The following is a 56,188-nucleotide window of genomic DNA, read 5'->3' as shown; positions in this document are numbered from 1 at the left end:
AGCTGTGCAATGCCCATGGTCTGGGTCGACACCGCGCGGCAACGAGCGCGAGCGCGGCTGGCCGCCGCCCGCCAGGATCGAGCAGTTCCGCCGTTCACCGCCGCCCCGGAGCTAGATGAGCCGGTCGCGGCGGTGACGCTCGTCGAGCGCGCACCGTCCGTCGACGACGGACTTCCCCGCGGTGTCCGCACCGCGGGCGCCTGGGCCTGGCGGATCATCCTGTTCATCGCAGCCGCCTATCTGCTGATCCGGGTGGTCAGCGCGCTGCGGGTGGTGGTCATCCCGGTCGTGGTCGCGTTGCTGCTGGCCGCGATGTTCGAACCGGTCGCCGCCGCGCTGCGTCGGCGCGGCATGAACCGCTCATTGGCGGCGGGGCTGGTGCTGGTCACCGCGTTGATCGTGGTGTTCGGCGGTCTGGCCCTGATCGTGCAGACGTTCATCGCGCAGCTCGACGATCTGAGCGCGCAGGTCTCGGACGGGCTCGACGAGGTGCAGAGCTGGCTCGCGCGGGGCCCGCTGCATCTGACGCAGACCCAGCTCAGCGACGGCCTCGAGCGCCTGCGAGCATCGATCACCGACAATCAGGGCGCGCTGACCTCGGGGGCGCTGAGCACCGCCACCACGCTCGGCGAGGTGCTGGCCGGGTTCTTCCTGGTGCTGTTCACGCTGTTCTTCTATCTGCGCGACGGCGCGCAGATCTGGACCTTCATCTGCCGGCTGCTGCCGCGCGGCGCGCGTATTCCGGCCGCCCGGGCCGGGCACTACTCCTGGCACACCCTGGTCTCATACGTCCGCGCCACGGTCCTGGTGGCGTTCGTCGATGCCGCCGGCATCGGCATCGGGCTCGCGGTCCTCGGTGTCCCGCTCGCCCTGCCGCTGGCGGCGCTGGTCTTCCTCGGCGCCTTCATCCCGGTCGTCGGCGCCACCCTCACCGGCGCGGTCGCCGTGCTCGTCGCGCTGGTCACGGTCGGCCCGGTGAAGGCCCTGATCGTGCTGGGCGTGGTGATCGCCGTTCAGCAGCTGGAAGGTCACGTCCTCCAGCCTTTGATCATGGGCCGCGCCGTGGCGCTGCACCCGCTGGCGGTGATCCTGTCCATCGCCACCGGCGTGCTGGTCGCGGGCATCATCGGTGGCCTGGTCGCGGTTCCGCTGCTGGCGGTGCTCAACACCGCCATCCGCTATCTCTTCAGCCATCCGGCCGGGGAACCCACCCCGGACCGGGAACCGCCGGGCACCGAGCGCCTCGAAGCGCCGATGGCCGACGACGACGCGCCCCCGGCCGACGACGACGCGCCCCCGGCCGACGGCCCGGAACCGGCCGGCACGCGGGACATCGGGCAGCGGTCAGCGCTCCGGTGATGACGGCTGCCCGCCGGGGCGTGGTCATATTTCGGCGGGGTTTCGCGCGCATTGATTAAGGTCGCGGCCGACTCCGCGCGGCTCTGTAACGTCGCTCACTGATCGACTTGGTCATTCGGCAAAGGCGATTCACCGCGTTGTTCGAAAATTAACCTGAGAAGGGTTTAACCCAAGGTCAGCGTGTTTTCGGGCGGTGTGCCGGAAATCTCGTCGCAGCAAATTGGACACTCAATTTGTACGCCGAATCCGTGACCGGAAAGAAATGTACTGCAGAAGCTCGCGCATCCCCGGGTGTTCCTGTTCTCTTGGGACGACACCGAATTCACGGTGTTGAATATCAACAATCCCGGGAGCATTCATGACGGCATCGCCCGCACCACCGGTCCGGGCCGCGGCCCGCCTGGCATGGCGGCCGCTGCAGCGCTCGACCCGGGTCGCGATCAGTGCTGCGCTCGTGGCCACCGTGTTCTATCAGCTGTTCCTGCTCAACCCCGCCTACCGCGGACCGGGCTGGCTCTGGGTCACCATGCTGGCCGCCGAAGGCCTGACCGCCCTGCACCTGATCGGCACGTGGTGGACGATCCTGGCGCACGACGACCGGCCGGAACCGGTGGACGTCACCGTCTGGCGCAACCGGCTGCGGGCCGGCGCTGGTCGGGCGGACCGTGCTGGCCGCCCGCGACATGGAGTTGGCGCACCGCACGTTCCTGCTCGACGACGGGGACAGCGACGAACTGCGCCGGATCGCGGACGAAGCCGGCGTCGGTTACCTGCGGCGGCCGGGCGGTGCGCACGCCAAGGCCGGCAACGTCAATGCCGGGCTGGCCCGCACCGACGGCGAGTTCGTGGTGATCTTCGATGCCGACCACGTGCCCGAACCGGGTTTCCTGCTCAGCATCCTGCCGCACTTCCAGGACCCGGACGTGGCGTTCGTGCAGTCCCCGCAGTCGTACACGAACAACGTCAACCTGGTCGCCACCGGCTCCGGCGAAGCGCAGCGGATCTTCTACGAGCTCGTCTGCCCGGGCAAGAACCACTTCAACGCCGCCTTCTGCGTCGGCACGAACGTGATGTTCCGGCGGACCGCCTTGGACAGCACCGGCGGCATCTGGACCGGCAGCAACTCCGAGGACATCTGGACGTCGATCGAGTTGCACAAGCGCGGCTGGAAGTCGATCTACGTGCCGCAGGTGCTGGCCCGCGGGCTGGCGCCGGAGGACGTCTCGTCGTACCTGAAACAGCAGCTGCGCTGGGCGGGCGGCGGGTTCGAGGTGCTGCTGCGCGGCCGGCTGTTCAAGCGCGGCACCGGGCTGACCATCGACCAGCGCCTGCAGTACCTGTTCTGCGGCACGCACTACCTGCTGTCGCTGGCGATGCTGACCTTCATGCTGTTCCCGGCGCTCTACCTGCTGTTCGCGCTGAGCCCGATCCGGGCCGACGGCGTCGCCTGGGCCACCCACTACCTGCCGTTCCAGGCGGCCGTTCTGCTGGTCACCTGGCTGCAGTCGGGCGGCTTCAAACTCTCCGCGATCGTGGCCAGCATCGGCGCCGTGCCGGTGCACCTGCGGGCGCTCGGCGGCGTGCTGATCGGCCGGCCGGCGAAGTGGAAGGTCACCAACGCCGGTGGCCAGAACGCGCGGTCGCTGTGGGTGGTCATGCCGCTGTTCGCCCTGCTCGTCCTCAACGTCACCGGCATCGTCGTCGGTGTGCTGGTGATGGCCGACCCGGCGCCGACCTGGCTGTCCGTCGGCTGGGCCAGCATGATCGTGCTGATTCTCGGCCGGATGATCGCCGAATCGGTCACCGGTGGCCGGATCCGGCGCCGCCCGGCGTCCCCGGCGTCCCCGCAGCAGCCCACCGGCGGGCAGCTCGACACCCAGCCGCAGTCCGCCGTGGCCGCGGCCTGATCCACGTCATCCTGCCGAGAGAGGCGCGACCATGACCACCACGATCGAGACTGCCCCCATCGAGCAAGCCCCCGTCACCGCCACCCCACCGCGGCATCGGCTGCGCCGGGCCCTGCGCGTACTCCGTACCCTCGTAGTTGTCCTGATCCTGCTGGCCGTGGCCGGCGCCGGCGGCACCTACGTCGTGCGGCAGCGCCTCGCCGACCGCACCATGGTGGACACCGGCGCGGCCGTGCTGACCGCCCAGCCGATCACCGTGGGCTCGGCCGACGCCGCCGTCGTCACCCGGGTGCTGACCACCGAGCGGACCAGCGTTACCGCCGGCACGGTTCTGGCCACCATCACCGCGACCACCGATGGACGTGGGCCGCACGTGCAGGAGCTGCGCGCGCCGGCCGCCGGCATCGTCACCGAGATCAATGTCGCGCCCGGCCAGATCGCCCGGGCCGGCGAACCCGTCGTGACCCTCTACGACCCGGCCAAACTCACCTTCCAGGTCGACGTGCCCCTCGAAACGCTGCGCCTGCTGCGGCTCGGCATGACCGCCCGGGTGACCGGGCCCGGCCTGCCCGGCGAGATCGCCGCGAAGCTGGAGAAGGTCGAGCCGAAGGTCGACACCCCGGCCGCGGGCGCGACCGACCTGCTCACCGTCGTGCTGCGACCCGACCCGGCCGCCCTCGCGACCGTGCGGACGCTGGTGCCGGGTCTGCGGTTCGGCGTGGTCGTCGACACCAACACGGCCGTCGGCGGCACCCCGGCGGTGAACAGCGCGTGAACCGCAGCTTCGCCGTCGTGACCGCGTTCGCGGCACTGACCCTCCTGGCCGCATGCACAGCCGGGCCGCCGGAGCCGGGCACCGGGCCGGTCAGCTCCGGCCCGATCACTGAGGACGTCGCAGCGACGCGGATCGCCGTGCCTGCCGTTACCGGCCGCGGGAGCATCGCCGATGCGCTTCCGGTCGGCTCCACCCCCACCAAGACCCCGGCCCAGGCCGGTGACCTGGCCGGTCAGGCGCTGCCGACCAACCAGTGGTGGAGCTCGGCACTCACCGGGCCGCGCACCCAGCCGATCTGGGCGCATCCGCTGGCGGTCCAGGCCGCCGCGGACGGCCTGCAGATCAGCGGCGCGCCCGTCACCGCGTCGGCGAACGCCATCATCACCCCCTTCCTGCCGGCCTTGACCGTCGGCGCCGCCACCGGTGCCGTCACGGTCGCCGGTTACGGCGCCTTCCACGTCGTCCTGCGGGTCGCACTCGCCGGCGGCGGCCACGTCGACGTCACCGTCGTGCAGGGAAGCCCGGTGCTGTGGCTGCGCTTCCAGGCCGCGGCACCCACCCTGACCGGCGCGTTCACCGACGCCGGCAGCTCGGCCACCCGGGCCCGGCTGGACATCGCGGGCGGCCGCTGGGACGTCCTCGGCCGCAACCTGACCCTCGACGGATCCACCCTGACCGGCGAGGGCGAGCAACTGGCCGTCGCCCGGGTGCCGGCCGGCGCCGACCGGGCGAGCTGGGAGGCGGCGAGCACCACCGACCCGGTCGTCCGGACAACGGCCGCGATGGCGTACGACGCCACGGCCGGCACCGTCACCCAGACCCTCACCGCGCAGCGGGCCGGCGGCGGCACCGGAGCGTGGGCGCTGCTGCCGCACCAAACGGCCGGGCCGACCGCGCTGCCCGGCTCCTACCCGGACGCCCGCGGAACGATGTCCCTGGTCACCGCGGGTGCGGTGCAGGTCCGGGTGCCGATGCCGGGGCTGCTCACCGCCGTACCGCGGGTGCCGCTGACCGCGGCGGCGAAAAAGGCCGTGCTGGCCGACCTGGATCGGGACCTCGCCGACCCGCCCGGGGCGGGCGGCAGCTATTTCGGGCTCAAGGAGCTCGGCCGGCTGGCCACCATCGCCGAGGTGGCGGCCGCATCGGGCGCGGAGCCCCAGCGCACGACCGCGCTCGCCCGGCTGAAGCCGCAGCTGATCGACTGGCTGACCTACGGCGGACCGGCCGACGCGCGCTACTTCGGCTACGACAAGGTCTGGGGCGGGCTGATCGCGGTGCCGGCCGAATTCGGCGCCAACGATTACAACGACCATCATTTCCAGTACGGCTACCTGGTGCGCGCCGCCGCGGTCCTGGCGGCGGCCGACCCCGGTTTCGCCCGCGACTACGGCGACGTCGTCGACCTGATCGTCGCCGACTACGCCGGGTCGAAAGCCGGCTTCGCCGGGTCGAAAAAGGACGGCTTCCCGCCGTTCCGCGCCTTCAACGCCTACCTCGGCAGCTCGGCCGCGTCCGGGTTCGCGCCGTTCGCGGACGGCAACAACCAGGAGTCGTCCAGCGAGGCGGTGGCGGCCTGGGAGGCGGTGGTCCGCTGGGGCCTGGTCCGGGACAACACCGAGATGACCGGGTACGGCGTCGCCCACTACGCCCTGGAAGCAGCGACCGCCCGGATGTACTGGCTCGGCGCCGGGCTGACCCGCCCGGCCGGGTACGCGCACACCACCGCTGGCATCGTGTGGGACGCCAAGATCGACTATGCGACGTGGTTCGACCCGAAGCCCGAGTCGGTGCTCGGCATCCAGCTGCTGCCGCTGACCGCCGGATCGTTCTACCGCGGCCCGTCGGCCACCCGCGAGCGCGAGTTGGGCGACCACCCCCGGGTGTGGGCCGACCTGTTCGCCGCCGACCTCGCCCTGTCCGACCCGGCCGCCGCCCGCGGCCGGCTCGACGCGGGCGTCACCCGGGAGGAGAGCACCAGCCGGGCGATGGTCCGCTACTGGGTGGAGGCACTCGCGGTCCTGGGGCCGCCGCAGCCGGGCGCGCCGCAGCCGGTGGGCGCCCTCGCGTTCGGGCCGGTGAACGCTCCGCGGGTGGTTCGGGCGCCCGGCGGGTAGTCTCGACGTATCGGCCGTCCAGACTCCGCGGCCACCCTCGTCGGGCATTCCTTAGGAGTCGCGCCATGAGCGCATCTGTGACGCAGCGGCCGAAGGCGGCCGGCAGCGATTTCGCCGCCCTGAACCGTCAGATCGTCGACGCCGGCCTGCTCGAACGGCGACCCGCCTACTACGCCGTGCGGGCCGCCGTGGTGGCCGGCCTGCTCGCCGGCGGGTGGGCGGCGTTCGTCCTGATCGGCTCGTCCTGGTGGACCCTCGCGGTGGCCGGGCTGCTGGGGCTGGTGTTCGCGCAGACCGGCCTGCTGGCGCACGACGTGGCGCACCGGCAGGTGTTCCGCACCCGGAAGCCCAGCGCGGTGGCCGGCCGGATCGCGGCGAACCTCGGGGTCGGGATGAGTTACGGGTGGTGGATGGACAAGCACACCCGCCACCACAACAACCCCAACCATGACGAGCTCGACCCGGACGTACAACCGGAGCTGTTGATCTGGGCTTCCGAATCGGCCTGGGGCCGGCGCGGGGTGAAGGGTTTCGTCAGCCGGCACCAGGCCGGGTTGTTCTTCCCGCTGCTGACGCTGCTCAGCATCGACCTGCGCATCGCCAGCATCAAGGCGCTGCGGCATCCGGGGATGAAGCGCCGCGGTCTGGAAGCGGGCCTGATGGCCCTGCATCTGCTCGCCTACCCGGTCGTCCTGCTGGTGGTGCTGTCGCCGCTGCAGGCTCTCGCGTTCTTCGTGGTGCACCACGCGGTGTTCGGGGTGTACCTGGGCATGACGTTCGCGCCGAACCACAAGGGCATGCCGCATCCGGCCGGCGACGAGGACTACCTGCGCAAGCAGGTGCTGACCAGCCGCAACGTCACCGGGGGCCGGCTGATCGACGTGGCCCTGGGCGGATTGAACTACCAGATCGAGCACCACCTGTTCCCGGCGATGCCCACCCCCAATCTACGCCGGGCGCAACCCATCGTGCAGGCGTACTGCGCGCAGGCCGGTGTCTCCTACGAGCAGACGAGCCTGCTCAGGTCCTATCGGCAGGCGCTGCGCCACCTGCACGACGTCGGCGCGCCGCTGCGCGCGGCCCGGAACTTTCCTCGGTAGAAGGGTTGTCCTGTGGGCCGCCGGCAAGGGGATCCGGACGGCCCGCAGGACGGCCCCGAGCGAGGGAAACGGTAGCCTCGGTGGCCGCGACACCGTAGCGTTGTGGCATCGCTCAATCACATTGAGCAGCGTGTCGCTCCAGACCCCGGCGGCAGTCGATGCCGACTCTCTGGAGCTTCCGTGCAGAAGTTTTCCCGCCTGTCCGCCGAATTCCCGGCCATCGATTTCCAGCAGCTCAGCGATTCCGCGCTGGTCGAGCTGATCTCCCGGGGAAATACCCGCGCCTTCGCCGCGCTGGTCGACCGGACCGTGGCGGCCGTTCGCGCCGCGTTGCCGGTCGAGACCCGGATCAACGAGATACTCGCGTCCAGTTACGTCGAGGTGTGGTGGCTGGCTGGTTGCCGACCGGCGCCGGAGTCCGACGTCACGAGCTGGATCACCGGCATCGTGCGACGGCGGGCCGCGGACGCCTCCCGGGGGCGGCCACCGGACGGTGCGGATGATGCTCTGCGGCCCAGCACCGCCGAACTGGAGCTGGCGACCATTCTCGGGCGGCCGGTCGGTGCGATCGGCGTGGACGTCACGGAATAGTCAGGACGGGCAGAGCCGGGAGCCCGTTGACGATGGAGCCGGCTACCTCGCTGAGGCGCCGGTTGGTGTTCCGGGCGAAGGTGCGGATCAGGGCGTACGCCTCGTCGGGCGTCACGCCGTACGCCTGGGCCACCACGCCTTTCGCCTGCTCGATGATAACGCGGCTGTTCAGGGCGCCCTGTAGTTGTTCGGTGAGGGCCTCGCCCCGGCGGATGGAGCGTTCCTGCAGGAGGCCGATCACCGCGACGTCGGCCAGGGACTGCACGATCAGGGTGTCCGCGTCGTCCAACTCGGTGGCGCTGCCGAACACGCCCATCGCGCCGATCACCTCCCGGCGCAGCCGCAGCGGGAATGCGTGCACCGACTGGAATCCGGCCTGGGTGGCGCGCGGCGCGAACTCGGGCCATTTGCCGGTCGCCGCGGCCAGGTCGACATTGGTGACCGGCCGGGCCGTGCGGAACGCGTCCAGGCACGGGCCGTCACCGTACTGAAGCTGGAACAACTCCATCAGCCGGGCGCTCTCGTCGGAGGCGGCCATGAAGGTCAGCCGGTCGCGATGGTCGGCGAGCATCAGCCCGGCCTCGCCGGTGTCGAACAGATCGGCGACGCGCTTGGTCAGCATCTGCAGGAACTCGACCACGTCGAAGTCGTCGACCAGCGTGTCGGCCACCTCGACGAACAATGTTGCGAGCCGTTCGGCGGAAACGGTGGTCATTCTGGCCTACCAACCTTCTCCGGAAGCGTTGCCGAACCAGAGCCTACGCGCCACCACCTCCCGCGCTACCTTTCGCGACGCCAGGCCGTGGCGCGAGCTCTCAGTCGGTGATCGCCCGGGCCCAGGGAAGCAGCAGGCGTTCGGCCAGGACCAGCAAATAGAAGAGGCCGACGCTGATCACCGCCAGCAGGGTGATCGCGGCGAACGCGGTCGCGGTGTCGGCGCCGGCGTTCGCGATGACGAAACCCAGGCCCGCGGTGGCGCCGGAGAGCTCGCCGACCAGGGCGCCGATGACGGCCAGCGGCATCGCGGTCTTGAGGCCCACGAAGATCTGCGGCAGCGCGGACGGCAGCCGGAACCGGGTGATGATCTGCCAGCGGCTGGCCGACAGCGACCGGGCGAACTCGATCATCTCGGCCGGGGTGCGGGTCAGGCCGGCGACGCTGGCCAGCAGGATCGGGAAGGTGCAGAGCAGCACCACCATGACGATCTTGGGCCCCTGGCCAAAGCCCATCCACACCAACAGAAGAGGAGCAAAAGCCAGCTTGGGTACGGCGTTGACGGCGACGATGCTCGGCATGAACGCCCGCTCCAGGGTGCCGGAGGTGGCCAGCAGGGCGCCGACGGCCAGGCCCAGACCGACCGCGAGCAGGTAGCCCTGCACCACCTCCAGCAGGGTGGTGGTGGCGTTGCTCGCCAGATAGCCGGTCATGTTGCCGAGCGCGGCGAGCACCTGCGGCGGGGTCGGCGCCAGGTAGGACTCGATGTCCAGCACGACGACGGCCGCCCACCACGCCGCGACCAGCGCGATCGCGCCGAGGGCCGGCAGCACTACGTGGACGAGGGCCTGGCGGCTTCTGGAGATGGTGCTGCCTCTCGACGAGATTCCGGCCGGGGGCTCTCGTTCGCATCGGACGCGAAGAGAGCCCCCGGCAACTCAGGAAGGAATCTGATAGGTGATGGCGTCCTCGGGGGACAGCCCGGCCGGGATCAGGCCGGCGCTCTGGATGATGGCGATGTTGCGGGCCACCCGGTCCCGGTCGAGGCTGCCGACCGCCGCGCCGTTGGCGCCACCCTCGACGTACGGCTTCATCAGCTTGTTCTCCGCCGCCGCGACCTTGGCCGGCTGCAGCTTCTGGTACTTGGCGTAGATGTCGCCGGCCTCGTCCGGGTTGGCCATCGCGTATTCCAGGCCGCGCAGCATGGCCTTGTTGAACGCCGTCACCTGCTTCGGGTTCTCGGCCATCCGCTTCTTGGTGACGCCCAGGCCGTTGCCGTACAGGTCGGTCAGGTAGGTGCTGAACGGCAGCACCACGGCCGCCTTGCCCTTGGCCGCGGCCTCGACCGCCGGCTTGCCCACCGCGAACTGGGTGGCCGCGTCGATGCTGCCGGCCGCGAGGTTCTGCGGCATCTGCTGGGCGTTCATCACCACCCACTTGATCTTGCTGCCGTCCACCCCGGCGAGCCGGCCGTACGCCTTGAACAGGCTGAAGACCACGCCGCCGGGAATGTAGGCGATGGTCTTGCCGGCCAGGTCCTTCGGGCTGGAGATGCCGCTGCCGTCGAGCGCCATGATGCACGACAGGTTCAGCTGCTGGACGGCGTTGACGATGGTGAAGTCGACGAACTTCTTCTCGCCGTACGCGATGAGCGCGGCCGTGATGTCCACGCTCGCGTAGTCGGCCTGGCCGGCCTGCAGCAGCTTGAGGTTCGCCTCGGTGCCGTTGCCCGGCTGCACCTTCACGTCGAGGCCCTCCTCGCGGAAGTACCCCTTCTCGATGGCGACGTAGATGAACGCCTCGCGGCCCTGGACACCGGCGCCGGTCAGATAGGTGACCGGGGTCAGCGTGCCGCCGGCCTCCTCGGGTGCGGCCGCCTTGCTGTCGGCGTCACACGCCGCGGTCAGCAGCAGCGCCGAGGTGAAGGCCACGGCGGCGAATTTCCGGAGGATGCTCATGCGGCCCGCCGCCCCACGGTCGAGAGCAGCAGGATGCCGCGCAGAACCACACGCGGGTCCAGGCCCAGCGTCGCCAGCAGGTCGAGCTCCTCGCCGGTCATCCCGGCCGCGATCAGGCGCTCGCGCTGCTCGGTCGAGCCGACCGAGGCGAGCAGTGCCGCCCCGGTGCCGCCGCGCCACGATCCCTGCCAGCTCTGCGTGTCGACCTGCTCGAGGCCGACCGTCTCCATCGCGGCGAAGAGGCTGCGGCACCAGGTCGGGTCGTTGCCGGCGGTGCGCAGCACCTGGGACAGGGCGGCCTCGTAGTGGGCGGTGATCTCGTGGAGCCGGTCGTCCGGGGTGGACAGAACCGACTTCGACCAGCCGGCCTCCATCTCCTCCACGATCACCACGCCGCCCGGCTTGAGGGCACCGGCCAGCCGGGCCAGCACCTCGCGCCGCTCGGGCAGGTGCTGCAGGACCGCGCGGGCGTGGATGCCGTCGAACTGACCGGCCGGCAGCGGGTCGGTGACGATGTTGTGCGCCAGGACGGTCACGCCGGGGTGTTCCCGGATGTGCTGGGGGCGGACGTCGGTGGCGATCACCTCGCCGTCCGGGCCGACCTGGTCGGCGAGCCAGCCCGCGATCGTGCCGGCCCCCGCGCCGATCTCCAGCCAGCGCGAGCCTTTCGCGACGCCGGCTTCGGTCAGCCGGCGGATCGTGAACGGGTCGTGCATCTGACCGAGCGCATCGAGCAGTTGCCGGGCCGTCGGCCGGTCGTTGCTGAACACGTACGGCGTTCCGGGCTCCCGGACGACGGTAGACATGGTCCATTCCCCTTATGCATCAAATTATTGACAATCGCATTGACCGCAAGATCGATATTGGCCGCAGAGATCCATTACTGAAATCGTCCGCAAGTCAACCCGCACCGCGGGGACGTTTCACCCGCCCCGGAAGGACCTTTTGAAGACGTATTGAGCCTCGAAAATGTCCTCGGAAAATACTTGAAAAGTACCCATAGGTACCGGCACCGTTATCGACGTGACCAAACCCCTGCCGAACGAACAACTGCGGACGCTCATGCTCCAACGCGGCATCAGTGCCGAGGAGCTGGCCGCGAAATGCGGCATCGACACCAAGAGCGTCGAGCGCTGGCTGTCACATGGCCGCGTGCCGCATCGGCAGAACAGGTGGACCGCCGCCAAGCTGCTCGACGCCGACGAGACGTACCTGTGGCCGAGCATCCTGGCCCGCGGGGTCCGCGGCCGGGCCGGCGGCCGGGCCGAGCTGATCGAGCTCTACCCGGACCGGGCGAGCGTGCCGCGCGAGACCTGGCTGCGACTTCTCGGCGAGGCACAGACCAATGTGGACGTTCTGGTCAACGCCGGCAGCTTCTTCACCCAGGTGCAGCCGCGCATCGTCGAGGACCTCGCCGAACGGGCCCGCGAGGGCGTCCGGGCGCGCTTGTGCTTCGGCGACCCGGCGAGCACGGCGGTTGCGGTGCGTGACGCCGAGGAGGGCCTGGCCGGCACCCTCGCGGCGCAGATTCAGGCCAGCCTCATTCAGTACCGCGGCCTGCTGGAGGTCGACGGAGTCGAAATTCGACTGCACGGCACCACCCTTTACCACAGCATTTTCCGGTACGACGACCAGCTCGTCGTCAATCCGCACGTCTACGGGAGTCCGTCCAGTCTGAACCCGGCATTACGCCTACAGAAGATCGACGGCGGTCTACTCTTCGACCTTTACTGCTCGGCTTTCGAACGAATCTGGGACGTCTCCGTTCCCTGGCTCGGAGTGGCCCCACCAAAGGATCAATGACCATTTCCGGCCACCACCGACCACCCTGGGTTGATCGCCCGTTCGGGGGTGGTCGTTCGCATGTGGGGCCGTGCAGGGTGTACCAGTGACCGACACGCCCCGAATCCTGATCTCATACGCCGGCCCGGACCGGCCGTGGGCGGAGTGGGCCCGTTGGCACCTGGAACACGCGGGCTACGGCACCGAGCTGGACTGCGCCGATTGGAAGGCCGGCGACAACTTCGTCGAGCGAATGCACCAGGCCCTGGACCGCGCAAACCCGATGCTGTTACTGCTGTCGACGGCCTATCTCACCCAAGATCGCTTCACGACGGACGAGTGGACAGCACGCTTCGCGCAACGACGAAAAGATCCAGAAGCAAAGCTGATTCCGGTACGGATCGGAAGCGTCGATCTTGGAAAAGGGATCTGGGCCCCGATCGTCGTGCCGGACCTGTTCGAGTTGGCCCCGGCCGAGGCGGTTCGTCTGCTGCTGGAAGCCGTCGGAGGGGTGCTCGGGCCGGCCGCGTCGTCGTCGGCGCCGGAGCCGATGTATCCCGGTGGTCCGGAGCCGGTGGCGTCCGCCGACTCCGGACCACGCCCGCCGGGTTCGCTGCCGCCGGTGTGGAATGTGGATCACCGAAATCCGGCCTTCACCGGCCGCGACGGCGTGCTCAACCAGGTGCATGACGGGCTGTCCGGCGGAGGCCGGGTCGCGGTCCAGGCGTTGCACGGTATGGGTGGGGTCGGGAAGACCCAGTTGGCGCTGGAGTATTCGTATCGCTTTGCCGGCGAGTACGACCTGGTGTGGTGGGTGTTCGCCGAACAGGCCGGCTTGATCGGTGAGCAGTTCGCCGCCCTCGGTGTGGAACTGGGGATCGTCGACGCGGGGGCCGACTCGGCGGTCGCCAAGAGCAAGGTCCTGGGATATCTGGCCGAGCAGCGCCGCGCGTTGCTGGTCTTCGACAACGTGGTGAACAGCGAGGACGTCCTGCCGTGGCTGCCGCGTGGGAGCGGCCATGTGCTTATCACGTCGCGGCGCGGGAACTGGCAGCGGATCGCCCACGCGGTGGAACTGGACGTGCTGTCCCGGGAGGAGGCGGTTCGGTTCCTGGTCGAGCAGCGGCCGGGCTTGGACGCCGGCGAGGCGGGCAGTCTGGCGGAGGCGCTGGGTGATCTGCCGCTGGCGTTGGCGCAGGCGGCCGGCTATCTGACCGAGACCGGCATGGCGGTTGCCGAGTACCGGCAGTCGTTGGTCGAGGAGACCCAGGCCGTGCTGGCGCTGGGGCGCCCGGTCGACTATCCGCAGTCGCTGGCGGCGGCGATCTTGTTGAGCCTGAGCGCACTGGAGGAGGCGGATCCGGCGGCGGTGGCGATTCTGCGGTTGTGTGCCCTGCTGGCGCCGGAGCCTGTTCCGATCGATCTGATCGTCGAGGTCGCGCGGCCGGCCGATCCGTATCCGCAGGTGCTGGACGCGCTGCGCGAGGTGATCGGCAAGCGGCTGGCGCGGCAGGATGCGATCGGCCGAATCGGTGCATACGGGCTGGCCAGGCTGGGTGAGGGGACAGTGACGGTGCACCGGCTGACCCAGGCCGTTGTCCGGAGCCAAGTGGGGCCATCTGCGTCGGCCGAGCTGCTGGCGCATCTGGAGTCGGTGCTCGGCGGGATGAACCCGGGTGACCCGAGGGATCCGGCAATCTGGCCCGCGTGGGGGCGGCTGCTCCCGCACCTGCTCGCCGTCGACCCTGCGCGCACCGATGATCCGGCCTTGCGCGAGTGCGTGCGTGATGCCGTGGTCTACCTGATCAACCGTGGGGACAGCCGGCCGGCCCAGCAACTCGCCGAGAACCTGTATGAGGAGTGGAAAGAGCGGCTGGGCGCCGATCACCGGGACACCCTCCGGGCGGCGACCGAACTGGTCTGGGCGCTGCGTGACCTCGGTGAGTACGGCAGGTTGCGAACGCTGACCGACGACACCCTCAATCGGCAGATCAAAACGCTGGGCCCCGACGATCCCGACACGCTGCGCAGCGCGGCCGACCATGCGGTCGTCCTCAGTGCGCTCGGCCACTACCAGCGGGCGGAGGAGATCAAACGCGACGTCTGGGTGCGGCGCCGGCGGGTGCTGGGTGCGGAGCATCCGGACACGCTCATGTCCATGAACAACGTCGGGACGTCGTTGGGGGAGTTGGGGCGGCATGAGGAGGCGCTGACCATCAAGCAGCAGGTGTGGGAGCAGCGCCGGCGGGTGCTGGGTGAAGAGCATCCGGACACGCTCATGTCAGCGAACAATGTCGCGACGTCGTTGGGGGAGTTGGGGCGGTATGAGGAGGCGTTCGCACTCAAGCAACAGGTCTGGGAGCAGCGCCGCCGGGTGCTGGGCGCGGAACATCTGCACACGCTGACGTCGGCGAACAATGTCGCATTGTCGTTGGGGGAGTTGGGACGGCATGAGGAGGCATTGACCCTCAAACAACAGGTATGGGAGCAGCAGCAACGGGTGCTGGGTGAGGAGCACCCGCACACGTTGACGTCGGCGAGCAATGTCGCGTTGTCGTTGCGAGAGCTGGGTCGGGATCAGGAGGGTCTGGCGCTCATTCGACAGGTGCGGGAGCAGCGGGGTCGGGTGCTCGGTGAGAAGCATCCGGACACGCTGATGGCCGGATTGAGCCTGGCGGCCGTCCAATTCAGTCTTGGCCAGCGTCTGCTTGCTCGCCAATTGGTCGATGGCGTATGGAAGGAGTTGCGTGACCTGCTCGGCGCGCAGCATCCGAACACTCAGCACGCAGCCGAACTGAGAAGCGCGATTACCCGGGCGATGGGTGGACGAGGGGGCGGCGGGCGTCGACGCTGAGGCCTTTCCCCGAGCCGCTCGGCGGGCACCGCGTACCGGCGCCCGCCGGGGTGACGTCAGGGCAGGTCGATCGGGCGCAGGACGCGGTCGATGCCGTGGGCGATCTGGCGGTTGCCCTTGTTGATGTTGAAGACGATCACGCGCGGGTCGCGGTCGTTGGTGTCGGCGTCGATCAGGCGGATCCGGCGGTGCCCCCAGCCGTACACATCAACTTTGATCTTTGATTTTGCGGCGGTGGTCAGGCGGGCGTTGTCGGACTTCAGCGCCGCCGCTCGGGTGACGGTGGCGCCCGGGACGACGTGGTAGAGCAGCACCGACTCGACGGTGTCGATGCCGAGGCCGGCCACCGCGGTGAAGGCGGCCTTCTCGGTGGGCAGCCGCCGGGTGTGCTGCAGGTCGGCGACCAGCAGCTCGAACGCCCGGTCGTTGGGCAGGAACGCGGTCAGCGCCGTCTTGCCGTCGGTCAGGACGCCGACCGGGCTGGCCGGTTTGGCCTTGAGTACGGCCAGGACCGCGGCGGTCAGGATGTCGTAGTCGCGCCCGTTGTGGTCGAAGCCGCTGCCGTGGGCGGTGAGGACCGAGGCCAGCGACCGGGTGCCCAGCGACTTGGTGTGTGCGTCGGCCGGCGCCGAGGCCAGCGCGGAGACCACCACTGCGGTGGCCGCGACGGCGGCGATACGCCGGCCGCGTCGAATGAACCTCATCGTGGAAATTCCTTCCGGGTACGGGGTGGTGGCTTCGGTGCCACCACCCCGTACTTCGGCCGCATCGGCCCCGGCAGATGCAGTCAGGACGTCAGGGTTCCGCGCAGCAGGCTGTGGCCGGAGTGCGCGGCGTCGCCGTCGTGCGGTTCGTCGCTGATGTCGACCAGCCGGTACCGGTTCATGTCGACGCCGGGCGGCACCGGCAGCGTCGCGTCCGGCCGGGCGGCCAGATTGCCGATCGCGATCATCTTCGTGGGGTGATCGGGGTCGATCAGCCACACCTCGTGGAAACCGGTGGTCAGCGGCAGGTTGCGGACGTCGACGAGCATCTCCCCGTCGGACAGCACCCGCACCGTGCCGCCCGCGTCGGCCGGCACCGTGGCCAGCGGCGTGAGCGTCGCCCGTGCGGTCACCGTCTCGGCCGGGGCGCGTTGCAGGACAACGACGGTTCCGGCCACCGCCAGCACCGCGGCGGCAAGCGCGGGCAGCAACCAGCGTGACCGGCGCGGCCGGACGACGCGAGTCTCGGCCGGTGCGATGCCGGCCTCGATGCGCTGCCAGATCCGCTCGGGCGGGGCGGGCAGGCTGCCGAGGTCCGGTCCTTCGGCGCCGAGTTCGGCGACGTGCCGCAGCGACTCGAGGTCGTGCCGGCAGCCGGCGCACTCGGCCAGGTGATCGGCGTCGGCCGGCTCCTGCGGTTCAGAGAGCGCGAGAAGCACGAGTCGATCGAGATCCAAATGCTGCACCGTCCACCTCCCAACGCCGTCGAAGGCTAGCCATCCCGCGGCGGATATGGCTCTTGACCGTGCCGAGCGGCAGCCCGGTGACCTCCGCTATCTGCGGATGGGTGAGGTCGTCGAAGAAGGCCAGCTCCAGCGTGCGCCGCTGGTCGGCGGGCAGGCGGCTGAGCTCGTCGGCGACGACCAGCCGGTCGACGATCCGGTCCGGGCGTTCCGTCTCGTCCTCCGCGGGCACCTGGGCGCTCACCGTCTCGGCCACCCGCTTGTAGCGTTCGGCCGACCGCAGCCGGTCCACGGCTTTGCGCTTCGCGATGCCGAGCAGCCAGCCCAGCATCGTGCCGCGCTGCGGGTCGAACCCGTCGCGCCCGGTCCAGGCCGCGACGAACGTCAGCTGGGTGACGTCCTCGGCGTCGGCCCGGTTGCCGAGCAGGCGCTGCGCCAGGTAGAGCACCGTCGCGCCGTGCCGGTCGTACGCCACCCGAAGGGCCTTCTCATCGCCGTCGCGTAAGCGTTCGGCGAGCTCCTCGTCGGAGTCCATCGACCTCCTTCCCACACCGGTTCTTGTCGTTGTTCGTCCCGTCCCCCGCCGGCGGATGCACCCGGGCCGCATTCGTCCTCCGATCTGCCGGCATCAGGTCGAACCTGAAGGATGCCGGGGAAGGGAACCGGATCGCTATGCTCGGTGATCGCCATCGATAGGCGATGCCAGGAGGTCGGGTGTTCGACGGAGTGAGCTGGGACGAAGCGGATCGGACCATCGACGATTGGCAGGCGGGCTTCGAACGCCGCGCGGAGCAGGCCCGGGAGCTCGCCGGCCGGATCGAGGGCCTCACGGCGTCGGCTCGTAGCCAGGACCGGCTCATCGAGGTGACCATCGGGCGGTCGGGCGAGCTCACCGACCTCCGGCTCGACGACGAGACCCGGCGGCAGCCGGCGGCGCGAACTGCGCGGGAGATCCTGGCCACGATCGCGGCTGCCCGGGTGGTGCTGGCCGAAAAGGTGCAGGAAGCGGTCGCCGGTACGATCGGCGTGGAGTCGGAGGCGGGCAAGGCCGTCCTCAAGGGCTACCAGGCCGAGGGTGACCAGGCGTGACAGATCAGTTCTCGGTGATCACGCAGGACCTTGTCGCGCACTCGCGCACGGTCGATGCGATCGGGGACGGCGTCAGGGAGGCGGGCGACGCCGGCCTTACCGTGCGGGCCGGTGGTGACGCGTACGGAAAGATTTGCCATTTTCTTCCGCCGCTGTGGGCCTCCTGCAGGACACTCTGATCCAAGCCATCACGGACAGCGCGGACGACTTGCGCGACACTGCGCAGAAGCTGATGGCGACCGCCGAGCACTACGACTCCACCGACGCGAACAATGCCGACGGCATCACCCGCAGCGGGCGGTTGCCGTGACGAACCCGCTGGTGGCAGCTACGTCCACCGCGGGGCCGGGAGCATTCGCCGGCATCGCCCCGGTCGAGGACATCCAGCAGATCCACCAGGCCGTGCAGAGCGGGTCGTGGGTGGACGGCGGGCTCGGCGTCGCCGGCGGTGCCCTGGACGCGCTGGCGTTCGTGTCCGACCCGATCGGCTCACTGCTGCAGTACGGCGTCGCGTGGATCATCGAGCACGTCAAGCCGCTCTCCGAGGCGCTGGACTGGCTGGCCGGCGACCCGAACCAGATCGCGGCCCAGGCGCAGACCTGGCGGAACATCGCGGGCCGGCTGGCCGGCGAGTCCGACACGCTGTCGCAGGCAGCCGGCTGGGATACGGCCGACTGGCAAGGCGCCGCCGCCGACGCGTACCGGGCGCATGCCGCTCGGCGGGTCTCGGACCTGCAGTCGCTCAGCCGCGCGTCGGAAACGATGGCGCTGATCGTTGAGGGCGCCGGCATGCTCATCGGCACGGTCCGGGTCATGGTGCGTGACGCGATCGCCACCGTGGTGTCGCGACTGATCTCGTACGCCATCGAAGAACTCGCCACCCTCGGCGTCGCCAGCCCGCTCGTCGTCGAGCAGGTGTCCACGCTCTGCGCGTCGTGGGCCGCGAAGATCGGCCGCTGGCTCAAGCAACTCGTCGCCAGTATGAAGAAGCTGGCGCAAGCGATGAAAGAGCTCGGCGAGGCAATCCGCGGGCTGCGCAAGGGCGGTAAGGGTACGGCCGACGACCTCGCCGACATGGGCAAGCGGTCGGATTGGAAGAACCCTGGTGACCGCCCGCTGACGCCGACCCGGCCGCCGGACGGCTACCTGCCTACTGGTGACCCGGTCTATCACGGGCCGAACTCCACGGCGGTCGGGTACGACAGCAGCACGATGCGCAACTTCGATCACGTCCAGCCGGAGCCGGGCGTGCACGACGTGGTCGTGCACGGTGAGCCCAACGGCACGTTCCGGCCCGGTGTGGTCGGCGACGACGGCGGCAAGTATCCGCACAACTACACCAACCCGGAGCAGATCGCGCAGGCTGTGCGGGACAATCCGAACTACGTTCCGGGACAGCCGGTACGCCTGGTCTCCTGCCACACCGGCCGGGTGGATGCCGACCCGGACCTGTCGGGCGTGGTACCGGCCGGCCAGCAGGTGGCCGACTCCCTCGGCGTACCGGTGAAAGCCCCGACACAGGCGGTCGGGGTGCCCATATACGGTGATGGGAAGTACGTGCCCAAGATCGCTAACAAACCCAACCTCCCCGAAGGAAAATGGGTCACCTTCTGGCCCCGGAATGCAGGGAGCTGACCGTGCGGACCGCCGGAATGTTCGTTGAACTCGGCCAGACGCGTCACCCGGAACCGCCGGAGAGCATCGCCGACCACATCGGGGCGGCGCAGCTCGAGGATGTCGGCCTGGTGACGCAGTACCTCGACAACGGCTACCTGCTGATCGACATGATGGACGTCGAGCGCGACGTGCTCGATCCCGAACAGGAGATCCTCAGCGGGTCGTCGATCTTGACGGACGGCGAGTGGCTCTGGCGGCAGGACCTGTCCTATTACGTACGCCGTCACCACGTCACGCTGCCGCCGGACCTGCTTGCCACCATCCGGGAGCGGCACTACACGATCCCGGCGGTCGACGAGGAGCGGCTGATCGCCCTCACCGGTTACGCCGACCACCTCGCGTTCTAGTCGGCGCGAACCAGGGCGGCGGTATCGTCGTCGACCGGGGCGCCACGATTCACCTTGCCGCCAACCCGGCACCGTGCCGGATCCGGTCACCGGGTAGCGTCGCCGCGGAGACATAGGCGGCGGAATAACCGGAGGTCAAGTGGCATCGGATGACGTCTCGCGGCGGGAAGCGGAGCGCCTTCGCGGGCTGGCCGAGGCTGCCCGGGTGGCCAAGACCTTCGAGGTTCTGGCCGGGACCGGGGCGCTGTGGGTCTGGGGTGATGAGGACGAGATTCTCTTCACCGAGGATGCCCGGCGGACCACCCTGCTGCCGATCTGGCCGTATGCGACCGTCGCCCGGCTGGAGAACGAGGGTGAAGTTGACGGCGAGCACGCCATCCAGATCCCGGTGGACGTGTTTCTGCGGGAGTGGCTGCCGCAGCTCAAGGACGACGACGCCGGCATCTCGATCTTTCCGGTCGAGGAGCTGAACACCTCGGTTCTCACGCTGGACGAGTTCCGCTCGAGGATGACGGCGGCTCTCCGGTTGAATTGACGGATGCGGATCTCCGTCGTCGTTCCGGTCTACAACGAGGAACAGTTCATCCGGTCGTGTCTGGACGCGGTCCTCGCGCAGCGGGAGCCGGTGCACGAGGTCATCGTGGTCGACAACGGCTCGGGGGACGACACCCTCGGAGTGCTCGGCGAATACGCGGGCCGGGTCACCCTGCTGCACGAACCGCGAAGGGGCGTTCAGCATGCGCGGAACCGGGGCTTCGACGCGGCGAGCGGGGACGTGATCGGGCGGATCGACGCCGACACCCGGCTTGGCCCGGGCTGGTCGCGGGCGGTTCGGGAGACGTTCGCGGATCCGGTCGTGCAGGCCGCGACCGGGCCGGTGGCCTACTACGACGTGGCGCTCGCCCGGCTGATCGACAGCGGCGACGCCGTCTTCCGGCGGGCGTGGAGCGGTGGGCCGCTCGACTGGTTGCTCGGCGCCAACATGGCGATCCGGGCCTCCGCGTGGCGGCGGGTGCGGCCCGCCCTCTGCGTGGACGAACAGGTGCACGAGGACATCGACCTCGGCATTCACCTGCACGGGGAGGGCTCGGCGGCGGTGTTCGCGACCGGGATGCGGGCCGGCACGTCGGCGCGGCGGATCGCGAACCGGTTCGGTGACTACCGCAGCTACGTGCTGATGACCGAGCAGACCTACCGGCAGCATCCGGGCCGGCCGCGGCTCCGCGCGTACGCCCGGGCCTGGCTCACCGCCCGGATTCAGCTTCTTCTGTTTCCTTCGCTGCGGCTGGCGTACGCGCTTGCCCAGCCCCGCCCGTGGACGGCGCTGCGCGGGGGCGGCGGGCGGAAGAACCCCATGCGATCTGGCCGCTGACCAGCCCGATCCAGCCGAGCCCGGCGAACAGGGCGACCCGTTCGAGCAGCCCGCTCGGGTTGCCCGGCAGCACCCCGCCCGCGTCGAGCAGCACCAGCACGCTGGCCGCCACGAACGTCACGGTCATGAACGCCGCGAGCGGCCACGCCACCCGCCGCGGTCCGAGCCGGGCCACCGCCCCGATCCCGGCGACGCCGAGCGTGATGGCGATCAGCTGGTGGATCAGCCCGTGGGTGGTCTCCTCGGTCGGCACCCCGGGCGGGAAACCCAGCCCGGCGTCGGTCCGGATGACGGCGAGCGACACCATGGTGAGCCCGCACCACAGGATCAGCCCCGCCGCCCACCGGTCGGCCCGCCGGTGCAGCCCGATGGCGGCGAGGATCAGCCAGAGGCCGCAGGTGGCCAGGTTGAGAGTGCCGTGCCACCCGCCCGGGCCGAGCGACAGCTGACTGATCCAATTCCGCGTCTGTTCATAACCAGGCCGCGTCAGACCATCCACGGTGCTCGCTACGATCATCTGAACCGCGGCGAGAACCCCGAAGGCGGGCAGCAGACGGGACATCCGTCCAGCTTAGGAGGCATGGTGCTGAGGGTGTTCTCGTGGGCGTTCTGGGCGTTCATCGGCGTCACCTGCCCGGTGTTCTTCGCCGGTGCGCTGCTGGTGTGGCTGGTGACGCTGCCGTTCGACCGGCGCCGGGTCGCGCTGCATCTCTACTCGTCGGCCTGGGCCGCGTTCTACGTCTACGTCAACCCGCTGTGGCGGCTGCGGATCACCGGGCGCGACCGGTTGCCCTGGCATGGCGCCGCGGTGCTGGTCGCCAACCATGCCTCGCTGATCGACATCCTGGTGCTGTTCGCGCTGTTCCGGCCGTTCAAGTGGGTCTCCAAACAGGAGATCTTCCGGGTGCCGCTGATCGGCTGGAACATGCGTCTCAACGGCTACGTGCCGGTGGTCCGCGGCAGTGGCGCCTCGGTGCGCCGGATGATGGATCTCTGCAACCGCCTGCTCGACGCCGGTTCACCCCTGATGATCTTCCCGGAGGGCCGGCGCACGTCGGACGGCGCGCTGCAGCCGTTCAAGGACGGCGCCTTCGACCTCGCGGTGCGGCACGGCGTGCCGGTGTTCCCGATCGCGGTGCACGGCACCCGCCAGGCGCTGCCGCGCCACGGCGTCATTCTTCGAGAGCACATCAGGGCGAGGATCGAGGTGCTGCCGCCGCTTGCGCCGACGGATTTCCCTGATGTGTACGCCCTGCGTGACGCGGCCCGGAAGTCGATCGCGGACGCCCTGGCCCGGTCGTGAAGATCGCGCACTTCTGCGACAGTCAGCCCGGCCGCCCGGACGGCGTGGCCCGGTCGGCCGAGCTGACCGTGGAGTTGCTGCGCGCGGCCGGCCACCAGGTCGACCTCTACCGTCCCGGCCCGTTGCTGAGCCGCGGCGGCGTCCGCTCGATCCCGGTGCCGTTCCGGCAGGTCCGGGTCGGCCTGCCGTTCACGCCCGGGCCGGCCGACGTCGTCCATGTGCACAGCACCGGCCCGATCGGGATGACCGGCTTCCGGGCGGCCGCCGCCTGGCGGGTGCCGATGGTGCTGACCTGGCACACCGACCTCCTGGCGTACGCCGACATGTTCGCCGAGATCCCGGTCGGCGCCGCCTGGTGCGCCCTGCGCCTGGGCCTGGGCTGGTCGCCCCGGGAGTTCCTGGAGCTGACCCGCCCCGGCGTGGTCCGCCAGGACCGGCTGATCGAGCTGGGAAAGGGCATGTTCGCGCGGGCGGCGGTGGCCATCGCCCCGTCGGCCAAGACCGCGGCCGGCTTCGCGGTGTTCGAGCCGGCCGCCGAGATCCGCGTGCTGCCGACGCCGGTCCCGCCGATCGCGCCCGGCCCGGAGCGCACCGGCGGGAACGTCGTCCTCTCGGTCGGCCGCGCCACCGCCGAGAAGAACCCGGAGCTGCTGCTGCAGGCGTTCACCCGGGTGATGGCGGCCCGCCCGGACGCACGGCTGGTCCTGCTCGGGGTGAGCCGGCAGCGCCGCCACCTGACCGGCCGGATCACCGCGCTCGGCCTGGCCGGCCACGTCGAGGTCCGTCCGCCGGTGCCGCACCACGAGGTGGCCGCGTACTACCGGGCCGCCGACGTGCTCGCATTCGCCTCCACCACCGACACCCAGAGCCTGGTGCTGGCCGAGGCCGAGGCGACCGGACTGCCGGTGGTGGTCGCCGATCCGGGCCTGGCCGTCCGCCCGGGTGCGGCCGGGGCCGCCCGGTTCACCTGCGAGCCGACCCCGGACGCGTTCGCCGCGGCCCTGCTGCGGATGCTGTCCGACGAAGCCCTGCGGGCCGGGGTGACCGGGGAGGGGCGGGCGGCCGTGGCGGCGTACTCTCCGGACGTTTTTCGGGGTTGCCTGGAAGAGATCTATCAACGGGTCCTGGCCGCGTCCGGCCGCGGCTGAGAGCACGATCACCACCGTTGGTCCCTTCCGTAGCGGATCTCCGCTGGTGAATTCTTGTCCGGCGACAATGCGTGACGGGAGATATTCGATGATGGCCGAACCGGCAGGTGGCTATGTGCAGCTCCTCAACCCCGAGGGGGAGCACGCCAGCAGTGTCACCACCGAGCATGGCGTCACGTACTCGGTCGACTTCACCGACCAGGAATATCGCGATATTTACCGTGATCTGGTGATGGTTCGCCGGCTCGATGCCGAAGGCGTCGCGCTGCAGCGGCAGGGTGAGCTCGGGCTGTGGGCGAGCCTGCTCGGGCAGGAGGCCGCCCAGGTCGGGTCGGGGCGGGCGCTGCGGCCGCAGGACATGGCGTTTCCCAGCTACCGCGAGCACGGGGTGCTCTACGCCCGCGGGATGGACCCGATCATGCCGTTCAGCCTGTTCCGTGGTGTCGATCACGGCGGCTGGGACGTCGCCGAGCACAAATTCAACAGCTACACCCTGGTGATCGGGGCGCAGACGCTGCACGCCACCGGCTACGCCATGGGCGTCCGGATGGACGGGAAGGTCGGCGGGCCGGACGGTGAGGCGGTGATCGCCTACTTCGGCGACGGCGCGACCAGCCAGGGCGATGTCAACGAGGCGTTCGTCTGGTCGTCGGTGTTCGCCGCGCCGGTCGTGTTCTTCTGCCAGAACAACCAGTGGGCGATCTCGCTGCCGACCGAACGGCAGACCCACCATCCGATCCACCGGCGGGCGGACGGCTTCGGCTTCCCGGGCGTACGCGTCGACGGCAACGACGTCCTGGCCAGTTACGCGGTGACCCGGGCCGCGCTGGACGGCGCCCGGCAGGGGCAGGGGCCGGCGCTGATCGAGGCGTACACGTACCGGATGGGCGGGCACAGCACCTCCGACGACCCGAAGCGCTACCGGGACTCGGGCGAGGTGGAGGCGTGGAGGGCCAAGGACCCGATCAGCCGGGTGCGGGCGTTCCTGGTCAAGCAGCAGCTGGCGGACGACGACTTCTTCGGCCAGGTCGAGGCGGACGCCGGCAAGATCGCCTTCGACCTGCGCGAACGCGTGATGTCCCTGCCCGACCCGCAGCCGGTCACCATGTTCGACAACGTCTACCCGGAGGGCTCACCCGAGGTGGACCGGCAGCGCGGCGCGTTCACCGATTACCACGGGTCGTTCGGCTGAGCCTCTCCGGTCAGGAAGTGACCGCGGTCGTCTCCAGCGCCGACCAGCCGTCGTCGGTGATCCTGCCCTGGTCGACCTTGATCGCGGTGTGCGCGCCGGCCAGCTCGAACAGGCCGGAGTCGCCGGCCGGGGTCACCCGCCAGGCCTGAGTGGCGTCGCCCGGGCGGCAGGTCTCCATCCGCAGCACGGCTTTGGCCTTGTCGGTCACGCAGGACTCGGCTCCGCCGGCGGCGATCGCCGGGGCGGCGACGATGACGATGGTGTTCTTGTTGGCCTCCGTGCGCTTGCGGACCTTGGCCGCCCGCAGCTTCATCCGGGTGGACTCGGTGACCGCGGTGCCGGTGAAGTCGACGGACCCGTCCGGGTGCGAGCCGAGGTGGTAGGCGGCGCCCGCGTCCCCGGTGGTGACGACCACCACCGGGACGCCGAGGTCGATCGCGAAGCCCTTGAGCTCGGAGATGTTGGCGTCGACCAGCTTCGGCCCGGTGGTCGCCGGCGCGGCGGACCGGGACGGCGAGGAGACCGGCGACGAGGGCGCCTCGACCGGCGCCGGGGAGAACGGCGTGTCCTCCGGTGCCGCGGTGGCGCAGCCGGCCAGCACGGCCACGGTCAGGATGAGCGGGAAGACGCGGCGCACGTTGATCTCCTCAGAGCTCGCCGCGGTCGACGAGGATGTATTTGTCGGCGAACTGGGGCTCGCCGATCTCGGTGACGTCCGAGCGCTTCTTGCCGGCGTCCCAAAGCAGCCAGCCGTACTCGTTGTGAATGCTGTAGGTGGGGCGGCCCTTGGCGTCCTTCGTCCCGGTGGCGACCAGCGTGAACAGGGTGCCCTTGGTCGGGGTGCAGGACGCGGCGACGACCGGCGCGGCCCCCTCGGACTTCAGGATCTTCACGCCGAGACAGGTCTCCGGGCCGGTGAACCCCTCGGAACCCATCGACCGGATCAGGTAGTCGACGCCCACCGATCGCAGGACGAACTGCGACCTCGAGCCGGTGCCGTCGGAGATCGCCAGCTCGTCGTCGCCGCGGTCCAGCATGAAGAACCGGTTGCCCTCGGCGAGCTGGATCGAGAACCGGTGATCGCCGGCCAGGATCGCGGTGAGGGCGTCCACCGGCGGCCGGCTCGTGGCGCTCGGCGCGGCGGCGGTCGGGCTGTCGCCGCCGAACCGGTACGCCTGGTGCGACCAGTACAGGCCGCCGGCGAGCAGGAGGACGGCGGCGGCCGCGGCCCACGCCGTACGGCGAAAGCGGTTCTTGGGCTTGGGTTGTGCGGCCACCCGGACGGTGTCGGCGGTCGGCGGCTCCACCCGGATCGGCTGGGGCCGGGCGCCCAGCAGCTGATCGAGCAGCTCGCGGGCCGTCGGGCGCTGCGCGGGATCCTTGGCGAGCGTGCTCTCCACCAGGCGGCGCAGCGGCGCGGGAACCCCGGACGTGTCGGGCAACTGGGTGAGGATGCGCATGGCGGTCGCGGCCGAGGTGTCCGCGCCGAACGGGGTGCGGCCGGTCGCCGCGTAGGTCATCACCGCGCCCCACGCGAAGACGTCCGCCGCCGCGGTCACCTCGACGGTGTCCTCGGGCTCGAAGCGCTCCGGCGCCATGTAGGCGATCGTGCCGACCATCTGATCGGTGCGGGTGTGCCGGCTGGTCGCCTCGAACGCCCGGGCGATGCCGAAGTCGATCACCTTGATGCCGCCGAGCGCGATCAGCACGTTCCCCGGCTTGAGATCGCGGTGGATCACCCCGGCGCCGTGGATGGCGGTCAGCGCGGTGGCGATGCCGACCGCGACGCTGTGCAGCGCCGGCCCGGACAGCGGCCCCCGCTCCTGCACCAGCGCACTCAGCGAGGGCCCGTCGACGAACTCGACCACCAGGTAGGGCGGGGTGTGATCGGGATCGGCATCGAGCACCGCGGCGGTCGAGAACGGCGGCACCTGCTGGGCGCGGGTGACCTCGCTGCGGAACCGGCCGCGAAACTCCCGGTCGTCGGCATACTCCGGCCGGACCATCTTGATCGCGACCAGCGCGCCGTCCTCGGCACGCCCGAGAAAGACGGTGCCCATGCCACCCTGGCCGAGCCGGCCGAGGAGTTCATACCGCCCGAGACGGACGGGATCGCCGGAACGCAGGGGCATGCTCATGATCCGGCGTAGCGTACCGACGCCCTGCAGGACGGTCAAACAGGACATCGATCGCTGAAGGGATTGCTGGGCCATCGATCAGGCGGCAATGCCGAGCGGCGGCGCTGAGCTGTGCCGGCGTCAGTATCCGATGGCCTCGCGTAGCAGCAGGACGGTGTTTCGGCCGGGCTGGGGCTCGGCGTTGAGGATCAGCAGGCGGTTGACCGCGCTCGGCCGGCCGTAGGCGTCCCGGGCCCGGGCGGACTCCAGCGGGAGGGCGTGCTCCTCGACCCGGCGCAGGGCGGTGGACAGGTCGGGCACCACCTTCTGGGCGCCGACCACCCAGATCGTCCGGGCGGCGCCACCGGCGGCGGCGGGCAGCTGGCTGCCAGTGGCCGAGGCGATGACCACCGAACCGGTCTCGGTGACGGCCGCGGTGCCGGCGACGAAGACGTCGGGGACGGCGACCAGGCGGCGGATCTCGTCGGACTCGGTGGCGCGGTCCATCGTCAGCACCTGCGGACGGATGGCCCGGTAGCGGTCGCCCGTCTCGATGTCGCCGGCGATGCCGGCGAGCCGGAGCGTCTCGCTGGCGCCGGTGAACACGCCCGAGCCGGCCGGGATCAGCTCCCCGATGCGGGCCCGGGCCGCGGCGGCGTCGTCGAGCAACTCGGCGGTGAAGCCGTTCGCGCGCAACGCCGTGATCGTCCGATCCAGCCGCTCGGCGGATGCCGGTGCGGCGAAGTCGATTTCCTGGAGGTCGTTCATGCGGGTTTCCTGTCCGGTGAGGGTTGTGCTCGTCTTCATCCGGTCCGACAAGACAGCCCCGCCGAATGTGAGGCCTCACATTTCGCGGCCCTGATCTGTCGTACTGAGGAGTGCGTCTACGAGGGAGTCGATGACCGTGCAGCCGGACGAGAAGATCATGGGGGAGCGGCGGCAGCTGCTCAATCTCGGCTACCGGCTGCTCGGCTCCCTGGCCGACGCGGAGGATGTGGTCCAGGAGACCTACACCCGGTGGTACGCGATGTCGCCCGCCGAGCGGGAGGCGATCGAGTCGCCGGGTGCCTGGCTGACGAAGGTGGCCGGGCGTCTCTGCCTCAACCTGCTCGGCTCGGCGCGCGTCCGGCGCGAGGCGTACGTCGGAGAGTGGATCCCGGAGCCGCTGCCGGCCGCGGCCGAGTGGAGCGCCGGCGTGGACCCGGCCGACCGGATCACCCTCGACGAGTCGGTGACGATGGCCCTGCTGGTCGTGTTCGAGTCGATGACCCCGGCCGAGCGGGTCGCCTTCGTGCTGCACGACGTCTTCCGCTACCCGTTCGCCGAGGTGGCCGAGATCGTCGGCCGCAGTCCGGCGGCCTGCCGTCAGCTGGCGTCCTCGGCCCGCCGCCGGGTCGCCGGTACCCGGGCCACCGCGATCCCGGACGCGGCCCGCCAGGCGAGCGTCGTTCGCCGGTTCCGGGCGGCCTGGCAGGCGCAGGACATCGAGGCCCTGATCGGCCTGCTCGACCCGGCCGCGACCGCGGTCTCCGACGGCGGCGGCCGGGCCGTCGCCCACCCGTTGCCGATCGAGGGCGCCGAGGAGATCGCCCGCTTCTACCTGTCGATCGCCCGGCTCGGCCCGACCCGGACGGTGCTGGAGCGCACGGTCAACGGGCGACCGGGCCTGGTGATCGAGGACGACGGCCGGACCGAGACGGTGTTCGCGTTCGAGGTCGCCGGCGACCGGATCACGCACATCTGGGCGATCCGCAACCCGGACAAACTCCGCCCCTGGCGCAGACCCTGAGCGACCGCGCCGGCCGGCGGCTCCCCGGCTCAAGAAAGCGCGCAGGTCACCGCCGGGGCCGTGTTCTTGCCGGTCCAGGATGCGAGGAAGCCGAACGTGGCCGTGGCGCCGGCGGCGAGGGTGCCGTTCCAGCTCACGTTCCGGGCGGTGACCGCGGTTCCCGACTGCGTGACCTGGGCGTTCCAGGCCTGGGTGAGCTGCTGGCCGTCGGGGAAGGCGAAGTTCGCGGTCCACCCGGAGGAGGAAGCGGCCGAGCCGTTCCGGACGGTCACCTCGCCCTGGAAGCCGTCACCCCACTGGGAGGCGATCTTGTAGGTCGCGGTGCAGGTGCCGGCCGGCGCGGTGGTCGGGGCGGTGGTGGGAGCGGTGGTCGGCGCGGTGGTCGGAACGGTGGTGGGGGTCGTGGTCGGCGGTGTGGTTCCGCCCAGAACCTTGACCACGGCCGGATACCAGGCGTTGGCCATCTTCTGGAAGCCGGTGTCGTTCGGGTGGGTGCCGTCGACGTTGTCGGCGACCGCGTCGTAGCCGGTCCACAGGTCGGCCACCGTGATCGGTGACTGGGCCGTCGTCAGGCCGGCCGCCCACGCCGGGATCGCCTGGTCGAGGGCGGCCACGTCGGCCGGGCAGGTCGCGCAGGCGGCCGCGCTCATCGGGATGATCTGCGCGACGATGATCTTCATGTTCGGGTTGTTCGCCCGCATCTGCCCGATCAGCTTGGTGAAGGCCGTCAGCTTGTCCTGCAGCGGGATGTAACCGCCCCACATGTCGTTGGTGCCCAGGTGCATCATCACCACGTCCGGCGTGGACGCGGCCAGCCACGGCGGCAGCTGGTCGTTGGCCGCGATCCCGGTGGCCGAGTAACCGCCGTGCCCCTCGTGGTCGAAGTCGTAGGAGTAGCCCGGGTTGCACCCGCCGCCGTCGGACTGGGTGCCCACGAAGTCGATGTTGGTGTAGCCGCCGGCCTGCAGCTGATGCCAGAGCTTGGCCCGCCAGCAACCGGGCCCGGCGGTGATCGAGTCACCGAGCGCCATGATCCGCACCGGCGCGGCGGCCTGGGCCGGAAGGGCCGCCGCGACCCCGGGCAGCCCGGCGGCGACGGTGAGGGCGACGGCGAGCAGGACGGTGCGAAGCCTTCGCGACATGGGTGCCACCTCATTGACGTCATTCGATGGGAGCGCTCCCAGAATGGTCGGCCCTCCACCAGGGCAAGTCAAGGGAGGGGAGCGTGAGAGGATTCCGGCCATGGGAAATCGGCGCATGACTGGTGATATCGATGCGCGGGTCTCCGTTGCACAGGACCGCACGACCGATCGGGCCGACCTCTACACGCTGGCCTCCGACCCGTCGGACCGGGTGCGGGCGGCGGTCGCGGCCCACCCGGACGCGCCGGCCGAGGCGCTGCGGCTGCTGACCCGCGACCGGGACCGTGGGGTCCGCCAAGCCGTGGCGAAAAATCCGGTGACCTCGGCGGGAAACCTGCAACGCCTCGTTCAGGACCCCGATCGGTGGGTGCGCTGGGCGGTCGCCGCCAACCCGGCCTGCAACACCCACCTGCGCCGGATGATGGTGACCGCGCCGGACAAGGAGCTTCGCGGGCTGCTCGCGGAGATGCCGGAGCTCGAGTCCGAACTGGCCTCGGTCCTCCTCGAGGACGCCTCACCCGAGGTGCGCGAACGGCTGGCCAGCCACACCGGCGACCCGGAGATCATCGCGGCGCTCCTGCGTGACCGCACGGTGCGGGTGCGCAAGGGTCTGGCCATCAACGAGCGGACCACGCCCGAGCAGCGCAGTATCCTGGCCAAGGACTCCTCTCCGGACGTCCGCGCCGCGCTGGTGCGGGCGCTGCCGCTGGCCGATGCCGATCTGCTGCCCATGCTGGACGACCGCTCGGCGGATGTCCGGCGCTCGATGGCGACGTCCGCCGTCACCCCGCCGCACATCCGGCTGGCCCTGGAGGACGACCCCGACGAGGAGGTGGCTGAGGACGCCCGCCGCCACCGTGAGTCGCGCCCGGCGCCGAGCACTCCCCACCGCCAGACCCTCGGCAAGCGTTTCCCCGGCAAGACCGCGAGCTAGGACCCCGATGCCCGCCCACTTCACCGAGCTCGACTGGGTCCCCACGCGGATCGGCGAGATCAGCCTGCGCCGCCGCCTCGAACCGACGACCAGGCTTGAGGTGTACGAGGTCAAGCTGGGCGACGAGTATCTGATGTCGAGCCTGTTCACGGTGGCCGAGGAGGAACTCTCCCGGCTCACTCTGGCCGTCCTGCCCGGCGGCGCGCTCGATGTCGTGGTCGGCGGCCTGGGCCTCGGCTACACCGCCCGCGCCGCCCTCGCCGACGACCGGGTCGGGTCCCTGATCGTGGTCGAGGCGCTGGCCCCGGTGATCGACTGGCATCGCCGCGAGCTGCTCCCGCACGCCGCCGAGATCACCGCCGACCCGCGCACCACGCTGCTGGAGGGCGACTTCTTCGCGCTGCTGCGCGACGGCACCGGCTTCGACCCGGCCGGCCCCGGCCGCCGCTACGACGCGATCCTCGTCGACATCGACCACTCCCCGGTCAACGTGCTCAACCCGGCCCACGCCGACCTCTACACGCCGACCGGCCTGCGCCGGCTCGCCGACCGGCTGCGCCCGGGCGGCGCGTTCGGCCTGTGGTCCGACGACGCCCCGGACGAGGCGTTCCTGGCCCTCCTGAGCGACTGTTTCGCGACGGCCACCGCCGAGGTGGTGACGTTCGCCAACCCGCTGACCAGGGGCACTTCGGCCAACACCGTCTACGTCGCGACGACGGACGGCTGACCGGCGAGGATCAACGCGATGTCCTCGGCCGGCAGCGGCCGGGCGAAGTGGAAGCCCTGGGCCAGCTTGTAGCCGACCCGGTGCAGCCGTTCCGCCTGCTCGGCGGTCTCGACGCCCTCGGCGACCGCCTCGATCCGCAGACCCTGGGTGATCGCGATCAGGCTGTCCACGATCACCGCCTGCGGGCTGGCCGAGGTCACCCCGTCGACGAACGACTTGTCGACCTTGAGGATCTGGACCGGGCAGTCCACCAGCAGGCTCAGCGAGGACGCGCCGGTGCCGAAGTCGTCCAGCGCCACCCGCAGGCCGAGGGCGTTGAGGGCCCGCACGGCGTCCAGGGCCGCGCCGGTGCCGAGCACCGCGGTCTCGGTCACCTCGGCCACCAGGCCGCGGACGTCGACGCCCTCGCGGTCGAGCAGCGCGGCCAGTTCCGCGGCGAAGCCGGGCTCCTGCAGCTGCCGGGCCGAGATGTTGACGCTCACCTTGGCCGGCGCGTGGTCGCCGTATTCTCGCTGCCAGGCCGCGGCCTGCCGGACCACCTGCTGCAGCACCCACCGGCCCAGCTCGACGATGTAGCCGTTGCGCTCGGCCAGCGGGATGAAGACGGCCGGCGAGATCAGCCCGTGTTCCGGGTGCCGCCAGCGCACCAGGGCCTCCACCCCGGCGAAGCGGCCGTCCGGCAGCTCGACGATCGGCTGGTAGAGCATGAACAGCTCGTCCCGGGCGATCGCCTGGGTCAGGTGCGCGCCGAGCGTGGCGTCCTCGGCGGCGAGCTGGTCCATGATCGGATCGAACCAGGCCCAGCGGTCGCCGCCGACGCTCTTGGCCGCATACATCGCCACGTCGGCGCGGCGGAGCAACTCCTCCGGGGTGCCGACGCCTTCCGAGACGGTCGCGCCCACGCTGACCTGCGGCGTCATCTCGTAGCGGCCGACCACCAGCGGCTGGCGGGCGACGTCGAGGAGCCGGTCCAGCAGGACGGCCGCCTCGTCGTCGGTGCGCGCGGTCAGCAGCAGGGTGAACTCGTCGCCGCCGAGCCGGGCCGCGGTGTCGGCCGGGCCGATGAGGGCCGCCAGCCGGTCTCCGATGGCGCGGAGCATCTGATCGCCGGTGCTGTGGCCGAGCCGGTCGTTGATCATCTTGAAGTCGTCGATGTCCAGCAGGACCATGTGGAACGGATCGCCGATGGCCAGGGCGGCGGCGAGCCGCTCGGTGAACATCGTCCGGTTCGGCATCCCGGTCAGCGGGTCGTGGGTCACCTCGTGGTCGAGCTGCGCCTGGTAGTCGCGCATCTGCCGCATGTTGCCGTCGACCGTGCCGAGCAGCCGGCTGTTCTCGCGCAGCGCCGACACCTGCCGGAACGCGACGAGCCCGCTCAGGAACACCGCGACGATCGCCAGCGCCAGCAGCTCGCCCCCGACGGGGGCGGCCGCGCCGATCAGGGTGAGGCCGGCCGCGGCGAGGGACGCGTAGGGGAGCACGGTGAAGCGGCGCGCGGACTGCCGGTCCGGCGGGGTGGCCGGCGCGCGGAGCTGCCGCTCCGCGGCGAGTTGGAGGGCGAGCGAGACCAGGGCGGCGGCGGGCATGGTGCCGGAGAGCTGCGGCGTGTCCCGCAGGTGCGGCGACAGGCTGCCGCTGGCTGCCGCGAGCGCCACGCCGGTCGTGATGATCATCAGCGATTGCCGGTCGAGTTGCCCGGAGCCGGCGAAGGTCAGCTTGATCATGGCCAACGCCGAGATGAGTACGAGCGTGATGACGCCGATCATCGGCAGGAGCGATCCGAGGTCCATGATCCACATGTGGCGCAACGAGTAGTGCCAGACCAGCAGGCCCACGGTGACCAGCACGATCGTTGCGTCCAGCCCGAACCGGATCCACTCCGGCCGGGTCCGCTGCCAGGAGGTGAGCCGCAGCATCGCCCCGAAGGCGAAGAACAGCAGCCCCAGCAGCAGCACCGAGGTGAGCGGGCTGACGTAGCGGGACGGCGCGTCCGGGCCGGTGCTGGCGTCGATCGCGTTGCTGATCACGCCGGCCCCGAGCAGCGCGCTGGCCAGCCCGATCCGCCGCCAGAACGCGCGGCCGACGGCGCTGAGGTCGGCCCGCCGCGCGACCCGCAGGCAGGCGCGGGCGGCCAGCGCCGCCATGATCGGCAGAGCCGCCCAGCCCAGCGCCGGATGCGCCCAGACGTGGCCGAGCCCGATCAGGAACCAGCCGGCGCTGAACACGAACAGGGCGGCACCGAGCACCATCGACACACTGATGGCCCGGGGGAGAACTACTGTTGGCACGGCCCGACGATCGGGAATCGGCCGCCGAAGGTGACCGAATGTCGGGTGCAATTCGGTAGCCGTCGAGACAGCCGGCCGGAATAGGCTCGGAGCATGAGCGTTCCCGCGGAAATCGCCGCCAGCAAGCAGATCAGCCTGACCACCTACCGGAAGAACGGCACCGCGGTGTCCACCCCGGTCTGGCAGGTCTCCGAGGGCAACACCCTGACGACGGTCTCGCTGGCCGACGCCTGGAAGGTCAAGCGCATCCGGAACAACCCCCGCGTCGAGGTCACCGCCTGCGACATCCGCGGCAAGATCCGCCCGGGTGCCCAGCCGGTGCCGGGCACCGCGGCTCTGCTGCCGCCGTCCGAGACCGAGAACGCCCGCCGTCTGCTGGAGAGCCGCTACCTCTCGGCCCGGATCGGTGGCTGGTTCAACCGGACCTTCCACATCAAGCGGCCGGAAGGCGTCGGCATCGTCGTCACCTTCTGACCCGCGGGTCTACCGCCGCTGGCGGTTGTCGCTCCGGGCGGGGGCCGGTGCGGACCGGAACAGGCTCTCCGGCGCGCGCTGCGCCGAAGCCTGATCGGCGGCCGGCTCGGCGGCCTCGGCCGCCTCCGGCTCGTGGATCGGGCGGTGCGCCCCGTCGGCCTTTTCCCACATCTGCTGCAGCGTGAGGTTGCCACGCTCGCCGGTCAGCTCCACCTCGATGCGGCAGAACTGGTCACAGGGGTACTCGACGACGAAGGTCGCCTGCGGGCCGGTGGTCACCGCACCTCCGCGACGTTGACACCCGGGGAGCACACGCCGAAGCGTTCGAAAGCACTTTGCATAGGGCAATCGTAGAGGTGGGCCGGATCGCCCGTGCCCCCGACGGGGGTGTTCCGCCATGCGACGCCCGGCCGTCACGGCCGGAAGCGGTAGCCCATTCCCGGCTCGGTGAGCAGGTGCCGGGGGTGGGTCGGGTCGATTTCGAGCTTGCGGCGCAGCCGGGCCATGTATTGGCGCAGGTAGTTGGACTCGGTGAGATATTGCGGACCCCAGACGTCGTGCAACAGGGCGCGCTGGCTGTGCAGCTTGCCGGGGTGTCGCAGCAGGTGCTCCAGGAGCCGCCACTCGGTCGGGCTGAGCCGGACGTCGGTGCCGTCCCGGATGATCGAGCGATTGCCCAGGTCGATGACGCTCTCACCGATGGTGATCGTCGCGACGGCCTCGCCGGCCGTCTGGCCGCGCCGGGTGACGGCCCGGACGCGGGCGAGGAGCTCGTCGACCCCGAACGGCTTGGTGATGTAGTCGTCGGCTCCCGCGTCGAGCGCGTCGACCTTGTCCTGGCTGTCGGCGCGGCCGGAGAGCACGATTATCGGCACCACGGTCCAGCCGCGCAGGCCGCGGATGACCTCGGTGCCGTCCATGTCCGGCAGGCCGAGGTCCAGCACCACCAGGTCGGGGTGCTGCCGGGCGGCCGCGTGCAGGGCGGAGGCGCCGTCGGGGGCGGTGTCGACGTCGTACTTGCGGGCGCGCAGGTTGATGCGCAGGGCCCGGACGATCTGCGGTTCGTCGTCGACGACGAGGATGCGGGTCATGCGTGCGGTCCGGTGGGCAGGGTCAGGACCATGGTGAGGCCCCCTCCGGGGGTGTGATCGGGGATCAGGGTGCCGCCCATGACCTCGGTGAGGCCGCGGGACAGCGCCAGGCCCAGGCCGACGCCGGTGCCGTTGTCCCGGTCGCCGAGGCGCTGGAAGGGCAGGAACACGTCGTCCCAGCGGTCCTCGGGGATGCCGGCGCCGTGGTCGATGACCCGCAGCTCGATGGTGTCGCCGAGGGTGCTGGCGGTGACCACCGGCGGTTGATCGGCCGGGCTGTAGCGCAGCGCGTTGGCGACCAGGTTGACCAGGATCTGTTCGAGCAGGCCCGGGTCGGCGTGCACCGGCGGCAGGTCGTCGGGGATGTGCACGGCCACCTTGCGGCCGTCCGGTCCGAAATTGTCGAGGGCGAGCGGGACGATGTCCTCGGCGCCGAGGTCGACGGCGTGCACGCCGAGCGCCCCGGCCTGCAGGCGGCTCATGTCGAGCAGGTTGGTGACCAGCCGGACGAGCCGGTCGAGCGATTCGTCGGCGGTGGCGAGCAGCTCCCGGCGGTCGTCCTCGTCGAAGTCCACCTCGTCGCTGCGCAGGCCGGCCACCGCCGCCTTGGCCGAGGCGAGTGGGGTCCGCAGGTCGTGGCTGACCGCCGCGAGCAGGGCGGTGCGCATCCGGTCGGCCTCGGCCAGCGGTTTGGCCGCGGCCGCCTCCGCGGCGAGCCGTTCCTGGCGCAGCGCCAGGGTGGCCTGGGCAGCGAACGCCTCGACGATGCGCCGGTCGGAGGCTTCCAGGGGGTGGCCGCACAGCAGCATGGTCATCGTGTCGTCGACCTTGACCTCGACGTCGGCGTCCCGGGCGGCCGTGCACGGATCGCCCACCCCGGCGACGACGGTGCCGGCGTCGAGCAGCGTCACCGAGTCGAGGGTGAACGTCTCGCGCAGGCGTTCCAGCAGTGCCATCAGCGGTCGCTCGCCGCGCAGCACCCCACCGGCGACGGTGGCCAGGATCTGCGCGTCGGCGCCGGCCTGGGCGGCCTGCCGGGTCTTGCGGGCGGCGGTGTCGACGACCCAGCTGACCGCGAGCGCGACCACCACGAAGATCGCCAGGGCGAGCAGATTGTCGCCCTCGGCGATGGTGAACCGGCCGATCGGCGGGGTGAAGAAGTAGTTGAGCAGCAGCGACCCGGCGATCGCCGCGAGCAGCGCCGGCCACAGCCCGCCGATCAGCGACACCCCGACGACGGCGGCGAGGAACAGCAGGATGTCGTTGGTGAGCGACAGCGACGGCCCGGCGTGCAGCAGGCCGGTCAGGGCCGGGAGCCCGAGCACGGTCGCACCGAAGCCGGCGATCCGCCGGCCCCGGGACAGCGCGGCCGGCAGGCGGCGGGCCCGGCGGCCCTGGGCGGCGCGTTCGTGGGTCACCAGGTGGACGTCGATCGAGCCGGACAGCGCGGTCGTGGTGACGCCGACCCCGGCTGAGAAGAGCTGCGCGAGCTTGCCGCGGCTGGACGCGCCCAGCACGATCTGGGTGGCGTTGACGGCACTGGCGAAGTCGAGCAGCGCCCGCGGCACGTCGGCCCCGACGACCTGGTGGTAGGTGCCGCCGAGGCTCTCCACGAGAAGGCGGTGCCGGGCCAGGATGGCCGGGTCGGCGCCGGCCAGGCCGTCGTTGCGGGTGACGTGGACGGCCATCAGGTCGGCACCTTTGTCCCGGGCGGCGATCCGCGCGGCGCGGCGGATCAGCGTGTCGCCCTCCGGCCCGCCGGTGAGCGCCACCACGACCCGTTCCCGGGTCTCCCAGGTCGCGCTGATCCTGTGGTCGGCCCGGTACTTGTCGAGCTGGTCCTCGACCTTGTCGGCCAGCCAGAGCAGGGCCAGCTCGCGCAGCGCGGTCAGGTTGCCGGTGCGGAAGTAGTTGCCGAGCGCCGCGTCGATCTTCTCGGGCCGGTAGATGTTGCCGTGCGCCATCCGGCGGCGCAGCGCCTCCGGGGTCATGTCGACCAGTTCGACCTGTTCGGCCGCGCGGACCGCCGAGTCCGGCACGGTTTCGCGCTGCTCGACGCCGGTGATCTGGGCGACCACGTCGTTGAGCGATTCGAGGTGCTGGACGTTGACCGTGGTCAGCACGTCGATCCCGGCGGCGAGCAGGTCCGCGACGTCCTGCCAGCGCTTGGCGTGCGCCGAGCCGGGGACGTTGGTGTGCGCGAGCTCGTCGACCACCGCGAGCTCGGGCGCGCGGGCCAGCACGGCGTCGAGGTCCATCTCGGTGAACTCGGCGCCCCGGTAGGTCACCGTCCGCCGCGGTACCGTCTCCAGGTCGCCGAGCATGGCCTGGGTGTGCCGGCGGCCGTGCGTCTCGACGAAGGCGACAACCACGTCGGTGCCGCGCTCGGCGCGCCGGTGCGCCTCCTCCAGCATGCTGTACGTCTTTCCGACGCCCGGGGCGGCGCCCAGGTAGATCCGCAGCTCTCCACGTGTCATCTCGGCGCCGCCTCTCTGCTTATTTCTGCTGGTCGAGCGCGCGGTTGAGCTCGAGCACGTTGACGCCGGGCTCGCCGAGGAAGCCGAGCGCGCGGTCATCCGTGTTGTCCTTGACCAGGGCCCGGACCGCGGCCTCGGTCATGCCCCGCTCCCGGGCGATCCGGGGCACCTGCAGGGCGGCGTACGCGGGGCTGATGTCCGGGTCGAGGCCGCTGGCACTGGCCGTGACCGCGTCGGCCGGCACCACCGGGTCGGCCGGGGCGTCGCCCCGGATCGGGGTGATCACGCCGCCGAGGGCCTGATAGTCCTCCCCGTTCTTCGCCGGTTCAACGGTGACACCCTGGTAGGTGGCCAGGAACGGGGTGCCGGTCTGGTTGACCGACACGACCCGGGTGACCGGGCCGGTGAGGCCGTCGCGGTGGAAGACCGCGAGGACCGCGCCGACGCCGTCGGCGGTGCAGAAGGGCCGGCTGCCGTCCACGCCCTCCAGCTTGCCGACCGCCAGGCTCCGCGCACAGACCTGGGTGAGCAGGCTCTTCCGATCGGCGGTGTCGACCACGTCATTCGGGCCGAGGTTGCTGGCCGAGGTGGCGGTGGGGTCGTAGCCGTCGCCGGCGGCCGAGGGCCGGCTCTGGAAGTACTTGGCGACCGGGTTGCCGTCGGCGTCGGTGAAGGACTGGCCGATCAGGACACTGCCGTTGGCCACGAGCGACCCGCCCGCCTTGTCCGACAGGCCTGGCAGACGGCCGAGAGCGACGAACGCCAGCGGGTACGCGAGTCCGAGCAGGACGGTGAAGACCAGCAGCGCGCGAAGCGCCGCAAGGTGCTGGGAGAGCCAGTTGGGAAGACGCATGTCCTCAGATCCCCGGGATGAACTGGACGAGAAGGTCGATGAGCTTGATGCCGAGGAACGGCGCGATGACGCCGCCCAGGCCGTAGATCCACAGGTTGCGGCGCAGCAGCGCGCTCGCGCTCGACGGCGTGTAGCGCACCCCGCGCAGCGCGAGCGGGATCAGCGCCACGATGACCAGCGCGTTGAAGATGACCGCGGACAGGATCGCCGAGCCCGGCGAGTGCAGCCGCATCACGTTCAGCGTGTCGAGGCCCGGGTACACCGCCGCGAACATCGCCGGGATGATGGCGAAGTACTTGGCGATGTCGTTGGTGATCGAGAACGTGGTCAGCGCGCCGCGGGTGATGAGCAGCTGCTTGCCGATCTCGACGATCTCGATCAGCTTGGTCGGGTCGGAGTCGAGGTCGACCATGTTGCCGGCCTCCTTCGCGGCCGACGTGCCGGTGTTCATCGCGACCCCGACGTCGGCTTGGGCGAGGGCCGGCGCGTCGTTGGTGCCGTCCCCGGTCATCGCGACCAGCCGCCCGCCCTCCTGCTCCTTGCGGATGTAGGCGAGCTTGTCCTCCGGCGTGGCCTCGGCCAGGAAGTCGTCGACCCCGGCCTCGTCGGCGATCGCCTTGGCGGTGCGCGGGTTGTCCCCGGTGATCATCACGGTCCGGATGCCCATCTTGCGCATCTCGTCGAACCGGGCTCGCATGCCCTCCTTGACCACATCCTTGAGGTGGATGACGCCGAGCACCCGATCGTTCTCGGCCACTACGAGGGGGGTGCCGCCGGAGGCGCTGATCCCGTCGACGATCTCGCCGACCTCCTCGGATGAGCTCTTCGCCCAGCGCATCACGGCCGCCGCGGCTCCCTTGCGGATCTGCCGGTCGCCGAGGTCGACGCCGCTCATCCGGGTCTGCGCGGTGAACGGCACGAACGTCGCGCCGGTCATGAAGCCCGGCTCCTGCTCGCGCAGGCCGAACTCGTTCTTGGCCAGCACCACGATCGACCGGCCCTCGGGCGTCTCGTCGGCCAGGCTGGACAACTGGGCGGCGACCGCAAGTTCCCGAGGATCAACCCCGTTGACGGGTACGAACTCGGCAGCTTGACGATTGCCCAGGGTGATCGTGCCGGTCTTGTCGAGCAGCAGCGTGTTGACGTCACCCGCCGCCTCGACCGCGCGCCCGGACATGGCGAGCACGTTGCGCTGGACCAGCCGGTCCATGCCGGCGATGCCGATCGCCGACAGCAGCGCGCCGATCGTGGTCGGGATCAGGCAGACGATCAGCGAGACCAGCACGATGCCGGTGACGCCGTGCGCGTCGATCGCCGCGGTGTCCGGCGCCGCCGCCTGCCACGCCTTCGAGAAGATGGCGAGCGGCTGCAGAGTGACCACCGACAGCAGGAAGACCAGGGTGAGCGCGGCCAGCAGGATGTTCAGCGCGATCTCGTTCGGCGTCTTCTGCCGGTTGGCCCCCTCGACCAGGGCGATCATCCGGTCGACGAAGCTCTCGCCCGGCTTCTGGGTGATCTTGACGACGATCCGGTCGGAGAGCACCTTGGTGCCGCCGGTGACGGCCGAGCGGTCGCCGCCGGACTCGCGGATCACCGGGGCCGACTCGCCGGTGATGGCCGACTCGTCGACGCTGGCGATGCCCTCGATGACGTCGCCGTCCCCGGGGATGATCTCGCCGGCCACGACCACCACGACGTCGCCCTGCTTGAGCTCGGTCGCCGGGATGAGGCCGCCGTCGCGCAGCTGCGCCATCGTGTCCTGCTTGGCCGCACGCAGCGCGGACGCCTGGGCCTTGCCGCGCCCTTCGGCGACCGCCTCGGCCAGGTTGGCGAAGACGACCGTGAGCCACAGCCAGACGGTGATCGTCCAGGCCAGCACGCTTGGGTCGGTGATCGACAGGACGGTGGTGAAGACCGCGCCGACCTCGACGATGAGCATCACCGGGTTGTGCCACAGGGTGCGCGGGTCCAGCTTGCGTACCGCGTCCGGCAGCGACCGCCACAACTGCTGGGGATCGAGCAGCCCACCGCGTACCGAAGCGGGCTTGGCCTTTTGGGTTGGAGGTTTTTCGGCGAGCAATGTCATGACAGGCCTTCTGCGATGGGACCGAGAGCGAGAGCGGGGAGGAAGGTCAGGGCGACGAGTACGACGGTGACGCCGACGACCATGCCGACGAACAGCGGCTGGTGGGTGGGCAGCGTGCCCTCGGACTCCGGGGTCGCCTTCTGCCGGGCCAGCGAGCCGGCCAGCGCCAATACCAGGACCAGCGGCAGGAATCGGCCGAGCAGCATGGCCAGCCCCAGCGCGGTGTCCCACCAGGGCGTGTTGACCGTGATGCCACCGAAGGCCGAACCGTTGTTGTTGGCGGCGCTGGTGAAGGCGTAGAGCACCTCGGAGAGGCCGTGCGGCCCGACGTTGAGCGCGGTTGCGTTGTTGCCGGTGGCGAACGCCGCCGCCGTGCCGATCAGCACCAGCGCCGGGGTGACCAGGAAGTACAGCGAGGCGAGCTTCATCTCCCGGGCGCCGATCTTCTTGCCCAGGTACTCCGGGGTACGCCCGACCATCAGGCCGGCCACGAAGACCGTGATCGTCGCCAGGATGAGCAGGCCGTACAGGCCGGAGCCGGTGCCACCGGGGGCGACCTCGCCGAGCATCATGTTGACGATCGGCATCATCCCGCCGAACGGGGTGTACGAGTCGTGGAACGAGTCCACCGCGCCGGTCGAGGTCAGCGTCGTGGCCGCGGCGTAGGTGGCCGAGTTGGGGATGCCGAACCGGACCTCCTTGCCCTCCATCGCCGAGCCGACCGCCTGCGGCACCGTGCCGCCGCCGTGCACCTCGAAGCCGACGGTCAGCGCGATGCTGGCGATGGCCAGCACCGCCATCACGGCGACGATCGCGTAGCCCTGCCGGTTCTGGCCGACCATCCGGCCGAACACCCGGGGCAGGCTGAACGGGATCAGGAGGAGCAGGAAGATCTCCAGCCAGTTCGTCCAGGTCGTCGGGTTCTCGAACGGGTGCGCCGCGTTGACGTTGTAGAAGCCGCCACCGTTCGTACCCAACTCCTTGATTGCCTCTTGCGAGGCGACCGGGCCGCCGGTGATGTGCTGGGCCGCGCCGGTCAGCGTGGTCACGTCGGTGCCGCCGGACAGGTTCTGCACCATCCCGGCGATCATGAAGACGAGCGTGGCCACGACGCAGATCGGCAGCAGGATGCGCAGCGTGACCCGGGTCAGGTCGACCCAGAAGTTGCCGAGCTGCCCGTTGCTGCGGGCCGCGAAGCCGCGGATCAGCGCGACCGCGACCGCGATGCCGACGCTCGCCGACGCGAAGTTCTGCACCGCCAGGCCGGCCATCTGCACCAGGTGGCCGAGCGCGGACTCACCCGCGTACGCCTGCCAGTTGGTGTTGGTGACGAAACTGACCGCGGTGTTCCACGAGACGTGCGTGTTCATCTGCGGCATGCCCAGCGAGAGCCAGAGCCTGTTCTGCACGCGCAGGAAGAGGTAGAGGAAGAGGATGGAGACCGCGGAGAACGCGAGCACGCTGCGGGCGTAGACGCCCCAGGTCTGCTGCGCCTTCGAGTCGACCCCGACGAGGCGGTAGATGCCCCGCTCGACGCGGGCGTCCCTGGTACCGCTGACCACGCGGTACATGTAGTCGCCGAACGGCCGGTAGACCGCCACGAGGGCGACCACCAGCGAAATCACGAACAGCCAGCCGGCCATCAGAACTTCTCCGGGAACAACAGGGCCGCCACCATGAAGGCGGCCAGCAGGACGGCGACGATCAGGCCGATGACGTTGACGGCGCTCACCAGCGTTCGACCGCCCGGATCAGCACGGTGAGCGCTGCGAACAGCACCACCGTGAGTAGGACGAACACGAGATCAGCCACGGAAGGACTCCTTGACGAGGGGTGGCAATGCTTGCGGGATGAAGCACAGCGCGCCGCGATATCCCTTGTCATCGGCGTTGACGCGTTGACTACGCCGCCCGGACGCTTGTTGACGCGCTTTTGACGCCGGCGCTGACAGCGGGCCATCAACAAGCAGGCCGGGGCCGCACCAAAGGCGTTAACAGCCGGGCGGACGGCCGCCGGCCGGGCGTATATCTACAGTCATGACGATGTCCAACGACGTCCGGCACGAGGCGATCGTCTGCGTCCGGCTCAAGACCACCATTGCGGGCAGTCACCTGCTCGAACACCTGCGCGCCCAGCCTTTCGTGACGTCGGCCTGGTGGATCGCCGCCGACATCGACGCCGTGGTGCTGCTGTCCGCGCCCAGCATGCGCGAGCTGCACCGGGCCGTCGCCGACCTGCGGCTGCTCGGCGGCGCCCAGGACGCGGACACCCACATGGTCCTGCGGCAGATGAGCCTCACCGCACAGCCGCGTTGAAGAGGCGTCAACGCTCTCGCCATCGGCGCGACCCGCCGCGTATGCCGGCCGCCATGGACATCCACCTGGTCCCCGCGGTGTCCGCCGCGGCGCCGCTGCGGGAGACCCGGGCGGCGCTCGACGCATCGAGAAGGGCCGGCTGAGGCCGGACAGCTCCTTCGCCCTCTCCCACTCCATCGTCGCCGCGCTCCTCCGCAACCAGGAGGAGTACGTCGAGCAGGCGACCGCCGACGTCTGGCGGCTGGAGCAGCAGGTCACCGGCGGCACCGTGGAGGACCCGGAAGCCTTCCTCACCGACCTGTTCCGGGCCCGCCACGGGTTGCTCGCGGTGCGCGGCGCTGCACCACGCGTTCAAACGTGCCGGCTGGCTTTACGCGGTGCGGCGCAGCAGATCCTGCAGCGTCTCGCGGCGCACCAGGGTGCGGACGGTGCCGGCGGCGACGCCGAGGACCGCCGGGCGGCCGACGAATGTCTCCCGGCGGTGGTGGTAGGCGCCGGTGCCGGCCACCGCGACCAGGTCGCCGACCACGACGTCGGCCGGCAGTTGTACGGCGGCGACCGGCGACTGCTGCTCGTCGTCCGCGCCGCCGACCATCGTCACCGGCTGCAGCGGCGCCGGCGTCTCTCGGCCGATCAGGTAGGCGGTGTGCCGGCCCGCGCACTTCTCGGCGGTCAGGCAGTCGGGCACGCTGCCGTCCAGCACGACGGTGCGCCGGCCGTCCACGTCGGCGAGCGCGCCGATCCGGTGCAGGGTCAGGCCCGCCCGGGCGACGATCGCCCGGCCCGGTGAGACCGTCAGCCGCGGTTCGGGGATGCCGAAACGTTCCGCGGACAGGCGCAGCATGCCCCGGATCCGGGCGGCGAAGGCGGACACCGCGAACTCGTCGTCGCCGTCGGCGTAGGGGACCGCGTGGCCGCCGCCGAGGTTCAGCGCCGGCACGGTCACCCCCAGCCGGGCCCGGATCACCGCGGCGAAGGCCATCGTCTCGCGCAGGCACGACTCGAACGCCTGGAAGCGGCTCAGCTGGTGGCCGATCGAACAGTCCAGCCCGGCCGGCACCAGGCTCGGGCTCGCCAGCACCGCACCGACAGCGGCGAGGGCGATCGTCGTGCCGAGCGGCACGCCGTACCGGCAGCGGCCCCGGCCGGCCGACGGCAGCACCCGCAGCAGCACACGCTGCCCGATCGGTGCCCGCGCCGCCACCGATGCGACCTCGCCGATCGAGCCGACCACGATCGCGGCGCCGCAGGCGAAGGCTGCCTCCAGGTCGACGACCGACTTCGACCGGCCGCACAGCACCAGGCGCGCGGGCGGAATGCCGGCCAGCAGCGCGCTCTTCAGCTCGGCCGCCGAGGTGACATAGCCGCCGAGACCTTCACTCGCGATCCACCGCCCGGTGTCCGGGGTGAGCCCGGCCTTGGCGCTGTAGGAGACCGCGTCCGCGCCGAACGCGGCCACGTACTCGGCGCAGCGGGAGCGCACGTCGGCCTCGTCGAGCACGTGCACCGGGCTGCCGTACCGCCCCACCAGGGTGGTCATCCGGACCCCGCCGACCAGCAGATCGTCCTGCGGCGCCCAGCGCGCGGTGACCGGCCACACGGTGGGATCGAGGGCGGGCCGCAGGGATGTACGCAGGGAGGGCAGTAACTCGGTGAGCGTCATGCCCCGACCGTGCGCGCCGATCAACGCGCACGGAAGGGCGGTGACGCGATGTTCACGCCGGGCCCGACGATGTTGACGCCGGCGATATGCCGCCGTTAACAGGTTGTCAACGTCCGCGCGCCGGGCGTACCAGAAGTGTCAACGCCCCTGGTCAGCCGCGCGCCGGCGGGCTGCGATGGGGTCGTGGACGAGGAACGGGATTCGACAGCGGCGTTCGAGTTCGCGGCCGGTGCGGCCGCGGTCATCGCGGCGGCGTTCATCGCCGCGGCGGCGTTCGGCTGGGCCGAGCCGGCCGCCCGGGTCCTGACCATGGCGGTCGCCGCCGGGCTGGTGGCGGCGGTGCTGACCGACTGGCGCGCCCGGGCCGCTGTCGCGGCGCTGGCGGCACTGATCTTCGTCGGTTTTCTCGCGCACCGGTTCGGCCAGCTCAGCGGTGATCCGGCGCCCTGGCGGTACACGCCGGTCATCGGCTTGGCGGCCCTGCTCGGCGGAAGCCGGGGATGGCTCCGGGCGGCCCGGCACCGCGTTACCCGCCTGCACCTTTTACCCCACGGCGTGCTGCGGACGCGCGGATTTTGACGGCTTGTTAACGCCGCACGTGCGGAGGCGGACGGTCTCCGGTGTCAGACTTTCCGCGACGGAGCGCGGCCCCACGATCGGGACTTGTGTGCGTAACCGACGTGGGAGGGCCCGATGGCCGTTACGGAAACCGATCATGCGCCGGCAAAGGTGCGTGACTGGCTGCTGAAGGGCCTGACCGACCGGTCCCAGCGGCACCAGGGCCCGCACGCGCAACCCCACGAGGAGAAGCCGCACTCCTGGTGGAAGGTCATGTGCCTGACCGGCGTCGACTACTTCTCCACGCTCGGCTACCAGCCCGGCATCGCCGCCCTCGCGGCCGGGGTGCTGTCCCCGATCGCCACCCTCGTGCTGGTCCTGGTGACCGTTTTCGGCGCGCTGCCGGTCTACCGGCGGGTGGCCGCGGAGAGCCCGAACGGCGAGGGCTCGATCGCGATGCTGGTCAAACTGCTCTCGTTCTGGAAGGGCAAGCTGTTCGTTCTGGTGCTGCTCGGGTTCGCGGCCACCGACTTCATCATCACGATCACGCTGTCCGCCGCCGACGCGACCGCGCACATCGACGAGAACCCGTTCCTGCCCGCCGGTCTCCGAGGCCACCAGGTGCTGATCACGCTGGTGCTGATCGCGCTGCTCGGGGCGGTCTTCCTCAAGGGCTTCACCGAGGCGATCGGCATCGCGGTCGGGCTGGTCGGCGTCTACCTCTTCCTCAACGTCATCGTCGTGGGCGACGGGCTGTGGCGGGTGCTGACCCACCCGCACGCCGTCGGCGACTGGACCGAGGCGCTCACCACCCAGCACGGCAACCCGGTGATGATGGTCGGCATCGCCCTGCTCGTCTTCCCCAAGCTGGCGCTCGGCCTGTCCGGCTTCGAGACCGGTGTCGCCGTCATGCCGCACATCAAGGGCAACCTGCCGGCCCGTATCCACGGCGCCAAGCAGCTGCTCACCGCGTCGGCCGGGATCATGAGTGTGTTCCTGATCAGCAGCAGCGTGGTGACCACCGTGCTGATCCCGCAGGACGCGTTCCAGGCCGGCGGCGAGGCCAACGGGCGCGCCCTGGCCTACCTGGCGCACGAGAACCTGGGCAGCGTCTTCGGCACGATCTACGACGTCTCGACCATCGCGATCCTCTGGTTCGCCGGTGCCTCGGCGATGGCCGGGCTGCTCAACCTGGTGCCGCGCTACCTGCCCAAGTTCGGCATGGCGCCGTCGTGGGCGCGGGCGGTCCGGCCGATGGTGCTGGTCTTCACCGGCACCGCGTTCCTGATCACGGTCGTCTTCGACGCGAGCGTGGACGCGCAGGGCGGGGCGTACGCGACCGGGGTGCTAGTGCTGATCACGTCGGCGGCCACCGCGGTGACCCTGTCGGCCTGGCGGCGGCACCAGCGCGGCCGCACCATCGCCTTCGGGATCATCGCGCTGATCTTCGTCTACACCACCATCGCGAACGTGGTGGAGCGCCCGGACGGCGTGAAGATCGCCGCCTGTTTCATCGGCGCGATCCTCGTCGTGTCGCTGCTGTCCCGGATCTACCGGGCGTTCGAGCTGCGGGTGACCACGATCGACGCCGACGAGGTGGCGGCCGGTTTTCTGCGCGAGTGCGGCCGCCGGCAGATCCGCCTGGTGGCCAACGAACCGGACAGCCGCGACGCCCGCGAGTACCGCGAGAAGATCGCCCAGATCCTCGCCGACAACGACATGGCCGACGACCGGGACGTCATCTTCGTCGAGGTGACCGTGGTCGACGCCTCCGACTTCGAGACCGAGCTGCACGTCCGCGGCGAGGTGCTGCACCACCGCTACCGGGTGCTGTCGATGGAGAGCTCGTCGGTGCCGAGCGCGATCGCCGCGCTGCTGCTCTGGGTCCGCGACACCAGCCACCGGCGGCCGCACATCTACTTCGAGTGGACCGAGGGCAACCCGGTCGCGAACTTCGCCCGTTACCTGATCTTCGGCCAGGGCGAGGTGGCCCCGGTGACCCGCGAGATGATCCGCCAGGCCGAGCCGAACCGCAGCAGCCGCCCCCACGTCCACGTCGGCTGAGGGTTGCGTATACGTATAGGTGTGCGTACCTTGAGGCCGAGGGGGAAGCATGCCGAACAAAACCATCTACGTCTCCGATGAGGACCTGCCGCTGTTCCAGCGGGCCCAGGAACTCGCCGGGGGCACGCTGTCCGCGGCGATCAGCATGGCGCTGCGCCGCTTCGTCGAGGTTGAAGAGGGCCGGCGGCAGGGCTTCGACGAGATCGTCGTACGGGTCGGGCCCGGCCTGGGCCGTAAGCAGCGATTCCTCGGCCTGCTGCTGGGCCAGTGGGAGCGCTCGGCCAACTCGGGCACGGAGAGCTTCAGCGTCTACCGATCGCCCAGCGAGAAGTTCGTCGTCCACATCGAGCGCTCCGAGGCACACCAGAACGTGAGCCCGGGCGCGGAGAAGTGGAACACCGGCTGGCGCGCCTGGGTGGGGGACTGGAGCGCCAACCAGACGTGGGTGCGGACGCCCGCCGAGTCCAGCCTGCACGTCGCCGCGACCCTCGACGAGCTGCGGGCGATCCTGCCGGCCGAGCTCTACGAGCACGTCGTCCGCGTCGCCGATCAGCCCCCCATCGAAGACCTCGACATCTGAGAGAGGAACGACATGGTCGCAACGGCGATCGAGGTCCACGGTCTGGAGAAGTCGTACCGGGACCTGCACGTGCTGCGCGGCGTCGACTTCGACGTGGCACGGGGCAGCATCTTCGCTCTGCTCGGCTCCAACGGAGCGGGCAAGACCACCGTCATCCGGATCCTGTCCACGCTGCTCAAGACGGATGCCGGGACGGCCACCGTCAACGGGTTCGACGTCGCCACGCACGCACCGGACGTGCGCGAGTCGATCAGCCTCACCGGCCAGTTCGCAGCCGTCGACGAGATCCTCACCGGCCGGGAGAACCTGGTGCTGGTCGCCCGGCTGCGGCACCTCAAGGACACCGGCCGGATCGCCGATGAGCTGCTTGAACGGTTCGCGCTGACCGACGCGGGCGGGCGGCGGGTGTCGAACTATTCGGGTGGCATGCGCCGGCGCCTGGACATCGCGATGAGCCTGATCGGCAGCCCGCCGGTGATCTTCCTGGACGAGCCGACGACCGGCCTGGATCCGGAGGCGCGCATCGAGGTGTGGCGCGCGATCAGGGAGCTCGCCGCGGGCGGCACGACGGTGCTGCTCACCACGCAGTACCTTGACGAGGCCGAGCACCTCGCCGACCGGATCGCGATCCTGCACGAGGGCCGGATCATCGTGAACGGCACCCTCGCCGAACTCAAGAAGCTGCTTCCGCCGGCCAAGGTCGAATACGTGGAGAAGCAGCCGACCCTCGAGGACGTCTTCTTCGCCATCGTCGGAGGTGGGAAGTGACCGCGCACTTCATCGGCGACACCGGCACGCTGCTGGGCCGGTCGCTGCGGCACGTCTCGCGCAGCCTGGACACCATCGTCACCACTGCGATCATGCCGATCGCGTTCATGCTGCTGTTCGTGTATGTGTTCGGCGGCGCCATCGACACCGGGTCCGACTCCTACGTGGCCTATCTGCTGCCCGGCATTCTGATCATGACGATCGCCTCGGGTGTCACGTACACCGCGTATCGCCTTTTTCTCGATCTGCGGAGCGGCATCCTCGAACGCTTCCAGTCGATGCCGATCGCCCGCTCGGCGGTGCTGTGGGCGCACGTGCTGACCTCGCTGGTCGCCAACCTGATCTCGCTCGTGGTCGTCGTCGGCGTCGCCCTGGTGATGGGTTTCCGGTCCGGCGCCGGGGTGCTGGCCTGGCTCGCGGTCCTCGGCAGCCTGCTGCTGTTCACCCTCGCGCTGACCTGGCTGGCCGTCATCCCCGGCCTCACCGCGAAGAGCGTCGACGGCGCCAGCGCCTTCGCGTACCCGCTGATCCTGCTGCCGTTCGTCAGTTCGGCCTTCGTGCCCACCGGCACCATGCCCGGCCCGGTGCGCGCTTTCGCCGAGCACCAGCCGGTGACGTCCATCGTCAACACGATCCGCGACCTGTTCATGCAGCAGCCGGTCGGCAACGACATCTGGATCGCTCTCGCCTGGTGTGTCGGCACCCTCGTCGTCGCCTACGTCGTCGCGACGGGCGCCTACCGCCGCAAGATCTCGTAGTCGAGCGCGGCCCCTGCCCTCTCCAAGGTATAACGCAGGTGGGGGCTTGCGGCAAGGCCGGTGTCATACCCCAGAATCGTCGACCGAAGCCCACACGTCGAGGGGATCGCTGTGCTCGAGCCGTACGTCATGGATCTTCGAGAGATTGATGCGACGCAGGTCGCGGCCGTCGGTGGCAAGGCCGCGCACCTGGGGGAGTTGACCCGGATCGACGGTGTCCGGGTGCCGGCCGGCTTCTGTGTGACCACCGCGGCGTGGCGGCGGACGGTGGCGATCGACGACCAACTGGACCGGTTGTCGCGGCTGGGTCTGGCCGACCGGGTGGCCATCGCGGGCCTGAGCGCGGAGATCCGGCGAACCATCGAGGAGGTCGCCGTCCCGAGTGATCTGGCGGCGGCGGTCGACCCCGAGGTGGCCTACGCCGTGCGGTCCAGTGCTACCGCGGAAGACATGCCTACCGCGTCGTTCGCGGGCCAGCAGGACACCTACCTCAACGTCGTCGGGACGGCCGCGGTCCTGGCGCACATCGGCCGGTGCTGGGCGTCGCTTTTCACCGAGCGGGCGGTGACCTACCGGCTGCGCCATGGCATCGATCACCGGACCGTCCACATGGCCGTCGTCGTCCAGGAGATGGTCTTCGCGGAGGCGGCCGGCATCCTCTTCACCGCCGACCCGGTCTCCGGCAATCGGAAGGTGGCCACCGTGGACGCCGGGTTCGGTCTCGGCGAGGCACTGGTCGGCGGCCTGGTCGACCCGGACGTCTTCAAGGTGCGCGACGACGCCATCACCGAGCGGACCATCGCCGCCAAGCAGCGCGCCGTGCAGGCCGTGCCGGGCGGCGGGACGCAGGTGGTGGCGATCGACGGGGACCAGCCGGCACTGACCGATGCGCAGGTCATCCGGCTCGTGGAGCTCGGGCGGCGGATCGAGGCGCACTTCGGCCGGCCGCAGGACATCGAGTGGTGCCGGACCGGCGACGACTTCGCGATCGTGCAGAGCCGGCCGATCACCACGCTGTTCCCGGTCCCGGCGGTGACCGACGACGCGAACCACGTCTACCTGTCGGTCGGCCACCAGCAGATGATGACCGACGCGATGAAACCGCTGGGCCTCTCCATGTGGCAGCTGACCGCGATGGCGCCGATGCTCGAGGCCGGCGGCCGGCTGTTCGTCGACGGCACCCGGATGCTGACCGGGGCGACCGCCCGGGCCAGTTTCCTGGCCATGTCGGCCCGGTCCGACCCGCTGACCGCGGACGCACTCCGGACCGTCCTCGACCGCGGCTTCATCCCGGAGGTCGCGGATGCCGGCGCCGTGGTGCCGCCGTCGCACGGTGGTAAAGCCCCGGTCGAGGCCGATCCGGCGATCGTGCCCGTGCTGATCGAACGCAGTCAGGAATCCACCGCCACCCTGCGGCGGGACATCGCGGCGAAGACCGGGCCGGCGCTGTTCGACTTCCTGCTGGAGTCGTTCCAGGAGCACAAACGGGTCCTCGGCGATCCGGAGAGCATGCAGGCGATCATGGCCGGGATGGGCGCCACCTGGTGGCTCAACGACCACTTGCAGGAGTGGCTGGGCGAGAAGAACGCGTCCGACACGCTCAGCCTGTCCGCCCCCGGCAACATCACCTCGGAGATGGGCCTGGCGCTTCTCGACGTCGCCGACGCGATCCGCCCGTACCCCGAAGCGGTGGCGTTTCTGCAGGATGGCGGCTCCCTGGCGGAGCTCCCGCCCGAGCCGCGCGCGGCCGTCGAGGGCTACCTCGACAAGTACGGGATGCGGTGCGCCGCCGAGATCGACATCACCCGGCCGCGCTGGAGCGAGCAACCGGGCACGCTCGTGCCGCTGATCCTCGACAACATCGAACTCTTCGAGCCGGGGGCCGGGGCGCGGCGCTTCGAGCAGGGCCGGCGGGAGGCGGAGGACAAGCGCCGGGACATCCTGGAACGCTTGCGGGCCCTTCCGGACGGGGAATCAAAAGCGGACGAGACGGTACGGGTGATCGACCGGCTCCGCGCCTTCATCGGCTACCGGGAGTACCCGAAATACAACATCATCTGCCGCTACTTCGTCTACAAGCAGGCCCTGCTGGCCGAGGCCGACCGACTCGTGCAGACCGGCGTGCTCACCGACCGCGAGGACATCTTCTACCTCAAATTTCACGAGCTTTCCGAGGTCGTACGCTCCGGAAAGGCCGACGAAGCGTTGATCGAGCAGCGCAAAGCGGGGTTCGAGGCGGACCGGGCGTTGAAAACGCCCCGGGTGCTCACGTCCGAGGGTGAAACCGTCGAGGGGTCCTACCGGCGCGACGACGCCCCGGCCGGCGCCCTGGTCGGCCTGGCGGTCTCGGCCGGCACCGTCGAGGGCCGGGCCCGCGTCATCCTCGACATGGCGCAGGCCGACCTCGAAGCGGGCGACATCCTGGTCACCGCCTACACCGACCCGAGCTGGTCACCGCTGTTCGTGGCGATCACCGGCCTGGTCACCGAGGTGGGTGGCCTGATGACGCACGGCGCGGTGATCGCCCGCGAGTACGGCCTGCCGGCCGTGGTCGGCGTGCCCGACGCGACCCGGCTGATCGCCGACGGGCAGCGGATCCGGGTGCACGGCAGCGACGGTTACATCGAGCTCCTGCCCGACTAGAGAGTGCGGCTGCGCTGGTCCAAGCCGAGCGGACCGTACGGGTAGTCGGCCGCGGCCAGGTCGCTCGCGTCGTCCAGCGCGGCCGTCTCCTCCGCGGTCAGGTGCAGCCCGGCCGCCTTGAGGTTGGCCTCCAGCTGGTCGACCGTGCGGGCGCCGAGGATCGTCGAGGTCACCGCGGGCCGGTCGGTCACCCAGGCGAGGGCCACCTCGGCCATCGACACGCCGCGCGCCTCGGCGACCCGCTGCACCGCCTCGATCACGTCCCAGGTGCGGGCGGTGCCGCGCCGGTCCCACGCCTCCATGCCCCGCCCCGGGTCGTCGCCGAGCCGGGTGGCGCCGGTCGGCCGCTGGTCGCGCCGGTACTTGCCGGTCAGCCAGCCGCCGCCGAGCGGGCTCCACGGCAGCAGGCCCAGCCCGGCGTCGAGCGCGGCCGGCACGATCTCGAACTCGATCTCGCGGACCAGCAGGCTGTACTGCGGCTGCAGGCTGATCGGGCCGGCCAGCCCGAGCGACTGCGCCAGCAGCACCGCCTTGGTGAGCTGCCAGCCGGTGAAGTTGGAGAACCCGTAGTAGCGGATCTTGCCGGCCCGTACGAACCCGTCCAGCGTCCGCAGCGTCTCCTCCAGCGGCGTCACCGGGTCCCACGAGTGCGCCTGGTAGAGATCGACGGCGTCGACGCCGAGCCGGGTCAGCGACGCGTCGAGCGCCCGGGTGAGGTGCCGGGCCGACAGCCCGGCGCCGTTGGGGTCGGCCGCCATCGGGAAACGCCCCTTGGTGGCGAGCACGATCGTCTCGGTGACCTCGGCTGGCCGCGACGCCAGCCAGCGCCCGATGATCCGCTCGGACTCGCCGGCCGAGTAGACGTCGGCGGTGTCCACGAACGTGCCGCCGGCCTCGACGAACAGGTCGAGCTGAGCGTGCGCCACCTTCTCGTCGGATTCGTTGCCGAAGGTCATCGTGCCGAGACAGAGGCTGGAGACGGCGCATCCACTGCGCCCAAGCGTGCGGTATTCCATTCCGCCAACCTAACTCGCCGACAGCGCGCCCAGGAGCCGGTCGATCTCGTCGGCGGTGTTGTAGTGGTAGATGCTCACCCGCACCGCGCCGCCGGTCGCCCGCAGCCCGGCCGCCTCGAAGTACTCGACCGCGTAGTAGTCGCCGTGCGAGACGCAGATGCCCTGCTCGCCGAGCATTTGGGCGGTCTCGGCCGGGGCCTGGCCGGCGATCCGGAACGACACCGTCGGGCAGCGGTCGGCGCCGGCCGGGCACAGGGTCAGCCCGTCGACCGCCTTCAGGCCGGTCAGCAGCCGCTCGACCAGGCGGTTCTCGTGCTCGGTGGCCGCCGCCATGCTCGCCAGGAGCCGGGTGCGGCGATCACCGGTGGCGCCGGCCAGGCCGGCCAGATGGTCGACCGCGGCGGTGACGCCGGCCAGCAGCTCGAAGCTCAGCGTCCCGTACTCGAAGCGGTCCGGCGTCCGGTCGGACGACGGGATCAGCTTCACCGGGAGCAGCGGGGCCAGGACGGCCGGGTCGGCGACCAGGGCGGCGTAGTGCGGGCCGGACCACTTGTAGGCGCTGGTCACGTAGAAGTCGGCGCCGAGCGCGGCAACATCGGTCGGTCGATGCGCGGTGACGTGCACGCCATCCACGTACACCGAAGCTCCCGCCGCATGCGCGACGCCGGCGATCTCCCGAACCCCCGGCATGGTTCCGGTGGCATTGCTGGCCGCGGTCACCGCGACCAGCCGCGTACGCCCATTGACCAGCTCTTGATATTGCGCCACCGGCAGCTCACCGCTCGCCAGGTCGACCTCCGCCCACCGCACGGTCGCCCCGGCCGCCGCGGCGGCCTGCACCCAGGGCCGGACGTTGGCGTCGTGGTCGAGCCGCGACACCACCACCTCGTCGCCCGGACCCCAGCCCTGCGCCAGCGTGCGCGCCGCCAGGTAGGTGAGCGCGGTCGCGCTCGGCCCGAACACCACCCCGGCCGGATCCCCGCCGACCAGGTCGGCCACCGCCGCCCGGGCCGCCTCGACGATCTCCCCGGACCGCCGGGCGGGCTCGTGCGCGGTGCCCCGGTTCGACACCGCGGTCCGCATCGCCCCGGCGATCGCGGCGATCACCGGCTCGGCCGGCTGAGTGCCGCCGGCCCCGTCGAAGTGCACGAAGCCGTCAGCAAGAGCGGGATAGCCGGCCCGAACCCGGTCGATATCGAGGATCATCATCCGACCCTAACTTCTATGCCCGCGCCGTCACGATCGCCGGGGCCGGATCCTCGTCGGCGTCCGGGAGTGGCATCTGCCAGTCGATCAGCTGCTGGCGGGTGAGGGTGAGCGTGTTGTGGCCGACCCACTGCTCGACGATCCGGCCGGCGCGCAGGCGGAACGTGTGGATCTCGCTCTCCACCCCCTGCGCTCCGGTGGGCGGCAGGCCCAGGAACGGGCCGGTGTTGTGCCACCGGATGCTGAACCGCAATGCCACCCGGTCGCCGCCGGCGTCGGCGAACTCGTCGTGCAGGGTCACCGTGAGTCCCGGGTGGGCCTGGTGGAACGCGGCGATGAAGGCCTGGATGAACGCGGGCCCGGTGACGCCCCGGCGGAACGGCGTGTAGAAGACGACGTCGTCGGCGTACAGCTCGTCGAGGGTGTCGTGGTCGGCGGCGGCCAGGGCTTTGATGTAGCGGACGCCGAAGGTCTCGGACATGGGTTTCCTCTCGGTCGGACCGGTCGGCCCATACGACGTGGAATACCCGTCGCCTGTGACATGCGGCGCGAAGTAGCGTGCGAGCGGTGTCCGATCTTCAGCGCCACCGCGCGTTGCTGTTCCAGTTGGCGTACCGGATGACCGGCAGCGTCGCCGACGCCGAGGACGTGGTGCAGGAGACGTGGCTCCGCTGGCACGCCGTCGACCCGGCAACGGTCCGCGACCCGCGCGCCTACCTGGTGCGGACGGCCACCCGGCTGGCGATCGACCACCTTCGCCGCGAGCGGACCCGCCGGGAGGCGTACATCGGGCCGTGGCTGCCGGAGCCGCTGGCGAGCGGTGCCGATGAGCCGGTGGAGCGGGCCGAGTCGGTGTCGATGGCCGTGCTGGTGCTGCTGGAGACGCTGTCGCCGCTGGAACGGGCGGTGTTCCTGCTGCGCGACGTCTTCGAGTTCGGCTACCCCGAGGTGGCCGAGGCGGTCGGCCGCGGTGAGCCGGCGGTGCGTCAGCTGGCCGCCCGGGCGCGTGCCCATGTGCGGGCGGGCCGCCCGCGGTACACCGCCGACCCGGACCTGCGCCGCCTGGTCACCGACCGGTTTCTGCAGGTCTGCCTGGGTGGCGATCTGGCCGCTCTGATGGCGGTGCTCGCGCCGGATGTGGCGCTCTGGGCGGACGCGAACGGCTCCGGCGAGATGCCGCGGGTGGTCCTGCACGGGGTGGCCGCGGTGGTGGAGTTCTTCCGGGACTCGGCCTCGCGCTACCCGCCGGGCCTGACGGCGCGCGCCGCCGACCTCAACGGCGGGCCGGCCGGCGTGCTCGCCGCCGCCGGTGAGGTTTTCGTGGCGGTGCTGCTCGACCTCGACGAGCAGGGCCGGGTCGCGGTCATCCGGCTGATCCGCAACCCGGCCAAGCTCACTCGGCTCAGTTGATGACGCGGATCCGTATCGCGTCGATGGCGGGGGTCTCGTTCGCCCGCTCCATCATCGGGATGCGGTGCGAGCCGTCACCGGCCCAGGAGGCGCACTGTGCGGTGCCCTGCGTCGGCAGACCGGCGACCTGGATGGTCACCGTGTCCGGCGCCTTGCTGCCCTGCTTGTCCTCGGTGGCCACGAAGAACGCGGGCACCGGCGACGGGTCGGGCGCCTCCCGGGTGGAGGCGAGCATCCGGCAGGCGGTGTGGAAGTGGCCGCGCTCGATGCCGTTCTGCAGCACCGAGCTCTCCACGTAGTAACCGCCGGCGCCGGCCGCGAGGAACCGGTCCCGGATCAGGTTGCGGGTGCTGACCTTGAGCGTGAACGGCGTGTTGACCTTGACCACGTTCGGCGCCTGGGTGATCAGCAGCGACGAGTTGTTGGCGGCGCTGGAGACCTCACCGAACTCGGTGGAGACGCAGCGGTCGCCCTTCTGGAAGCCGTCGTGCGCCAGCAGG

General features: G+C 70.7%; 52 protein-coding genes and 2 pseudogenes. 29 read left to right on the top strand and 25 right to left on the bottom strand.

Features of this window, described 5'->3' with window-relative positions; genetic code table 11:
• Nucleotides 1–15: 15 nt before the first annotated feature.
• The 6 genes from Adu01nite_RS34450 to Adu01nite_RS34425 all read left to right on the top strand — a co-directional run bounded on the left by Adu01nite_RS34450 (nt 16) and on the right by Adu01nite_RS34425 (nt 7,846).
• A complete protein-coding gene (locus tag Adu01nite_RS34450) occupies nt 16–1,359 on the top strand; it encodes an AI-2E family transporter (protein WP_203733652.1) in 1,344 nt (447 codons plus the stop codon).
• Between the two features lie 665 nt (nt 1,360–2,024).
• A complete protein-coding gene (locus Adu01nite_RS34445; RefSeq protein WP_239132909.1) occupies nt 2,025–3,266 on the top strand; it encodes a glycosyltransferase family 2 protein in 1,242 nt (413 codons plus the stop codon).
• 31 nt (nt 3,267–3,297) lie between these two features.
• Nucleotides 3,298–4,041, top strand: coding sequence for an HlyD family efflux transporter periplasmic adaptor subunit (locus Adu01nite_RS34440; RefSeq protein WP_203733389.1), 744 nt, complete (start codon nt 3,298–3,300; stop codon nt 4,039–4,041).
• The gene (locus tag Adu01nite_RS34435; RefSeq protein ID WP_203733388.1) at nt 4,038–6,155 is read left to right on the top strand and encodes a glycosyl hydrolase; all 2,118 of its coding nucleotides are present in this window, start codon (nt 4,038–4,040) and stop codon (nt 6,153–6,155) included. The genes Adu01nite_RS34440 and Adu01nite_RS34435 overlap by 4 nt, the downstream gene beginning before the upstream one ends.
• Before the next feature lie 65 nt (nt 6,156–6,220).
• Nucleotides 6,221–7,255 carry a fatty acid desaturase family protein gene (locus Adu01nite_RS34430; protein WP_203733387.1) on the top strand — a complete coding sequence of 345 codons (1,035 nt, stop codon included), beginning with the start codon at nt 6,221–6,223 and terminating at the stop codon, nt 7,253–7,255.
• A gap of 180 nt (nt 7,256–7,435) precedes the next feature.
• Nucleotides 7,436–7,846 carry an RNA polymerase sigma factor gene (locus Adu01nite_RS34425; RefSeq protein WP_203733386.1) on the top strand — a complete coding sequence of 137 codons (411 nt, stop codon included), beginning with the start codon at nt 7,436–7,438 and terminating at the stop codon, nt 7,844–7,846.
• Here Adu01nite_RS34425 and Adu01nite_RS34420 read toward each other — a convergent pair.
• From Adu01nite_RS34420 to Adu01nite_RS34405, 4 genes are all read right to left on the bottom strand, one after another.
• Nucleotides 7,836–8,561 (bottom strand): GAF and ANTAR domain-containing protein, encoded by a 726-nt coding sequence (locus tag Adu01nite_RS34420; protein WP_203733385.1) that lies wholly within the window; start codon nt 8,559–8,561, stop codon nt 7,836–7,838. The two genes, Adu01nite_RS34425 and Adu01nite_RS34420, sit on opposite strands and share 11 nt — an antisense overlap.
• Nucleotides 8,562–8,661: 100 nt before the next feature.
• The gene (locus Adu01nite_RS34415) at nt 8,662–9,393 is read right to left on the bottom strand and encodes an ABC transporter permease (RefSeq protein WP_239132908.1); all 732 of its coding nucleotides are present in this window, start codon (nt 9,391–9,393) and stop codon (nt 8,662–8,664) included.
• 105 nt (nt 9,394–9,498) lie between these two features.
• Nucleotides 9,499–10,518 (bottom strand): ABC transporter substrate-binding protein, encoded by a 1,020-nt coding sequence (locus Adu01nite_RS34410; RefSeq protein ID WP_203733384.1) that lies wholly within the window; start codon nt 10,516–10,518, stop codon nt 9,499–9,501.
• Nucleotides 10,515–11,324, bottom strand: coding sequence for a class I SAM-dependent methyltransferase (locus tag Adu01nite_RS34405; RefSeq protein WP_203733383.1), 810 nt, complete (start codon nt 11,322–11,324; stop codon nt 10,515–10,517). Before Adu01nite_RS34405 ends, Adu01nite_RS34410 begins: the two co-directional genes overlap by 4 nt.
• Before the next feature lie 217 nt (nt 11,325–11,541).
• On the opposite strand from Adu01nite_RS34405, the gene Adu01nite_RS34400 reads away from it, so the two are divergent.
• Together Adu01nite_RS34400 and fxsT are read left to right on the top strand one after the other, a co-directional pair.
• Nucleotides 11,542–12,321 (top strand): DUF5919 domain-containing protein, encoded by a 780-nt coding sequence (locus Adu01nite_RS34400; protein WP_239132907.1) that lies wholly within the window; start codon nt 11,542–11,544, stop codon nt 12,319–12,321.
• 85 nt (nt 12,322–12,406) lie between these two features.
• A complete protein-coding gene (gene fxsT, locus Adu01nite_RS34395) occupies nt 12,407–15,154 on the top strand; it encodes an FxSxx-COOH system tetratricopeptide repeat protein (RefSeq protein WP_203733382.1) in 2,748 nt (915 codons plus the stop codon).
• 56 nt (nt 15,155–15,210) lie between these two features.
• Here fxsT and Adu01nite_RS34390 read toward each other — a convergent pair whose 3' ends face one another.
• The 3 genes from Adu01nite_RS34390 to Adu01nite_RS34380 form a co-directional block, all read right to left on the bottom strand.
• A complete protein-coding gene (locus tag Adu01nite_RS34390) occupies nt 15,211–15,858 on the bottom strand; it encodes a fasciclin domain-containing protein (RefSeq protein WP_203733381.1) in 648 nt (215 codons plus the stop codon).
• A gap of 83 nt (nt 15,859–15,941) precedes the next feature.
• Nucleotides 15,942–16,604: an anti-sigma factor gene (locus Adu01nite_RS34385; RefSeq protein WP_203733380.1), complete on the bottom strand. Its 663-nt coding sequence runs from the start codon at nt 16,602–16,604 to the stop codon at nt 15,942–15,944.
• Nucleotides 16,558–17,136: an RNA polymerase sigma factor gene (locus Adu01nite_RS34380; RefSeq protein WP_203733379.1), complete on the bottom strand. Its 579-nt coding sequence runs from the start codon at nt 17,134–17,136 to the stop codon at nt 16,558–16,560. The genes Adu01nite_RS34385 and Adu01nite_RS34380 overlap by 47 nt, the downstream gene beginning before the upstream one ends.
• 179 nt (nt 17,137–17,315) lie before the next feature.
• On the opposite strand from Adu01nite_RS34380, the gene Adu01nite_RS34375 reads away from it, so the two are divergent.
• From Adu01nite_RS34375 to Adu01nite_RS48125, 6 genes and pseudogenes are all read left to right on the top strand, one after another.
• Complete coding sequence (locus tag Adu01nite_RS34375) at nt 17,316–17,690, top strand: YbaB/EbfC family nucleoid-associated protein (protein ID WP_203733378.1); 375 nt, start codon at nt 17,316–17,318, stop codon at nt 17,688–17,690.
• Nucleotides 17,687–17,869 carry a hypothetical protein gene (locus Adu01nite_RS34370; RefSeq protein WP_203733377.1) on the top strand — a complete coding sequence of 61 codons (183 nt, stop codon included), beginning with the start codon at nt 17,687–17,689 and terminating at the stop codon, nt 17,867–17,869. Before Adu01nite_RS34375 ends, Adu01nite_RS34370 begins: the two co-directional genes overlap by 4 nt.
• Before the next feature lie 142 nt (nt 17,870–18,011).
• On the top strand, nt 18,012–19,325 hold the full coding sequence (locus Adu01nite_RS34365) for a DUF8616 domain-containing protein (RefSeq protein ID WP_203733376.1): 1,314 nt from the start codon (nt 18,012–18,014) through the stop codon (nt 19,323–19,325).
• A 2-nt stretch (nt 19,326–19,327) separates the two neighbouring features.
• Nucleotides 19,328–19,714 carry a hypothetical protein gene (locus Adu01nite_RS34360; protein WP_203733375.1) on the top strand — a complete coding sequence of 129 codons (387 nt, stop codon included), beginning with the start codon at nt 19,328–19,330 and terminating at the stop codon, nt 19,712–19,714.
• A gap of 139 nt (nt 19,715–19,853) precedes the next feature.
• Nucleotides 19,854–20,249, top strand: coding sequence for a DUF2750 domain-containing protein (locus tag Adu01nite_RS34355; RefSeq protein WP_203733374.1), 396 nt, complete (start codon nt 19,854–19,856; stop codon nt 20,247–20,249).
• Nucleotides 20,250–20,252: 3 nt separating this feature from the next.
• Nucleotides 20,253–20,819, top strand: a pseudogene (locus Adu01nite_RS48125) (glycosyltransferase family 2 protein); the annotation flags it as partial.
• A gap of 139 nt (nt 20,820–20,958) precedes the next feature.
• Here Adu01nite_RS48125 and Adu01nite_RS48120 read toward each other — a convergent pair.
• Nucleotides 20,959–21,648 carry a DUF998 domain-containing protein gene (locus tag Adu01nite_RS48120; protein WP_239132906.1) on the bottom strand — a complete coding sequence of 230 codons (690 nt, stop codon included), beginning with the start codon at nt 21,646–21,648 and terminating at the stop codon, nt 20,959–20,961.
• 18 nt (nt 21,649–21,666) lie between these two features.
• Between Adu01nite_RS48120 and Adu01nite_RS34345 the strand changes: the two genes are divergently transcribed.
• The 3 genes from Adu01nite_RS34345 to pdhA all read left to right on the top strand — a co-directional run bounded on the left by Adu01nite_RS34345 (nt 21,667) and on the right by pdhA (nt 24,729).
• A complete protein-coding gene (locus Adu01nite_RS34345) occupies nt 21,667–22,389 on the top strand; it encodes a lysophospholipid acyltransferase family protein (protein WP_203733372.1) in 723 nt (240 codons plus the stop codon).
• Nucleotides 22,386–23,537, top strand: coding sequence for a glycosyltransferase (locus Adu01nite_RS34340; protein ID WP_203733371.1), 1,152 nt, complete (start codon nt 22,386–22,388; stop codon nt 23,535–23,537). The genes Adu01nite_RS34345 and Adu01nite_RS34340 overlap by 4 nt, the downstream gene beginning before the upstream one ends.
• 88 nt (nt 23,538–23,625) lie before the next feature.
• Nucleotides 23,626–24,729, top strand: a complete 1,104-nt coding sequence (gene pdhA / locus Adu01nite_RS34335) for a pyruvate dehydrogenase (acetyl-transferring) E1 component subunit alpha (protein WP_438871110.1) — start codon at nt 23,626–23,628, stop codon at nt 24,727–24,729.
• A 10-nt stretch (nt 24,730–24,739) separates the two neighbouring features.
• Here pdhA and Adu01nite_RS34330 read toward each other — a convergent pair whose 3' ends face one another.
• The 3 genes from Adu01nite_RS34330 to Adu01nite_RS34320 form a co-directional block, all read right to left on the bottom strand.
• Nucleotides 24,740–25,366, bottom strand: a complete 627-nt coding sequence (locus Adu01nite_RS34330) for a hypothetical protein (RefSeq protein ID WP_203733369.1) — start codon at nt 25,364–25,366, stop codon at nt 24,740–24,742.
• 10 nt (nt 25,367–25,376) lie between these two features.
• The gene (locus Adu01nite_RS34325; RefSeq protein WP_203733368.1) at nt 25,377–26,867 is read right to left on the bottom strand and encodes a serine/threonine protein kinase; all 1,491 of its coding nucleotides are present in this window, start codon (nt 26,865–26,867) and stop codon (nt 25,377–25,379) included.
• Between the two features lie 120 nt (nt 26,868–26,987).
• Nucleotides 26,988–27,614, bottom strand: a complete 627-nt coding sequence (locus Adu01nite_RS34320; RefSeq protein WP_203733367.1) for an LUD domain-containing protein — start codon at nt 27,612–27,614, stop codon at nt 26,988–26,990.
• Between the two features lie 130 nt (nt 27,615–27,744).
• Here Adu01nite_RS34320 and sigJ (Adu01nite_RS34315) point away from each other — a divergent pair, with 130 nt between their 5' ends.
• On the top strand, nt 27,745–28,635 hold the full coding sequence (gene sigJ, locus Adu01nite_RS34315) for an RNA polymerase sigma factor SigJ (protein WP_239132905.1): 891 nt from the start codon (nt 27,745–27,747) through the stop codon (nt 28,633–28,635).
• Between the two features lie 29 nt (nt 28,636–28,664).
• On the opposite strand, the gene Adu01nite_RS34310 is transcribed toward sigJ (Adu01nite_RS34315), so the two are convergent.
• Nucleotides 28,665–29,777 carry a cellulose binding domain-containing protein gene (locus tag Adu01nite_RS34310; protein WP_203733366.1) on the bottom strand — a complete coding sequence of 371 codons (1,113 nt, stop codon included), beginning with the start codon at nt 29,775–29,777 and terminating at the stop codon, nt 28,665–28,667.
• A 115-nt stretch (nt 29,778–29,892) separates the two neighbouring features.
• On the opposite strand from Adu01nite_RS34310, the gene Adu01nite_RS34305 reads away from it, so the two are divergent.
• Both Adu01nite_RS34305 and Adu01nite_RS34300 read left to right on the top strand, forming a co-directional pair.
• On the top strand, nt 29,893–30,711 hold the full coding sequence (locus Adu01nite_RS34305; protein WP_203733365.1) for a hypothetical protein: 819 nt from the start codon (nt 29,893–29,895) through the stop codon (nt 30,709–30,711).
• A 7-nt stretch (nt 30,712–30,718) separates the two neighbouring features.
• Complete coding sequence (locus Adu01nite_RS34300; protein ID WP_203733364.1) at nt 30,719–31,438, top strand: polyamine aminopropyltransferase; 720 nt, start codon at nt 30,719–30,721, stop codon at nt 31,436–31,438.
• Here Adu01nite_RS34300 and Adu01nite_RS34295 read toward each other — a convergent pair.
• Complete coding sequence (locus tag Adu01nite_RS34295; RefSeq protein ID WP_239132904.1) at nt 31,414–33,726, bottom strand: putative bifunctional diguanylate cyclase/phosphodiesterase; 2,313 nt, start codon at nt 33,724–33,726, stop codon at nt 31,414–31,416. The two genes, Adu01nite_RS34300 and Adu01nite_RS34295, sit on opposite strands and share 25 nt — an antisense overlap.
• Nucleotides 33,727–33,819: 93 nt before the next feature.
• Here Adu01nite_RS34295 and Adu01nite_RS34290 point away from each other — a divergent pair, with 93 nt between their 5' ends.
• On the top strand, nt 33,820–34,200 hold the full coding sequence (locus tag Adu01nite_RS34290; protein WP_203733363.1) for a PPOX class F420-dependent oxidoreductase: 381 nt from the start codon (nt 33,820–33,822) through the stop codon (nt 34,198–34,200).
• A gap of 9 nt (nt 34,201–34,209) precedes the next feature.
• On the opposite strand, the gene Adu01nite_RS34285 is transcribed toward Adu01nite_RS34290, so the two are convergent.
• The 7 genes from Adu01nite_RS34285 to kdpF form a co-directional block, all read right to left on the bottom strand.
• Nucleotides 34,210–34,479: a hypothetical protein gene (locus Adu01nite_RS34285; RefSeq protein ID WP_203733362.1), complete on the bottom strand. Its 270-nt coding sequence runs from the start codon at nt 34,477–34,479 to the stop codon at nt 34,210–34,212.
• 134 nt (nt 34,480–34,613) lie between these two features.
• Nucleotides 34,614–35,291: a response regulator gene (locus Adu01nite_RS34280; RefSeq protein ID WP_203733361.1), complete on the bottom strand. Its 678-nt coding sequence runs from the start codon at nt 35,289–35,291 to the stop codon at nt 34,614–34,616.
• Nucleotides 35,288–37,768, bottom strand: a complete 2,481-nt coding sequence (locus Adu01nite_RS34275) for a sensor histidine kinase (RefSeq protein ID WP_203733360.1) — start codon at nt 37,766–37,768, stop codon at nt 35,288–35,290. The genes Adu01nite_RS34280 and Adu01nite_RS34275 overlap by 4 nt, the downstream gene beginning before the upstream one ends.
• Nucleotides 37,769–37,787: 19 nt before the next feature.
• Nucleotides 37,788–38,621 (bottom strand): potassium-transporting ATPase subunit C, encoded by an 834-nt coding sequence (locus Adu01nite_RS34270; RefSeq protein ID WP_203733359.1) that lies wholly within the window; start codon nt 38,619–38,621, stop codon nt 37,788–37,790.
• Between the two features lie 4 nt (nt 38,622–38,625).
• Entirely contained in the window at nt 38,626–40,707 is a 2,082-nt protein-coding gene (kdpB, locus tag Adu01nite_RS34265) for a potassium-transporting ATPase subunit KdpB (protein WP_203733358.1), read from the bottom strand.
• The gene (gene kdpA, locus Adu01nite_RS34260) at nt 40,704–42,350 is read right to left on the bottom strand and encodes a potassium-transporting ATPase subunit KdpA (RefSeq protein WP_203733357.1); all 1,647 of its coding nucleotides are present in this window, start codon (nt 42,348–42,350) and stop codon (nt 40,704–40,706) included. The genes kdpB and kdpA overlap by 4 nt, the downstream gene beginning before the upstream one ends.
• On the bottom strand, nt 42,350–42,439 hold the full coding sequence (gene kdpF, locus Adu01nite_RS34255) for a K(+)-transporting ATPase subunit F (protein WP_203733356.1): 90 nt from the start codon (nt 42,437–42,439) through the stop codon (nt 42,350–42,352). The genes kdpA and kdpF overlap by 1 nt, the downstream gene beginning before the upstream one ends.
• Before the next feature lie 310 nt (nt 42,440–42,749).
• Between kdpF and Adu01nite_RS34250 the strand changes: the two genes are divergently transcribed.
• A complete protein-coding gene (locus Adu01nite_RS34250) occupies nt 42,750–43,022 on the top strand; it encodes an Lrp/AsnC ligand binding domain-containing protein (RefSeq protein ID WP_203733355.1) in 273 nt (90 codons plus the stop codon).
• Nucleotides 43,023–43,392: 370 nt separating this feature from the next.
• On the opposite strand, the gene Adu01nite_RS34245 is transcribed toward Adu01nite_RS34250, so the two are convergent.
• Complete coding sequence (locus tag Adu01nite_RS34245; RefSeq protein WP_203733354.1) at nt 43,393–44,685, bottom strand: diaminopimelate decarboxylase family protein; 1,293 nt, start codon at nt 44,683–44,685, stop codon at nt 43,393–43,395.
• 183 nt (nt 44,686–44,868) lie between these two features.
• On the opposite strand from Adu01nite_RS34245, the gene Adu01nite_RS34240 reads away from it, so the two are divergent.
• From Adu01nite_RS34240 to rph, 6 genes are all read left to right on the top strand, one after another.
• Complete coding sequence (locus Adu01nite_RS34240; RefSeq protein WP_203733353.1) at nt 44,869–45,264, top strand: hypothetical protein; 396 nt, start codon at nt 44,869–44,871, stop codon at nt 45,262–45,264.
• A 114-nt stretch (nt 45,265–45,378) separates the two neighbouring features.
• Nucleotides 45,379–47,307 carry an APC family permease gene (locus tag Adu01nite_RS34235; protein ID WP_203733352.1) on the top strand — a complete coding sequence of 643 codons (1,929 nt, stop codon included), beginning with the start codon at nt 45,379–45,381 and terminating at the stop codon, nt 47,305–47,307.
• Between the two features lie 49 nt (nt 47,308–47,356).
• Nucleotides 47,357–47,887 carry an EXLDI protein gene (locus tag Adu01nite_RS34230; RefSeq protein WP_203733351.1) on the top strand — a complete coding sequence of 177 codons (531 nt, stop codon included), beginning with the start codon at nt 47,357–47,359 and terminating at the stop codon, nt 47,885–47,887.
• Between the two features lie 12 nt (nt 47,888–47,899).
• Nucleotides 47,900–48,655, top strand: coding sequence for an ABC transporter ATP-binding protein (locus Adu01nite_RS34225; protein ID WP_203733350.1), 756 nt, complete (start codon nt 47,900–47,902; stop codon nt 48,653–48,655).
• Entirely contained in the window at nt 48,652–49,413 is a 762-nt protein-coding gene (locus tag Adu01nite_RS34220; RefSeq protein ID WP_203733349.1) for an ABC transporter permease, read from the top strand. The genes Adu01nite_RS34225 and Adu01nite_RS34220 overlap by 4 nt, the downstream gene beginning before the upstream one ends.
• 111 nt (nt 49,414–49,524) lie before the next feature.
• A complete protein-coding gene (gene rph / locus Adu01nite_RS34215) occupies nt 49,525–52,056 on the top strand; it encodes a rifamycin-inactivating phosphotransferase (protein WP_239132903.1) in 2,532 nt (843 codons plus the stop codon).
• Here the strand turns inward: rph and Adu01nite_RS34210 are convergent.
• Genes Adu01nite_RS34210 through Adu01nite_RS34200 form a run of 3 tightly spaced genes read right to left on the bottom strand, consistent with a single transcriptional unit; the run spans nt 52,053 to nt 54,759 of the window.
• Nucleotides 52,053–53,072, bottom strand: a complete 1,020-nt coding sequence (locus Adu01nite_RS34210) for an aldo/keto reductase (RefSeq protein WP_239132902.1) — start codon at nt 53,070–53,072, stop codon at nt 52,053–52,055. The two genes, rph and Adu01nite_RS34210, sit on opposite strands and share 4 nt — an antisense overlap.
• Before the next feature lie 9 nt (nt 53,073–53,081).
• The gene (locus Adu01nite_RS34205; protein ID WP_203733348.1) at nt 53,082–54,278 is read right to left on the bottom strand and encodes a cysteine desulfurase-like protein; all 1,197 of its coding nucleotides are present in this window, start codon (nt 54,276–54,278) and stop codon (nt 53,082–53,084) included.
• A 16-nt stretch (nt 54,279–54,294) separates the two neighbouring features.
• Nucleotides 54,295–54,759, bottom strand: a complete 465-nt coding sequence (locus tag Adu01nite_RS34200) for an ester cyclase (protein ID WP_203733347.1) — start codon at nt 54,757–54,759, stop codon at nt 54,295–54,297.
• 86 nt (nt 54,760–54,845) lie between these two features.
• Here Adu01nite_RS34200 and sigJ (Adu01nite_RS34195) point away from each other — a divergent pair, with 86 nt between their 5' ends.
• Nucleotides 54,846–55,688 (top strand): RNA polymerase sigma factor SigJ, encoded by an 843-nt coding sequence (gene sigJ / locus Adu01nite_RS34195; RefSeq protein WP_275414731.1) that lies wholly within the window; start codon nt 54,846–54,848, stop codon nt 55,686–55,688.
• On the opposite strand, the pseudogene Adu01nite_RS34190 reads toward sigJ (Adu01nite_RS34195), so the two are convergent.
• A pseudogene (locus Adu01nite_RS34190) lies at nt 55,681–56,188 on the bottom strand (Pecanex-like protein 1); the annotation flags it as partial. The gene sigJ (Adu01nite_RS34195) and the pseudogene Adu01nite_RS34190 overlap by 8 nt on opposite strands.

Origin of the sequence: Paractinoplanes durhamensis (assembly GCF_016862175.1) — a bacterium.
Taxonomy (GTDB): domain Bacteria; phylum Actinomycetota; class Actinomycetes; order Mycobacteriales; family Micromonosporaceae; genus Actinoplanes; species Actinoplanes durhamensis.
The sequence above is the reverse complement of the archived record's forward strand: the minus strand, read 5'-3'. Positions and strand labels throughout refer to the sequence as shown.

Coding starts and splice junctions, on each gene's coding strand:
- Adu01nite_RS34390 (WP_203733381.1), bottom strand. CDS start 15,858: ATGAGGTTCATTCGACGCGGCCGGCGTATCGCCGCCGTCGCGGCCACC.
- Adu01nite_RS34440 (WP_203733389.1), top strand. CDS start 3,298: ATGACCACCACGATCGAGACTGCCCCCATCGAGCAAGCCCCCGTCACC.
- Adu01nite_RS34310 (WP_203733366.1), bottom strand. CDS start 29,777: ATGTCGCGAAGGCTTCGCACCGTCCTGCTCGCCGTCGCCCTCACCGTC.
- Adu01nite_RS34210 (WP_239132902.1), bottom strand. CDS start 53,072: ATGGAATACCGCACGCTTGGGCGCAGTGGATGCGCCGTCTCCAGCCTC.
- Adu01nite_RS34325 (WP_203733368.1), bottom strand. CDS start 26,867: ATGAGCATGCCCCTGCGTTCCGGCGATCCCGTCCGTCTCGGGCGGTAT.
- Adu01nite_RS34290 (WP_203733363.1), top strand. CDS start 33,820: ATGAGCGTTCCCGCGGAAATCGCCGCCAGCAAGCAGATCAGCCTGACC.
- pdhA (WP_438871110.1), top strand. CDS start 23,626: ATGATGGCCGAACCGGCAGGTGGCTATGTGCAGCTCCTCAACCCCGAG.
- Adu01nite_RS34225 (WP_203733350.1), top strand. CDS start 47,900: ATGGTCGCAACGGCGATCGAGGTCCACGGTCTGGAGAAGTCGTACCGG.
- sigJ (WP_239132905.1), top strand. CDS start 27,745: ATGACCGTGCAGCCGGACGAGAAGATCATGGGGGAGCGGCGGCAGCTG.
- Adu01nite_RS34345 (WP_203733372.1), top strand. CDS start 21,667: ATGGTGCTGAGGGTGTTCTCGTGGGCGTTCTGGGCGTTCATCGGCGTC.
- Adu01nite_RS34235 (WP_203733352.1), top strand. CDS start 45,379: ATGGCCGTTACGGAAACCGATCATGCGCCGGCAAAGGTGCGTGACTGG.
- Adu01nite_RS34320 (WP_203733367.1), bottom strand. CDS start 27,614: ATGAACGACCTCCAGGAAATCGACTTCGCCGCACCGGCATCCGCCGAG.
- Adu01nite_RS34305 (WP_203733365.1), top strand. CDS start 29,893: ATGACTGGTGATATCGATGCGCGGGTCTCCGTTGCACAGGACCGCACG.
- Adu01nite_RS34410 (WP_203733384.1), bottom strand. CDS start 10,518: ATGAGCATCCTCCGGAAATTCGCCGCCGTGGCCTTCACCTCGGCGCTG.
- Adu01nite_RS34200 (WP_203733347.1), bottom strand. CDS start 54,759: ATGTCCGAGACCTTCGGCGTCCGCTACATCAAAGCCCTGGCCGCCGCC.
- kdpA (WP_203733357.1), bottom strand. CDS start 42,350: ATGGCCGGCTGGCTGTTCGTGATTTCGCTGGTGGTCGCCCTCGTGGCG.
- Adu01nite_RS34430 (WP_203733387.1), top strand. CDS start 6,221: ATGAGCGCATCTGTGACGCAGCGGCCGAAGGCGGCCGGCAGCGATTTC.
- kdpB (WP_203733358.1), bottom strand. CDS start 40,707: ATGACATTGCTCGCCGAAAAACCTCCAACCCAAAAGGCCAAGCCCGCT.
- Adu01nite_RS34280 (WP_203733361.1), bottom strand. CDS start 35,291: ATGACCCGCATCCTCGTCGTCGACGACGAACCGCAGATCGTCCGGGCC.
- Adu01nite_RS34245 (WP_203733354.1), bottom strand. CDS start 44,685: ATGACGCTCACCGAGTTACTGCCCTCCCTGCGTACATCCCTGCGGCCC.
- Adu01nite_RS34450 (WP_203733652.1), top strand. CDS start 16: ATGGTCTGGGTCGACACCGCGCGGCAACGAGCGCGAGCGCGGCTGGCC.
- Adu01nite_RS34420 (WP_203733385.1), bottom strand. CDS start 8,561: ATGACCACCGTTTCCGCCGAACGGCTCGCAACATTGTTCGTCGAGGTG.
- Adu01nite_RS34405 (WP_203733383.1), bottom strand. CDS start 11,324: ATGTCTACCGTCGTCCGGGAGCCCGGAACGCCGTACGTGTTCAGCAAC.
- Adu01nite_RS34205 (WP_203733348.1), bottom strand. CDS start 54,278: ATGATCCTCGATATCGACCGGGTTCGGGCCGGCTATCCCGCTCTTGCT.
- Adu01nite_RS34300 (WP_203733364.1), top strand. CDS start 30,719: ATGCCCGCCCACTTCACCGAGCTCGACTGGGTCCCCACGCGGATCGGC.
- Adu01nite_RS34230 (WP_203733351.1), top strand. CDS start 47,357: ATGCCGAACAAAACCATCTACGTCTCCGATGAGGACCTGCCGCTGTTC.
- Adu01nite_RS34380 (WP_203733379.1), bottom strand. CDS start 17,136: ATGGACTCCGACGAGGAGCTCGCCGAACGCTTACGCGACGGCGATGAG.
- Adu01nite_RS34275 (WP_203733360.1), bottom strand. CDS start 37,768: ATGACACGTGGAGAGCTGCGGATCTACCTGGGCGCCGCCCCGGGCGTC.
- Adu01nite_RS34270 (WP_203733359.1), bottom strand. CDS start 38,621: ATGCGTCTTCCCAACTGGCTCTCCCAGCACCTTGCGGCGCTTCGCGCG.
- Adu01nite_RS34250 (WP_203733355.1), top strand. CDS start 42,750: ATGTCCAACGACGTCCGGCACGAGGCGATCGTCTGCGTCCGGCTCAAG.
- Adu01nite_RS48120 (WP_239132906.1), bottom strand. CDS start 21,648: ATGTCCCGTCTGCTGCCCGCCTTCGGGGTTCTCGCCGCGGTTCAGATG.